The 57,671-nt window shown below is 51.0% G+C and carries 39 protein-coding genes and 1 pseudogene (1 of these 40 running past the window's edge); 33 read left to right on the top strand and 7 right to left on the bottom strand.

The annotated features are described in order from the left end of the window. Positions 1 to 524, bottom strand: the start of a protein-coding gene (locus QMO62_RS28455; RefSeq protein ID WP_284645873.1) for a sulfatase family protein. The gene continues 988 nt to the left of window position 1, outside the view; only the first 524 of its 1,512 coding nucleotides appear in the window; the start codon lies at positions 522 to 524; the stop codon falls past the left edge of the window. A gap of 142 nt (positions 525 to 666) precedes the next feature. Between QMO62_RS28455 and QMO62_RS28450 the strand changes: the two genes are divergently transcribed. The 19 genes and pseudogenes from QMO62_RS28450 to QMO62_RS28360 all read left to right on the top strand — a co-directional run bounded on the left by QMO62_RS28450 (position 667) and on the right by QMO62_RS28360 (position 26,620). Then, positions 667 to 1,521: a helix-turn-helix transcriptional regulator gene (locus QMO62_RS28450; protein ID WP_284645872.1), complete on the top strand. Its 855-nt coding sequence runs from the start codon at positions 667 to 669 to the stop codon at positions 1,519 to 1,521. 18 nt (positions 1,522 to 1,539) lie between these two features. Then, entirely contained in the window at positions 1,540 to 3,324 is a 1,785-nt protein-coding gene (locus QMO62_RS28445; RefSeq protein WP_284645871.1) for a sensor histidine kinase, read from the top strand. Positions 3,325 to 3,360: 36 nt separating this feature from the next. Beyond that, a complete protein-coding gene (locus tag QMO62_RS28440; protein ID WP_284645870.1) occupies positions 3,361 to 4,965 on the top strand; it encodes a response regulator transcription factor in 1,605 nt (534 codons plus the stop codon). A 115-nt stretch (positions 4,966 to 5,080) separates the two neighbouring features. Continuing rightward, positions 5,081 to 6,670, top strand: coding sequence for an extracellular solute-binding protein (locus QMO62_RS28435; RefSeq protein ID WP_284645869.1), 1,590 nt, complete (start codon positions 5,081 to 5,083; stop codon positions 6,668 to 6,670). A 27-nt stretch (positions 6,671 to 6,697) separates the two neighbouring features. Continuing rightward, entirely contained in the window at positions 6,698 to 7,654 is a 957-nt protein-coding gene (locus tag QMO62_RS28430) for an ABC transporter permease (protein ID WP_284645868.1), read from the top strand. Positions 7,655 to 7,668: 14 nt separating this feature from the next. Next, entirely contained in the window at positions 7,669 to 8,562 is an 894-nt protein-coding gene (locus QMO62_RS28425) for a carbohydrate ABC transporter permease (protein WP_284645867.1), read from the top strand. A 22-nt stretch (positions 8,563 to 8,584) separates the two neighbouring features. Continuing rightward, positions 8,585 to 10,600, top strand: coding sequence for an alpha-L-arabinofuranosidase family protein (locus tag QMO62_RS28420; protein ID WP_284645866.1), 2,016 nt, complete (start codon positions 8,585 to 8,587; stop codon positions 10,598 to 10,600). A gap of 94 nt (positions 10,601 to 10,694) precedes the next feature. Further along, positions 10,695 to 12,944 carry a family 43 glycosylhydrolase gene (locus tag QMO62_RS28415; RefSeq protein WP_284645865.1) on the top strand — a complete coding sequence of 750 codons (2,250 nt, stop codon included), beginning with the start codon at positions 10,695 to 10,697 and terminating at the stop codon, positions 12,942 to 12,944. Between the two features lie 20 nt (positions 12,945 to 12,964). Beyond that, a complete protein-coding gene (locus QMO62_RS28410; RefSeq protein ID WP_284645864.1) occupies positions 12,965 to 14,728 on the top strand; it encodes a glycoside hydrolase family 2 protein in 1,764 nt (587 codons plus the stop codon). A gap of 60 nt (positions 14,729 to 14,788) precedes the next feature. Continuing rightward, positions 14,789 to 16,459, top strand: coding sequence for a glycoside hydrolase family 43 protein (locus tag QMO62_RS28405; protein ID WP_284645863.1), 1,671 nt, complete (start codon positions 14,789 to 14,791; stop codon positions 16,457 to 16,459). After that, complete coding sequence (locus QMO62_RS28400; protein ID WP_284646706.1) at positions 16,378 to 18,600, top strand: carbohydrate-binding protein; 2,223 nt, start codon at positions 16,378 to 16,380, stop codon at positions 18,598 to 18,600. Before QMO62_RS28405 ends, QMO62_RS28400 begins: the two co-directional genes overlap by 82 nt. Before the next feature lie 231 nt (positions 18,601 to 18,831). Then, a complete protein-coding gene (locus QMO62_RS28395) occupies positions 18,832 to 19,710 on the top strand; it encodes an MBL fold metallo-hydrolase (RefSeq protein ID WP_284645862.1) in 879 nt (292 codons plus the stop codon). A gap of 175 nt (positions 19,711 to 19,885) precedes the next feature. Further along, positions 19,886 to 20,182 (top strand): DUF2325 domain-containing protein, encoded by a 297-nt coding sequence (locus tag QMO62_RS28390; protein WP_284645861.1) that lies wholly within the window; start codon positions 19,886 to 19,888, stop codon positions 20,180 to 20,182. 303 nt (positions 20,183 to 20,485) lie between these two features. Further along, positions 20,486 to 20,794 (top strand): DUF2249 domain-containing protein, encoded by a 309-nt coding sequence (locus QMO62_RS28385; RefSeq protein ID WP_284645860.1) that lies wholly within the window; start codon positions 20,486 to 20,488, stop codon positions 20,792 to 20,794. Further along, positions 20,784 to 21,008 carry a DUF2249 domain-containing protein gene (locus QMO62_RS28380; RefSeq protein WP_284645859.1) on the top strand — a complete coding sequence of 75 codons (225 nt, stop codon included), beginning with the start codon at positions 20,784 to 20,786 and terminating at the stop codon, positions 21,006 to 21,008. Before QMO62_RS28385 ends, QMO62_RS28380 begins: the two co-directional genes overlap by 11 nt. 22 nt (positions 21,009 to 21,030) lie before the next feature. Next, the gene (locus QMO62_RS28375) at positions 21,031 to 22,263 is read left to right on the top strand and encodes a hypothetical protein (RefSeq protein ID WP_284645858.1); all 1,233 of its coding nucleotides are present in this window, start codon (positions 21,031 to 21,033) and stop codon (positions 22,261 to 22,263) included. A 14-nt stretch (positions 22,264 to 22,277) separates the two neighbouring features. Next, the gene (locus tag QMO62_RS28370) at positions 22,278 to 22,583 is read left to right on the top strand and encodes a metal-sulfur cluster assembly factor (protein ID WP_284645857.1); all 306 of its coding nucleotides are present in this window, start codon (positions 22,278 to 22,280) and stop codon (positions 22,581 to 22,583) included. Between the two features lie 346 nt (positions 22,584 to 22,929). Continuing rightward, positions 22,930 to 24,807: pseudogene (locus QMO62_RS28365) on the top strand (rhamnogalacturonan lyase). A gap of 655 nt (positions 24,808 to 25,462) precedes the next feature. Next, on the top strand, positions 25,463 to 26,620 hold the full coding sequence (locus QMO62_RS28360) for a glycoside hydrolase family 88 protein (protein ID WP_284645856.1): 1,158 nt from the start codon (positions 25,463 to 25,465) through the stop codon (positions 26,618 to 26,620). A gap of 49 nt (positions 26,621 to 26,669) precedes the next feature. On the opposite strand, the gene QMO62_RS28355 is transcribed toward QMO62_RS28360, so the two are convergent. Next, complete coding sequence (locus QMO62_RS28355; protein WP_284645855.1) at positions 26,670 to 27,449, bottom strand: AraC family transcriptional regulator; 780 nt, start codon at positions 27,447 to 27,449, stop codon at positions 26,670 to 26,672. A 169-nt stretch (positions 27,450 to 27,618) separates the two neighbouring features. Here QMO62_RS28355 and QMO62_RS28350 point away from each other — a divergent pair, with 169 nt between their 5' ends. The 5 genes from QMO62_RS28350 (at position 27,619) to QMO62_RS28330 (ending at position 39,004) form a co-directional block, all read left to right on the top strand. Continuing rightward, the gene (locus tag QMO62_RS28350; RefSeq protein WP_284645854.1) at positions 27,619 to 29,895 is read left to right on the top strand and encodes a hypothetical protein; all 2,277 of its coding nucleotides are present in this window, start codon (positions 27,619 to 27,621) and stop codon (positions 29,893 to 29,895) included. 28 nt (positions 29,896 to 29,923) lie between these two features. Further along, positions 29,924 to 31,228: an ABC transporter substrate-binding protein gene (locus QMO62_RS28345; RefSeq protein ID WP_284645853.1), complete on the top strand. Its 1,305-nt coding sequence runs from the start codon at positions 29,924 to 29,926 to the stop codon at positions 31,226 to 31,228. A 168-nt stretch (positions 31,229 to 31,396) separates the two neighbouring features. Then, positions 31,397 to 38,299, top strand: a complete 6,903-nt coding sequence (locus tag QMO62_RS28340) for an OmpL47-type beta-barrel domain-containing protein (protein WP_284645852.1) — start codon at positions 31,397 to 31,399, stop codon at positions 38,297 to 38,299. A gap of 15 nt (positions 38,300 to 38,314) precedes the next feature. Then, positions 38,315 to 38,461, top strand: a complete 147-nt coding sequence (locus QMO62_RS28335) for a hypothetical protein (protein WP_284645851.1) — start codon at positions 38,315 to 38,317, stop codon at positions 38,459 to 38,461. A 291-nt stretch (positions 38,462 to 38,752) separates the two neighbouring features. After that, positions 38,753 to 39,004, top strand: coding sequence for a YolD-like family protein (locus QMO62_RS28330; RefSeq protein WP_284645850.1), 252 nt, complete (start codon positions 38,753 to 38,755; stop codon positions 39,002 to 39,004). Between the two features lie 31 nt (positions 39,005 to 39,035). Here the strand turns inward: QMO62_RS28330 and QMO62_RS33470 are convergent, their stop codons facing one another. Continuing rightward, positions 39,036 to 39,578: a lipase family protein gene (locus tag QMO62_RS33470; protein WP_369699120.1), complete on the bottom strand. Its 543-nt coding sequence runs from the start codon at positions 39,576 to 39,578 to the stop codon at positions 39,036 to 39,038. 316 nt (positions 39,579 to 39,894) lie between these two features. Between QMO62_RS33470 and QMO62_RS28320 the strand changes: the two genes are divergently transcribed. Continuing rightward, positions 39,895 to 42,606, top strand: a complete 2,712-nt coding sequence (locus QMO62_RS28320) for a phosphoenolpyruvate synthase (protein WP_284645848.1) — start codon at positions 39,895 to 39,897, stop codon at positions 42,604 to 42,606. Between the two features lie 225 nt (positions 42,607 to 42,831). Here QMO62_RS28320 and QMO62_RS28315 read toward each other — a convergent pair whose 3' ends face one another. Both QMO62_RS28315 and QMO62_RS28310 read right to left on the bottom strand, forming a co-directional pair. Further along, positions 42,832 to 43,074 carry an HPr family phosphocarrier protein gene (locus QMO62_RS28315; protein WP_284645847.1) on the bottom strand — a complete coding sequence of 81 codons (243 nt, stop codon included), beginning with the start codon at positions 43,072 to 43,074 and terminating at the stop codon, positions 42,832 to 42,834. Continuing rightward, positions 43,071 to 44,210 carry an MFS transporter gene (locus QMO62_RS28310; protein ID WP_284646705.1) on the bottom strand — a complete coding sequence of 380 codons (1,140 nt, stop codon included), beginning with the start codon at positions 44,208 to 44,210 and terminating at the stop codon, positions 43,071 to 43,073. The genes QMO62_RS28315 and QMO62_RS28310 overlap by 4 nt, the downstream gene beginning before the upstream one ends. A gap of 263 nt (positions 44,211 to 44,473) precedes the next feature. Between QMO62_RS28310 and QMO62_RS28305 the strand changes: the two genes are divergently transcribed. The 4 genes from QMO62_RS28305 to QMO62_RS28290 all read left to right on the top strand — a co-directional run bounded on the left by QMO62_RS28305 (position 44,474) and on the right by QMO62_RS28290 (position 48,392). Further along, positions 44,474 to 45,532: a tripartite tricarboxylate transporter substrate binding protein gene (locus QMO62_RS28305; RefSeq protein ID WP_284645846.1), complete on the top strand. Its 1,059-nt coding sequence runs from the start codon at positions 44,474 to 44,476 to the stop codon at positions 45,530 to 45,532. Positions 45,533 to 45,610: 78 nt separating this feature from the next. Next, on the top strand, positions 45,611 to 46,072 hold the full coding sequence (locus QMO62_RS28300; RefSeq protein WP_284645845.1) for a tripartite tricarboxylate transporter TctB family protein: 462 nt from the start codon (positions 45,611 to 45,613) through the stop codon (positions 46,070 to 46,072). 12 nt (positions 46,073 to 46,084) lie between these two features. Continuing rightward, a complete protein-coding gene (locus QMO62_RS28295; protein WP_284645844.1) occupies positions 46,085 to 47,611 on the top strand; it encodes a tripartite tricarboxylate transporter permease in 1,527 nt (508 codons plus the stop codon). A gap of 1 nt (position 47,612) precedes the next feature. Further along, positions 47,613 to 48,392, top strand: coding sequence for a class I SAM-dependent methyltransferase (locus tag QMO62_RS28290; protein WP_284645843.1), 780 nt, complete (start codon positions 47,613 to 47,615; stop codon positions 48,390 to 48,392). A gap of 97 nt (positions 48,393 to 48,489) precedes the next feature. On the opposite strand, the gene QMO62_RS28285 is transcribed toward QMO62_RS28290, so the two are convergent. Continuing rightward, a complete protein-coding gene (locus QMO62_RS28285) occupies positions 48,490 to 49,203 on the bottom strand; it encodes a response regulator (RefSeq protein ID WP_284645842.1) in 714 nt (237 codons plus the stop codon). Between the two features lie 22 nt (positions 49,204 to 49,225). Continuing rightward, complete coding sequence (locus QMO62_RS28280) at positions 49,226 to 50,833, bottom strand: ATP-binding protein (RefSeq protein WP_284645841.1); 1,608 nt, start codon at positions 50,831 to 50,833, stop codon at positions 49,226 to 49,228. A 205-nt stretch (positions 50,834 to 51,038) separates the two neighbouring features. Between QMO62_RS28280 and pckA the strand changes: the two genes are divergently transcribed. The 4 genes from pckA (at position 51,039) to QMO62_RS28260 (ending at position 57,664) form a co-directional block, all read left to right on the top strand. Further along, positions 51,039 to 52,568, top strand: a complete 1,530-nt coding sequence (gene pckA / locus QMO62_RS28275; RefSeq protein WP_284645840.1) for a phosphoenolpyruvate carboxykinase (ATP) — start codon at positions 51,039 to 51,041, stop codon at positions 52,566 to 52,568. Positions 52,569 to 52,815: 247 nt separating this feature from the next. Beyond that, positions 52,816 to 54,618, top strand: coding sequence for a histidine kinase (locus QMO62_RS28270; protein WP_284645839.1), 1,803 nt, complete (start codon positions 52,816 to 52,818; stop codon positions 54,616 to 54,618). After that, positions 54,587 to 56,197 carry a response regulator transcription factor gene (locus QMO62_RS28265; protein ID WP_284645838.1) on the top strand — a complete coding sequence of 537 codons (1,611 nt, stop codon included), beginning with the start codon at positions 54,587 to 54,589 and terminating at the stop codon, positions 56,195 to 56,197. The genes QMO62_RS28270 and QMO62_RS28265 overlap by 32 nt, the downstream gene beginning before the upstream one ends. Positions 56,198 to 56,323: 126 nt before the next feature. Then, positions 56,324 to 57,664 carry an ABC transporter substrate-binding protein gene (locus QMO62_RS28260; RefSeq protein WP_284645837.1) on the top strand — a complete coding sequence of 447 codons (1,341 nt, stop codon included), beginning with the start codon at positions 56,324 to 56,326 and terminating at the stop codon, positions 57,662 to 57,664. Positions 57,665 to 57,671: the final 7 nt, after the last annotated feature.

Below are 57,671 nucleotides of genomic sequence, written 5' to 3'. Positions count from 1 at the left end.
GTCGGCGCAAGGAAATAGTCTCTCCAATTACTGCAGCCCTTTTCCTCCATCCATAACGCATAATGCTGGCCTACGTGGGCTTCATTCGTGTGATTGCGTGCCAATTCCACATGATCGAAGCCATAGAAGGGACCCTCGAAGTCGCGCCAAAATTCCAAATCCTGAAGTATCGGATAAGACTCCAGGGAAGGATATTCCTCCGTTCCCCGCAAAGGTTGAAAATGCGCCTTGCCCACCAGCCCCGTTCGATAGCCGGCTTTCATGAAGTCCTCGCCGACCGTATGCCGGTCCTCCAGCAGCTTTGTCCCTAACGTCCATGCTCCATGCTGACTCGGATACATCCCTGTGACGATGGATGCGCGAGTAGGAGTACAGGTGGGGTTGGGGCAGTAGGCCCTTGTGAAGGTGGTTCCTTCCCGTACAAGCCGATCCAGGCTCGGAGTCGATAGCTCCGGATGAAAGGCTCCGATCGTATTCCAGTGCTGCTGGTCACTAGTAATTAGCAGAATGTTGGGTTTTTTCAATTGACCCTGCCTCCTTCCATGTTTATATTTATAATAATACTAAAGCAATTCCGTGGGAATGACACCATGTTTCGTTTGTCATCATGTTTTATTTCAATTACAATACATCATTAAACAAATTTGATGCAGGAGGACGTTATGCATGCAGGAATACCAGCACGAGTATGCGGATCATTGGTATATGGAGCCATCCGCTCTGCAGCAGGCAGGGGGGGTATGGATTGTGAGAGCCGGACGTAACGTAGCCAAGCCCCATTATTTCGTTGGACCCAAGGTCATAGAGCTGTATAGTCTTCATTTTGTATTGGAGGGAAGAATCAAGCTCCTCTACAGTGATCAGGAAGGCGTGGAGCTGGAGGCCGGTGACATGTATTGTTTATACCCGCATATCCCATATACGTACTATTCCTTGTCGGAAGACAGCCCTGCGGTGCGGCTTCATTGGCTGGCTATGGACGGTTCTCAGCTTCCCCATATCCTCACAGGGATGGGAATAAGCGAGGCCTTGCCTTACGCCAGATCCATTCTCACGGCGGAAGCGCAATCCGTACTGCAAAGGATCCTCTCTCAAGTATCTCATTCCACGAAATACACGTTTCTACTACAAAGCGAGCTGTATTGCTTATTCAACAAGCTGGAGCTCTCCAGCAAAAACGATAGGCGCCGCGCTGCGAATACAACCCTTTGGGTTCAAAGCGCCCAACAATTTATCGATCAGCATTATACGGAAAAGCTTCAAGTGGAGAATTTGGCCGAGATGTTCGGGGTTCATCGCTCCCATTTCACGACGGTTTTTACCAAGATCATCGGTTTATCCCCCATGCAATACATACATAGGCTCAGAATGGAGCTTGGCGCTAAGCTCCTGCGGTCTACCAATCTGAGCGTGACGGAAGTCGCTCTGTCAACGGGGTACCCGGAGCTTTACTCGTTCTCAAGAGCCTTCAAGAGATACTACGGCGCGGCACCAACCGAATATGGGGCGAAGCAGGTATAGACATGGAGGTGTCCGCTCGTGAAGTTTTTTTCCATCAAAAAGCTGGTTTCTCCTACGGTAAGCATTCAAGGGAAAATTTTTGTTGCCTTTAGTCTCGTTACTTTGCTCGGTATCGTTGCCGTGACCAGTATCGTTTATTTGTTTATGAGAGAAACCGTTAAAAATAATGCGTTTACATCCGTTACCGAAAGCATACGTCAAGCGGATGAGTCCTTAAATCTACGCCTGGAGGAAATCGGCCGATTAAATACGGTTGTCGCTACCAATAACACGGTGCTGGCCACCTTGCAAAGCGATACGGAGGAACCAAGCTTCGAATGGTTCCAGGAGCAAAAGAGAATCGAGGAGTTTTTATCCGCTGTGATCGCATATAAGCCGCATATTTCACGGGTAGCCGTTATTGGGCTGAACGAGAAGGTGTTTTTCGTCGGTTCCCCTTGGCTCGATAAGAGCGCAATCCGGACACCGATGGTGCAGTATTTTCTGCAAAATGGTTCCGGTCAAGCTTATTTTCATCAACCGGGCAGCAGCTCCATTGTGACCGGCCGAGAGCTTAGGTACAACCGGAAAACCATCGGTATTGTCGTGTTTGATCTCAATGACGAGCTGATAAAGAAGATTTATGATGTGAAGCCTACACCTGACAGTATGTTGTACGTTGTGGATGAGAAGAACGATTTCATTTATCAGCCCAAGAACAGCGCTATTGGCAAGGAAACGATCATGAAACTAAATCAGGAGCTGGCCGGGTCGAGCGCTTCGGTCGAAAGGGTAATTGATCGAAAAACGTACCTCGTCATCAGCCGCAAGTCGGATTATACCGGGTGGTCCACACTCGCGCTCATTCCTATGGAATCGCTGTTGAATGAAACAGTGAGGATCCGAAATGTATTAGCTGAAGTAGCCGTTATCGTGTTTATTATTATTGTCATCGGTACGCTGCAGGTTTCCTCGAGAATGACCAAAAATATTCGAATGCTGAGAGCGATGATGATGCGGGTGATGGAAGGCAATTTGACGCTTCCGCCGCAGGAGATTCAAACCAAGGATGAAATTGGGCAGCTATATCAGGCATTTAAAAGGATGGTAGAGGAGCTAAAGCGCCTACTTGAAGGGATCATGAAAACCGAGCGGGAGAAGCGTGAAGCGGAGCTTGCCGTACTGCAGGCCCAAATCCGCCCCCATTTTCTATATAACACGCTGAATACCGTGAAGTATTTGGCCAAGCTCAACGGGGTGCCTAATATTGTAGAGGTATCCGAATCCTTGATCGAGCTTATGCGCGGCGTATTGGGGAACACGAACGAATACCTTTCGCTGCAGGAGGAGCTGCAATATGTACACAGCTACGTCAATATTGAAAAATACAAATATGTGGAGCCTATCCATTTGAACGTTGAAATGGAACATGAGGAGCTGCTGCGATGCAGAGTGTTAAAGCTAATGCTGCAGCCCATTGTGGAAAATGCCATTATTCATGGAATCGCTTCCGCGGAGCATGAGGGCTTGGTGTTGATTCGAATCTATAAACAGCAGAAAGAATTGAGAATCGAAGTCAGAGATAACGGCAAGGGAATGTCGAAGGAGCAAATCGACGCTTTGTTTGTAGAGAAAAAAGGCCAGACCGATACGCGCTTCAGCGGAATGGGTGTACGCAATGTGCATGAACGCATCGTCCGGCAGCACGGAGAGCCTTACGGCGTGTTCGTCTATAGCGAGCTTGATGTGTATACGATGGTGCAAATCCGATTTCCATTGCTGCAGGGGGAAGAACGACACCAAGAAATCGAAGGGAACAGCTAGTAGAAGCATAGGCGCAATAGGCAGGAGGAATGATGGATGTTTCAAGTATTATTGGTAGACGATGAGGCTTTGGCACGCAACGACGTGAAGAGCATGCTGGATTGGGAAAAGCACGGGTTCACACTATGCGGTGAAGCGTTTAACGGTTCGATGGCTCTTACTATGCTGGAGCGGCTTACACCGCATATCGTGCTCATGGACGTGAGTATGCCGGTCATGAATGGAGTGGAATTGAGCCGTATCATGAAAGAGAGATTCCCCAAAGTCAAAATGATCATGCTGAGCAGCTTTGACGATTACGATTATGTTCGTACTTGTCTCATGAATGGAGCTATGGATTATTTGCTTAAGCACCGGCTGAACGCGGCGTCTCTTTTGTCGCTTCTGAATAAAGCGGCTCAAGCTCTTCAATATGAGGAACGTGAGCATGAGGCCCGCAATGCTCAAACCAGAATGCTGGAGCGGATGAGTCCCGTGATTCATCGCGAGTTCGTAGCTAACATAGCCAGGGATGTACCGAACGCCGGAGAGGAGCTGCAGTCTTATGCACGGGACAATCAGCTCTATGCGGATGCCGTGACTTATGGAACCGCAGCGGTACAAATCGTTCCTTTTTTGCTTTTGACGGAAACGCTCGCTGATGTACAGAAGAACCGGCTCGTGCAGCAAGCTACGGATGTGATGCAGATGGCGGTTGGCGACATTCATAAGCGGACGGTAGCTTATGTCGGAGAAGGACGGTTTATTGTCCTGCTTTCTTCAGAGGATCGAAGCGAGCATTCGGTAACCGCCCAAATCAATCATGCCATGAGCAGTCTAGCCCATTCTTTATTCAAATTCCTTAACCTGAAATGCATCTACACCATAGGGGCGATCTATGGAAATATAAAACAGCTGGGGCTGAGCTACCGCAAAGCCAACCAGGAAATGAACGACATGCTGTACAAGGAAGTGAACACATCCACTAAGCGTGATTCTTTGTTTATGGAGGAGCAGAAGCAATTGCTGCTTTTTCTGGAGCAGCTGGATGAAGAAAGAATCAGCAAAGTTGTTTCAACCATTTTTGCTGCGTTACAAGGTCAGCATGTCTACTCCATGCCGGTACAAATGATGGTAAGTGAAATGCTTCATCTTGCTGAGATGACGATCAAACGACATTTTCCTAATACATCCTATGAAGACAACAAGCTTATGCCGTCGCGAAGCGAGCTTGGAAGAGCCGGGAGCATCGCCGAGCTGGAGGAGTGGGTGAAGGACGGATTTGCACGCGTTGTCGGGGCCGCCAAAAAGCAGCATGCGGGCGGACGCTACTCACGTCATATATCACAAGCTCTTCAATTCATCATGGACCATTATGCATCCGACATTTCGCTCGAAACCACAGCGAATGCCATTAATCTGAATGCATCCTACTTGAGCAGATTGTTCAAAGAGGAGATGCAAATGACGTTCACAGAGTATTTAAACCGCTTACGTATTACATCGAGCTGCACGCTGATGGAATCCGGTGCAGGCTCCTTGAAACAGATTAGCAGCCAAGTAGGCTTCTTGAATCACACTTACTTTTACAAAGTATTTAAGACCATCACAGGAATGACACCGCAGGCATACATGGATCGCTTAAAACAGTCAAAAAAGTAGAACGGAAAGTCATAAATTTGGAACCATCGGACCGTAAGCGTTTTCTATAATAGAATCAACCCTTAGAAAACGCTTACTGCTAAGGGGAATCACATCTTGATCGGAGGAACAGGGAATGAAGAGAAATTGGGGGACAGTTTTGCTTTCCACTTTGGTTGTAACCGGTTTGACGCTTACTGCATGTAATTCGGATCCGGGTAAGGAGAACGGGGATAAATCGGCAGCGGATGCGGCCAAAGGCGGTGTAGCCCAGACCGGCTTTCCCATCGTGAAAGAACCGATAAAGCTGAAGATGTTCACAAGAATCGCACCATCCAACGGTCCTTTCAAGGATATGCCGGTGTTTCAGGAATACGAAAAGATGAGTAATATTCAGGTCGAATTTATCGAGGCGCCGACAGACGGATTTGCCGAGAAAAAGAATCTGTTGTTCGCATCGAATGAGCTCCCTGATGCTTTATATCGTTCGCAATTGACGCCTTTGGAAGCGACACGCTACGGAGCGGGAGGTCAGTTAATCCCTCTCGAGAAGCTGATCGATTCCTATGCGCCGAACCTGAAAAAGCTGATGGAAACCTATCCTGAAATTCGTTCGGCAATCACCACACCGGAGGGCCATATTTATGCCATACCGGGGATCGTATCCGTAGGCGCGGCCAGAACCGATAAACGATGGATCAATCAGGCTTGGCTAAAGAAGCTGAATTTGAAGGAGCCGGAGACGACGGACGAATTGTACGAGGTGCTGAAGGCGTTCCGGGATAGGGACCCTAACGGCAACGGTAAGCAAGACGAGCTTCCGATGACGGCGCGGAACGGTCTGAGCATCGTGCCTATCATGGCGGGATCCTTCGGATTGGACTTTCAGCTGGGCTATAACATTAACCTGGAGAATGACAAGGTAAATATTTGGATGGGCAGCGACCGGAATAAAGAGCTATTGGTCTATTTGAACAAGCTGTATTCGGAAAAGCTGCTGGATACGGAGCTGTTCACGCAGAAGGAAGCCCAGTATTTAGCCAAGCAAGGCACGGGGAATACCGGACTCTTCTTTGATCAGACGAACAATCCGATGCTGGACGGCAAAGTGGCGGATCAATATGTAGGGATTGCTCCGTTCAAAGGACCGCATGGCGACCGACTGCAGCTCGCTGCCCCGGTTCCAAGAGACTTTGGTGCATTCGCCATTACCTCGGTGAACAAGCATCCGGAAGCGACGATGCGATGGATCGACTATTTCTTCGGCGACGAAGGGTCTACCCTGCTGCGATTCGGACGTCTAGGCGAGCATTACGAAATGCGCAATGGGATTCCTTATTATACAGATGCCTTCCTGGCGTCCAGCAATGGTGCTCAAGCCAAGATTACTCCGTATGCCGGAGGCGGAGCGCCGCATCTGATCAGTGAGAAGGTAGCATCCTTCATCAATCCGCCGCAGGTGCAGGAAGCACAGAAGAAGCTGGATCCGTACATGCCGAAAATCCGCTATGCTGCTCCTATGTTCGACGAAGCGACGGCCCAGAAGGTCAATGTGCTGCGCAACGATATCGATAAGTATTATGAGGAGCAAAGCACGAAGTTCATTGCGGGGGCTCTTAGCTTCGATAAGTGGGGAGAGTTCCAGGCTACTTTGAAGAAGATGAAAATCGATGAGCTGCAAAAGCTGTACCAGGACGCATACGATAACCTCAAAAAGCAAAAATAGAACCACATGCTGGTTGGAGGGCTACAGATGAAAAGTACAGTGAGTACAGCAGGCGTTGCGTCTCGATCCCAATCGAGGCGCTCCAGCCTCTTGAAAGCCATGCTCGGCCGATATGATCTTTACCTGATGCTGCTTATTCCTATCGTATGGTATCTTGTGTTCCATTATGGGCCTTTATACGGTTTGCAAATCGCCTTTAAAAACTTCAGCCCGGCCAAAGGAATTATCGGAAGCAAATGGGTGGGCTTGGAGCATTTTGAGCGGTTTGTCGAATCCTACTATTTCTGGAGATTGCTGTGGAATACCATATCCATTAACCTATACTCCTTATTGTTTGCATTTCCTATTCCGATCCTGTTGGCTTTGCTGATTAACGAAATTCGCAGCAAGACCTATAGCAAGATCGTCCAAAATGTGACGTATATCCCTCATTTTATTTCCGTGGTGGTCATGGTAGGCATGCTGATGCTGTTTTTATCTCCGCGGGGAGGTCCCGTCAATTCAATCATCCAGGCGTTCGGCGGGGATCCGGTTCGATTCCTGGATACGGCCGAATGGTTTAAGGCTATCTTTATAGGGTCTAACGTATGGCAAAATATGGGCTGGCAATCGATAATCTACATTGCAGCTCTAAGCGGAGTCAACCCGCAGCTGTACGAGGCGGCCAAGATGGATGGAGCCAGCCGGCTCCGGCGCATTTGGCACGTATCCCTTCCGGGTATTCTGCCGGTCATCGTCATTCTGCTTATTCTTGACGTCGGGCATTTCATGAATGTCGGCTTTGAGAAAATTTTGTTAATGCAAAATAATTTGAATTTGGAATCCAGTGATGTCATCTCTACCTTCGTGTATTCGGCAGGTATTCTCAAAGGGGAATACAGCTACACGGCGGCCATAGGCTTGTTTAACTCCGTTGTAAACCTGGCTCTGCTAATGCTTGTGAACCGTTTTGCCCGCAAAAAGGCTGAGACTAGCTTATGGTAAGGAGGGTCCATGTGATGAAGGAACAAAGGCTCAAGAAAAGGAAATCGGAAGAAATCGTATTCGACGCCGTCGTCAACACATTGGCCGCTCTGATTTTAGTTGTGGTGCTCTACCCGTTACTTTTCATCGTGAGCGCATCCTTCAGCGATCCGGCATTAGTGCTGAACGGCGAGGTGTATTTGCTGCCGAAGGAAATTACTTTAGAGGCATATAAGAATGTATTTGAAAACGAGCAAATATGGAATGGATACGCCAATACCATACTCTATACGGTTGTCGGTACAGCGATCAATCTGTTCATGACGATATTAGCCGCCTATCCGCTGTCAAGACCGGATCTGCCCTTGCGCGGAGGCATTATGTTTTTTATCACGCTTACGATGTTTTTCAGCGGCGGTTTGATTCCAACCTATCTCCTTGTGAAAAATCTGGGGATGGTGAATACGATGTGGGCCCTCATCATACCGGGAGCTATTGCTACCTATAATTTGATTGTCATGAGAACCTATTTTCAATCGAGCATCCCATGGGAAATCCAGGAAGCGGCTCATATCGATGGCTGTTCCAACTGGAAGCTGCTGACTCATATCATTCTGCCGCTTTCCAAGCCGATTTTGGCGGTGATGGTGCTATTTTACGCGGTCGGACACTGGAATGCCTTCTTCAATGCCTTGATTTATATTCGCAACAAGGAATTATACCCACTCCAGCTCGTGCTGCGTGAAGTGCTGATGGTCAGTCAGGCGGATGCCGTGGATAGTAATGTGGGGCTGGAAAATAAAATATTGCTCGCCGAAAGCATCAAATATGTCGTCATCATCATTTCCAGCTTGCCGGTCCTCGTGATGTATCCGTTTGTGCAGAAGCACTTTGTGAAAGGCGTAATGATCGGTTCATTAAAAGGTTAATGCGGAAGGAAGATCAGTATACATGGCGCAATCAACAGCTAAGATAAAGGTGAATGCGAATCAGGTCGGACAAAGTAAAATCAACCCTTATCTATTCGGACATTTTGTGGAGGATATCCGTGACCATATGGAAGCGATGTTGGCGTATCCTCTTTCCGATATGGATTTTGAAAGCACGGACAGCCCGTACAGAGGACTTTCCGGAAGCTGGAGACCGTTTACGAACGGGAAAAGCACGGTTTATGCTCTTGAACCCGCTGCAACGCTTCATTCCGGGCACAGTCAAATGGTTCGCATCTACAGCGATGATGATGGCTACGCCGGCATCAGCCAGGCCGTTGCCGTCAAAAAAGACGAGGAAGGCTACCGTTTGGCGGTTTATGCTAGAGCTTCCGTAGAAATCAAATACGTTGCCGCCGAGATCGTGGATCAGATGAGCGGAGAAGTGCTTGGGCGGGCCAGGATCGATCTGGTGAGTCATTATTGGAAGCACTACGAAGCTCGTCTGCCGGTCCTGAGGGACTGCGAGCGTGCGGAGTTCCGGTTATATGTACCTTCGGAGCATGCGCGCTGGCTCGATCACGTATCCACGGGGCTGCTATGGCTCGATCATATTTCGCTTCTGCCTTCCGACAGCGTAGGCAATGTTCGCAAGGAAGTCGTGGATTTGACCAGAAACCTGAATGCCGGCATGATGCGGCTTGCGGGGAATTATATCAGCGCCTACCACTGGCGGCAGGCTGTCGGTCCCGAGTATGAACGGCCTTGTGTGATCAATGAAGCATGGGGCGGATGGACGAACAAATATTTCGGTACGGATGAATTTATTCAGTTTTGCCGCGAACTGAAGGTGGAGCCGCTCATCTGCGTTAACGACGGCTCAGGAACGCCGGAGGAAGCTGCCGAGTGGGTGGAATATTGCAATGGCGATACCGATACGCCCATGGGGAGGCTGAGGGCCGCTAATGGCCATGCGGAGCCATATGGCGTGAAGTATTGGGAGATCGGAAACGAGGTTTGGGGTCCGTGGCAGGTCGGCCATTGCAGCGCCGAGCAGTTTGCAGAGCGGTATACGCGGTTTGCTAAGGCTATGAAGGCCGTCGATCCCGGGATTAAGCTGCTTGCTTGTGGCGATACCAAGATGGAGTGGAATAAGCCTCTGCTGGAACAAGCCGCTGAACATATGGATTATTTAACTTTACACCTGTATCACGGGTACAACCGATTCGGCATGAATCGCAGTACGCCGCAAGAAGAGCGTTATAAGGCGATTGTCTCCTATCCGGAATGGACGAGGGAATCCCTGTGGCAATTGCGGGATATGTTCGCATCCGATCAGCGTTATGCCCATCTGAAGGTGGCCATTACAGAGTACAACACAATGTACTATCCGAATACCATCCGCAAGGGCCTTCCGAATGAGCATACGCTCGAAGCGGCGGTTGCGAATGCAGCTAACTTGAATGAATTGATTCGAAATAGCGACATGGTGGAGATCGGCAGCTTCTCCGACCTGGTCAACGGCTGGCTTGGCGGCTGTATCCGGGTAGGGGACTATTATGCGGATCAGTTCCGTGGAAAAATCTCCGGCTCCAGCGGGAAGTCATTGACCGTATACGGCACACCGACCTATCATGTGATGGCAATGTATGCAAACCGGGACTTGGGATATGTGGTTCATAGTGAAGCTGAATGCGGCAGCTTTCAGGTGAAGAGCCCATTGCCCGGAGCACCGGAGATGGAGCATTTGCCTAACCTGGATGTTGTCGCATGTACGAATGAGCCTGGAGACAAGCTGACGGTATTTATTGTGAACCGGAGTCTCGAGGAAACCGTAACCGATGTGCAGCTGAACGGGTTTGCCGCATCCGGGACGGCTCGTTTGCTCGAACTGACTGCGGAGGATTACGAAGCGATCAACAGTGTGCACGCACCGGATGCGGTTGTCAGTATTGTCCATGAATTGCCGTTCGCCAATAGTCAAGTCCAATGTCATCTGAAGGCAGCATCCGTCTATGTACTGGAAATCGTTCGATAAGAGGGTTTGGATTTATACAGCAGCTGCGTGTGCAATTCTTGTAGCAATCATGCTTGGTTCCCAGCTTGAGCGGGGAAAGAAGGAGACGAACCGTATGGCGGTAAGCTTGGATCGAACGTACGAGAACCCGTTCGTCTTGGACCAAGAATGGGAGGACTACGGCATCGGAGATCCCTACATTCTCCGTTACGACGGCAAATATTATCTTTACTGCAGTACGAAGGATCGGAGAGTCGGGATTAAGGCGTGGAGCTCCGATGATCTTGTGAATTGGCGATATGAGGGCTTGGTTACCGAGGAGCCGGTCAGCACAGGCGCATATGCACCGGAGGTCGTTTATTGGAACGGCTCGTTCTATATGTACACCTCTCCGGCGGGCAAAGGGCATTATGTACTGCAAAGCGACAAACCGACAGGACCGTTCGTGAAGAAAACCGACAATCTCGGACTGACGATCGACGGCTCCGTCTTTATCGACGACGACGGGAAATGGTATTTCACCCACGCCAAATTCGATGGCATTATGGCCAGTACGATGAGCGATCCGTATTCGATCGATCCGGGCAAACAGCTGAACACCTCGCTGGGGCATTGGACGGAAGGTTCGATGATCATCAAGCGAAACGGACGATATTTCATGACCTACACCGGTAATCACGTGTTTAGCAGGGGGTATCGGGTCAATTACGGAGTGACTCGCGAATCGCCTATCGGAGCTTATACCCTACCGGAGAACAACCCGATCCTGATATCCACCTCCAACGATTTTAACGGTCTGGGCCACAGCGCGACGGTAATGGGACCGGATCTGGATTCCTATTACATCGTTTATCATAACTTGGTCGGCCGTTCGGCGGAGGGGCCTCCCGTTCGAAGGATGAACCTGGATCGGCTGGTTTTCAACGGAGACAAGATGTCCGTTCTTGGACCGACGCACGGGGCTCCGCAGGAGGCACCCCGGCTCCCGGATTTTCGGGATGTTCCCGGTGAGGCGCCGTCCGAAGCCAAGTGGGAGAGAACGAACCGGGCTGGTGACGGTGAGGCTTGGCTTGCCCGGACGGAAACCGGCAGCCGATATACCGTAGAATACAATTTCAATTTGGGTGGTGCAGCTGTTGGCGGTCGCGCTTCCGCGCTGGATGCGATCTTTGCCTACGAGGATTCGGGAAGTTACCGCGCAGCCCGTGTGGACGAGGCAAAGATGGAGCTTGTGCTGATCGATCAGGTAAACGGCGTGGAGACAGCTGCGGCAAGGATACCATTGCCGGACGGCATCGATCTGACGAAGCTCCACACGATACGTATCGAGTCGGACAGCACAGGTACGAAGCTCTTCTGGGACGGGCTGCTCAGGATCGAGCAACCTTCCATGGCTGCGAAGCCTGGCCGCATCGGTTATGCGTGGCCGGAAGGGGGGAAGCCGGAGCTGCATTATACGGCCTTCTCTAATGAAGCGGGTGGAAGCAGCGATGGGAAGGCTATCAAGCCGCTGCCAGGCACAATCGAAGCCGTTCATGGCGTTCGTGACGGCAACCCGGTCGCCCGTACGGGGATCACGCCGGACGGAAGCGATGCCGTACGCCTGTCGGGCAAGGGGGACGGCATCGCCTTTCCGGTCAACCTTCGTCAGGACGGTACCTATCTGCTTTCGGTGAATGCGGCCAAAGCCTCGGAGGGATCCGTGCTGGAGATTGAGGTAAATGGAGTGACGAAGCAGGTCAAGCTGGATCCGGCATTATTCGCAAGTGGTGCAGAGTGGACGAAGGTACCGCTGGGCGAGTTCGAGCTGAAGCAAGGACCGGCATGGCTGTCATTGCGCCGAGTGAAGGGTGAAATCACCCTTCGGTACGTGGAAGCGAGTCTGACGGCAGCCGTACCGGAGCAGTCCGTCATCAAGCCAACGAGCGTAGGGGTGCTGAATCGGTTCGGCGGTGATGCCGGCTGGACGGATTATACCGTGAGCTTCGACGTGACTCTCAAAGAAGCGACCACAGAAGAGATAGGAATCTTGCTGCGGACGACTCACGAATCCGAGTTTAAGGATCAGGTCAAGGATGCATTCATGGGTTACGAGCTTTCGTTTCGAAGCGGCAGGGTAGCTTTAACGAAAGTCAGCTACGAGAAATCCGCGGAACAAGCCTCCGCTTCCCTAGCCTTTACTCCGGGTCAAACCCGAAGGTTTACAGTGAAACTGAAGGGGGCGTCCCTTGCGGTATTCGCCGGGGACGGCAAGGAACCCATTATGAAGTGGACCGACCCGAACGCATTTTTGCTCGGCCGCGTAGGCCTGAAGGGCGTATCAACGGCTTGGACGATCTCGCCGCTGACGGTAACACGAAACTAAGCAGGGAGGGCAAGAACGAGATGACAACCAAGAAATATATCAAAAATTATCCAAGACCCCAGTTCGTGAGGGAGGAGTGGGTCGATCTGAACGGCGAGTGGCGCTTCGGCTTTGACGATGAAGGCTCAGGTGTTGCCAAAGGGTGGCATCGAAGCTTCGGCGGAGACCGACGAATCATCGTCCCCTTCACTTACGAGACGAAGGCGAGCGGCATCGGCGAGGAGGCTCACCACCCCTTCGTTTGGTACAACCGAACGCTGGACATTGCTTCGGAAGCTGCCGGCAAGCGCATTCTCCTGCATTTTCAAGCGGTCGATTACATTGCTGACGTATGGGTTAACGGGGAGCATGTCGGAAGGCACCAGGGCGGTTATTCGGCATTTTCGTTCGATATCACGCCCTACGTGACGATCGGGTCTCCGAATGAGCTTACAGTGAAGGTCGAGGACAGCAAGGACGCCACGCAACCTCGCGGCAAACAGCGCTGGGTGGACGATAACTTCGAATGCTTCTATGTGCAGACGACGGGGATTTGGCAATCGGTTTGGCTTGAGTATGTTGAGCGGCAGTACGTCGATTCGGTGAAAATCACACCGGATCTGGATGCTTCTTCCGTTCGGTTCGATTATCAGGTCAAGGGCGATCTGCATGCCGGCAGCCGGCTTCGTCTGGAAACGGTGATTAGCATGAAGGGACGCCAGGTCAAGCAGGCAAGCCTGACCATCGATCGTCCGTGGCTTTCGCTCGAGGTCGATCTCGTTCACGAAATGAACGGACCGTGGAAACGCTGCTACTGGGCCCCGGGCCGTCCGAATCTGTACGATGTAGAGTTTATTCTGTACCGCGACGACGTTGTGATTGACCATGTCTACTCCTATTTCGGTATGAGAAAAATATCGATCGAAAAGGGCAAAGTACTGCTGAACAATGTGCCGATCTATCAGCGGCTGGTGCTGGATCAGGGCTATTGGACGGACAGCCATCTGACGCCGCCTTCCGAGGAAGCGCTGATCGAGGATATCGATCTGCTTCTGCAGATGGGATATAACGGCGTCCGCAAGCACATGAAGGTGGAGGACGCACGGTTCTTGTATTGGTGCGATGTCAAAGGCGTGCTTGTATGGTCGGAGATGGCGGCAACGTTCGAATTTAACGATAACGCGGTGCAGAAATTTACATCGGAATGGATGGAGATTGTACGCCAGCAGTATAACCACCCTTCCATTATCACATGGGTTCCATTCAACGAATCGTGGGGTGTTGGCAATATCTACAAGGACCGTCAGCAGCAAAAGTTCACTGAAGCAATTTATCATCTGACCAAGTCGTTTGATCCGAACCGGCCTGTGATCGTGAATGACGGCTGGGAGCATACGGTATCCGACATATTGACGCTGCACGATTATGTGGAGAAGAAGGAGCAATTCCTGAAGCGTTATGCGAGCAAGGACGAAATCGTGAACAACGAGAAGACCTGCAACCAATGGAAATACGCCTTTGCGGACGGCTACAGCTACAAGGGACAGCCGGTTATCATAAGCGAATTCGGCGGGATCGCCTTCCAGTCCGAGAAGGGCTGGGGTTACGGCGGGCAGGTCGCCTCAGAGGAAGCGTTCCTTGAACGGTTCCGCGGCATTCATGAAGCCATCAAGCAGACGGATTATATCGTCGGGTACTGCTATACGCAAATAACCGACGTCCAGCAGGAAGTGAACGGGGTACTGACCGAGGATCGCAAACCAAAGGTACCGATCGAGAAAATCAGGGAGATCAATCTTATGTGACGAAGGAGCTGATTTTGATTGAAGAAGTGGGTAACGGGACCACTTGCTCTTACCTTAATCATGTCTTTTCCTGCATCAGGCTTCTCTTACAGCAATCCTCAAATCGTACCGGACTCATGGCGCTGGAATAACGGCAATTTTTACGGAGAAGGCGATCCGTTTATCTTGAAGTTTAACGGAGTCTACTATTTGTACGTCAGTACGGTGGACGATAAGCCGGGTGTGAAGGTGTGGTCTTCCGATGACCTGGTACATTGGGAATATCGCGGTTTATGTGCAACGGAACCGGTTACCAAAGGAGCCTACGCACCCGAGGTGGTATATTGGAACGGCGACTTTTACATGTATACGGCTCTGCTTCAGGACGACGGTTCAACTCCGCGCGGTCATCGCGTGCTGAAAAGCACAAGCCCTACGGGTCACTTCATTGCCCAGACAGGCAGTAAGGTTACCGGCATTGACGGGCACGTATTCATCGACGATGACGGACAATGGTACTTCTACAGTACAGGCAGCAGCAATATCGACGCCCGTCCGATGTCCGACCCGTATACGTTCGGTGCGAAATCAAATACGGGAGCCGTGATGAGGGGCTGGACGGAAGGTCCGACGGTTATGAAACGGAATGGGAAATACTATATGACCTACACCGGAAACCACGTTTGGAGTGACGGATACAGGGTAGACTATGCGAGCAGCCCGAACCCGCTTTCGGGTTTCATGCCGGCTGTTTCCCAGAATCCGATTCTGCTGGATACGGAAGGGGAGCATGTCGGCCTCGGACACAACTCCATCGTGCGCGGTCCCGATTTGGATTCGGATTATATCGTCTACCACAGCCATGCGAACCCGGGCCGCCATCTGAACCTGGACCGGATCGTATGGAACGGAGATAAGATGCTCGTGCTTGGTCCTACGACATCCGATCAGCCTGACCCGGCCATGCCTGAATTCCAAGATCGCTTCCAAAGAAACGAGCTAGGTGACGGATGGAAGACCGTCGGTGGAGGAAACTGGGGAATCAGGGACGGCGGCACGTTATACCAGGATGCGATCGGTGAACCGGAGCAGTCTCATTTGCTACTAACGCACAAAGCAACGGACGACCAATTCACAGCAGAGTTCAACCTGAAGCAAGTGGAACAGGGGAACAGCATAAGCCCGCTTATGGGAGCGGTATTCTCTTATTCGAATGAGAAAAATTACGGTGTTGCCGTATTAAACCGTAAACTTAATCGGCTCGAGACGGTATTCCGCGTAGACGGCAAGGATATGATTCGAGAAACGACTCCGCTTCCGGAAGGTTATGACTATACCAAGTGGCATCAAATCCGCGTGGAGAAGGAAGGCTCCGACTATCGCATCTATGTCGACGGTATGCTGAAGCAAACCCGTTCCGTCGAACAGCTCGGCAAAGGCAGAATCGGTTACACGACAACCGATGCGCATGCGGATTTCGGATATGTCGCGTTCAGCAACAAGGTGGGAGGCAGCATTGCCCAACCCGCTTACAAGCCGATCCCGGGCGAGATTCAGGCTTCCATCATATCCCGAGAGGAAATGGCAAGTCCGGGCGTGAAGACGATATGCTCCTTACGGCCAAGGCTTCGGACGGGAGTTATTACGTCTCATCGTTCGAGAAGGGGAATTTGCAATACAACGTCAATGTATCCGAAGCGGGGACCTATGATGTCGTCATCAGGTATGCTTCGGCAGCCGATGCAAGACTAAAGCTCGAGCTGGATGAATCCACCGAGCTGACGGGTATGGTGCCGCTCCCTTCGACAGGCGGGGAGAAGCAGTGGGAACATCTGGTCATTAAGAATGTCATGCTTCCGCAGGGTTTACATAAGCTCAAAGTGATATCCGGCCAAGGCTCGGTAGAATTGGATTCTCTGAGATTCAGCCGTTCCACTGCAACGGTGGCCCTGTCCGATGATTTCAATGACGGGGACGATGACGGGTGGAGGAAATTCGAGCAGGGCTGGCGGGTAGATACGGGAGAAGCGCCTCCGTTCGGCACCCCCAAGCCGGTTCCGGGGATCATTGAAGCGCCTTTTTACAATACGGGCGGTGAAGGTGTCGGCTACCATGATAAAACTCCGGATAACATCGGGGGAGCCTATCGCAGCGATTCCGTCGATATCCGAACGAACACCAATTTCAACGGGCTGAATGTTGGCTGGAATCAGGCCGGTGAATGGCTGAAATATAACATCGACGTGAAACGTGCCGGAACGTACAGGGTTGAAGTCACGGCGGCAACAACGTTCAGCGGGAATGGGGCGCGGATATGGCTGGACGATCAAACGGACCTGACCGGCGTGATGAATATACCGGCCACCGGGGCGTGGAACACCTGGCAAACGACACTGTCCCGACCCTTTCAGCTGCCGGAAGGACAGCATACGGTTACGTTCGAAACGTACAGTGGAGAGTATGACTTTGCGAGATTGAAATTCGTATCGTTTGACGTTCCCAAATCCATACCGGGTGTTGTGGAAGCTGTTCATTACAACACAGGCGGCGAGGGTGTCGGCTACCATGACAATACGGCTTCCAATCTCGGCGGCCAGTATCGCAACGACAGAGTGGACATACGCGTGAACCCCAAAGGAGGCTGGAACGTAGGCTGGAACCAGACCGGCGAGTGGCTGAAATATAACGTCCATATCGCGGAATCCGCTGCTTACGAAGTCAGTGTCCGGGTCGCAACGGCACTAGACGGAGGCAAGATCCGGCTTTGGCTCGATGATACGACCGATTTGACCGGGATCGTCGATATCCTGAGTACCGGGGGCTGGAATAACTGGAAGAACATAAAGCTGGGTGACTTGAATCTGCCGGAAGGCGACCATACGCTCAAAGTGGAAATCGTGAAGGGTGAATACGATTTTGCCAGCCTCTCCTTCCAGCCGACTGCCGCATTCAGCACGCTGCCCGGGACTGTTCTTGCCGTAGATTACATGAACGGCGGGGAAGGGGTGGCCTATCATGACAATACGCCCGATAACATACGGGGCCTTTACCGGACCGATGACGTCGATATTCGTTTATTGCCGGAAGGGTATACGACGGGATGGAACCAGACCGGAGAATGGTTGAAATACAATGTCAAGGTAACTGAAGCCGGTACCTATAAGCTTGATTTGAGAGTGGCTACAGGGATGGATGGCGGTAAGGTCAGATTTTGGCTGGATGATGCTATCGACCTTACAGGGATCATGGATATACCGAATACCGGCGGTTTTCATGAATGGAAGACGGTCTCGAGAGAGGGGATCACCCTTCCAGCAGGCGACCATACCATCAAAGCGGAAATCGTAACCGGCGAGTTTGATTTTTACAGCTTCCGTATTCACAATGATCCCGTCGTTCCCAAACCGGGCGTATATAAATCCGGAGCGAACGGGTTTCCGAAAGCGGTCATCGGTGACAGTACCTGGTCGGACTATGTGGTTGAGACGGATATCCAAATAAGCGCCAATACGCAGAAGGATGGCAACGCGGGTATCCTGTTCCGAGTGAACAATCCGGCTGACGGGACGGAACTGAATCAGAACAGAAATGATTTCCTACAAGGATATATCGCGTATCTGGCTCCTGACGGCGTGCATTTGGGCAAATTCAATTACGACTTCCAGTATTTGACCGGAAAGGCGCTACCCGGTTTGCCTGGTACATGGCAGCATTTAAAAATCGTTGCAAAAGGAACCAGGATTCAGGTTTACGTCGGAGATATGGCAACGCCTCTTATTGATTACATGGATCGCAGCGAGACGGCCTTCACTCACGGCAATGTAGGCGTAAGAAGCTTCAATAGCGAGAGCTTACTCGACAACTTCACTGTGAAGCCGATTCCTGCGGAATAAGAAAAAATTCACCTTCTTTTGAGCCGATCCAGCTCTGAGGAAGGTGATTTTTCATTACGTCTGATGTCAATCGTTCGTTGGATCCCCGAAACGGCTGCGGAGTGGATGACGCTAACGAAAGGAGGAATCTTCCTCTTCTTAGGCGAACTATACAAGTAGAGAGTAAAAGGCGAATTCGACCTTTAAAGCTTCCGTTTCCACAATAAGAACCGCGCAAAGGAGAGAGCGCTAATGCAAAAAACACGTAAAGTTTACCGTGAAGGAGAGCAGCTGCTTCAGCAGATTGAAAACACCGTCGTGCCTGACGATGCAGTAGCCATTTGGCATTTGGGGCAGGAATCGGTGGTTGTTAAAGGGGCAGGTATCGTATGTTACTTCGACCCTTTTCTTTCGGGTATCACCGTGGAGGACGAATCGGATTCCTTGTGGAAGCGATCGTTCGCTCCGCCGTTGGATCCGGCTAGAATATCTCATGCGAATTATGTCTTCGTGAGTCATCACCACGGGGATCACTTGGATCCGATAACACTGAGAGCCATTCACAGCGCGGCACGGCATACGATGTTTATTTGTCCGGCACCCATCGTTCGTTTACTACTGCAATGTGGTATCGAGTCCGAACGTATCATTGGGGCCACTGCCCATGAGACGCTGCGTTTGGGAGCTATGGAGGTTGAATCGATCCCGTGTATGCACGAAGAATTCGATGTGGATCCGGATGGGAATTATCCTTATTTGGGATACGTTGTGCGAATGGGCGGAATTACACTCTATCATGCAGGGGATACGATCGGCTATTCGGGACTGGCGGACCGGCTCAAAGCTTGCCGAATCGATGTAGCGCTTCTGCCGATTAACGGCCGTGACGTGAAGCGCAGCCAGATGGACATCGTCGGCAATCTTGGCTTCCGTGACGCGGCGGATCTTGCCGTGGCCATGGAGGCGGACTTAGTGATTCCGATGCATTATGATGTCTTCCCATTCAACGCGGACAATCCTTCTTACTTTGTAGATTATTTGCTTCGCGAATACCCTGAACAGAAGTTTAAGATGATGGCTGTAGGAGAGAGGCTGCTGTATGTAAGGGAGCGTCTCGAAGGTGCGGAATAACCGATAATACATATCTAAAATCGATGGGCTACTGCGTAGGAGCAGTGGCCTGTTTTAGTTTTTTCACTTATCCATTCATTCTCTTCATTAATTCCAACTAAACTGATTGACATTATTATAATTATGATTATGATAATAGTAAGTGACTCATATTTATGGTTAGGGGGAACAAGGCATGAAAACCGTGGTGATCATTGGAGGTAGTCAAACGGACACATTCAAGAAGCTGGGTCAAAAGCGGGGCGTTATTGTCGAGCATCATAACGGTAAGACCGGCGGGGGCTCGGTAGAGCGCCATTTCATGCACATGATCAACAGAGCGGATGTCATAATCGTTCTAAAAGGCGCCATTAAGCATTCTTCGATGTGGGCCGTCCGGGAGCTGGCGGATAAGCTGGGAAAGAAAATCGGCTATCATGACGGCTTCGGGGCTACCGGAGCCTTGGATAAGGCGATACGCATGGTAGGGTAATGCATCGAACATATGCTTACATATAAAAGCCTGGGTGCTATTCCTTCGGCTTTTTTTCTTTATGAACAAGGGCTGTCCTTTAAGTGGATCCAATTTACTTGAAGCGCAGTCCTTTTTCGTTGTGACCGAAGGCAGACGAGCATGATTTTCCCATTAGCTTATCCACTTGTGACTGCAATCACACAGCTGCTTCTGATAATCCCTTACACTGTATTTGTAGCTGATAAACATTCTCATGAGAAGATTCAGGCAGATGTACTACGCAGGTAAATATGGTCGCCAGTGATGAAGGGAATGAAGAGAATGGGACAAATTGTGGAGCTTGACGTTAGGCCTTACTTAAGACAAAAGCTGGAGCCGTTTAAACAAATTATGAATGCAGTGGATTCACTGGAGCCGAACGAACTATTCGTTTTGCATGCTACCTTTAAGCCGACCCCTCTCTTAGGGTTTATGAAAACCAAAGGCTATACGCATAAGGTAGAAGAACAAGCGGAGGATCATTGGATCGCAGCGTTTGCCAAAGGGAAAGAGGCACAGGTGAGGCTGGCGTCGTTGTCCTTGCGGGCATTTGCCGAACACGTAGAGGAGGCGGCAGTCGATGAACAATAGAGTAATTGAACTGGATAACAGGGGGCTGCAGCCTCCTGAACCGATGATGCGGACACTCCAAGCGCTTAAAGAGATGGATAGGGGGGGACAGGTGATCATCCACAACGATCGTGTCCCCATGTTTCTGATTGAGGAGCTGAGGAGCTTGAAATACGACTATGCGGTTGACTCCCGGGAAGACGGTTCCGCAATCATCACCATTACCAAGCGTTAGCTTGTATGGAAGGAGAGCGGCCATGATACGACTACCGCTGCTGTTTATCGCAACCGGCGTCATTAGCTTCGTCTTGTTCCACCTATTATCTTTATTTACCTTCGGGGCATGGGTTGTGGAGCCGCCGCGGAATCCCGACGGCTGGTTTCGAATTCATCTGCTCGTGCTGGATTGGGCAACCATGATCGCGATGGGGGCTGTGTATCAGCTCATCGATGTCGTATTGCAAAGAAGAATTCACAGTCGGATGCTAGGATATGTTCATTACACGTTTTTTACATTAGGGTCGATTCTTCTTCTCAAAGGGTTTCTCCGTGTGAATACGGGTTGGATTGCAGTCGGCGCTTCCATAACGTTCATAGGGATTCTGCTGTTTGCTTGGAATGTGGGTCATACTTTGCGTGGCGCAAAGCAGTGGAATCCCATCACGGTGAGCACGGCGTGCTCCATAGGTTATTTGGTGCTTACGGGAGTGCTCGGCACCGCGATGGGATTGAATTTCGCTTTTAACCTGTGGGGAGAGGTGTACGAGCAGCTGCTCTCTGCGCACATCTGGGTGGGGACGCTTGGCTGGTTCGGACTCCTGATTACAGGCTTTAGCTACAAAATGCTTCCTATGTTCTACTTGTCTCATGGAGCTGCTGAGAGGCCACAGCACGTAATTACCTGCCTTTGGAATGCCGGTGTCCTTTTGGGGGCCGTCACCTTTCTTTTGCAGCTCCACACATTTTTTATGGGAGTAAGTATTGTTCTGTTAGTTACCGCTCTATTCGTTTATGACCATTATATCGTCGAGATCCGGAAGCATCGCCATAAGCCTATGCCGGGCCGAGGAATTTTATGGACCATTTGGTGTACTCGGGTTTTATTTGTATTCTCCCTCTGCATCTTTATTGTATGGTTGATTTCACCGGAGCATTTATGGAGCTCAACTTGGGTGCTTCTTGCCGGATGGGTCTACCTGTGGGGCTGGGTCGCCATGACGATTCTAGGGTATCTGTCCAAAATCGTACCCTTCCTTTGGTGGACGTATAAATATGGTCCTCAAGCAGGCAAACCGGATATACCGGTGATGTCAGATATGATCGATGAAAAGCTTGTGCATAGAGGCATGCTTGGTATGGCCTTGGGCCTCTGCATCGCTATCCTTGGGATGGGCTTTTCAATCACCCAAGCTGCAGCAGCCGGAATTTCGATAGTATCTCTCTTTTCTTTGTTTTATATAGGTTTGGTTGTGAAGGTATTTACTAGATAACGGGAGTGATTTGTATGGATACACTAGCTACTGCCGAGCATATTCGTGAGCATTTGAAGCTGGTACTTGATCCGGAGCTAGGGGTCAACATTTTGGACCTGGGCTTAATTTACCGTATTGACGTATCCGATGGAGATGTGGCTATCCGTATGACGCTGACAACACCAGGCTGTCCCCTGCATGATACGATCGTAGGAGGAGTTAGACGGGCTTTAGAAGGGATGAAGGATATAAAAGGTGTAAAGGTGGAGCTTGTCTGGGAACCGCGCTGGTCTCCCGAAATGATGACTGAAGCGGCTAGAGCTCAATTGAATGCTTGAGTAAAAATTTCACGCGGATCGTTAAATGCTGCCCCTCTGCCTCCAAATCGCCATCGCGTTTGGAGGTTTTTTGTACGCGTGATAGGAAGAGCTCCGATTAAAATATGAAATATATAACATTAATGGTGAATAAAAGAAATCACTGATTTTTGAACAATCATATCGGTTTATTTGGTTTATTTTACCATACGGAATCAAATAAGATCTTCTTAGGGAAGCCGATATGGTGTTCAACCAATCAGCAATGCAGCTTCCAAAATTAAGTAAGCGTATTCATTAAAGAAAGGAGGAAATGAGACATCTATATTTGTGCTTCCCTACATTAATCGATTGGAGGAAATTATGAATGGGTAACAACACGCAAAGTAAGCTGCGAAGGGCCGCTACGCTTGTACTTGCTGCCTCTATAATCGCATCGTGCTTCATCCCTGAGCAGGCCGCATGGGCCGCATCGGCGCGTCAAGCGGAGAAGCTGAGCCGAGGAGTCGTGGCGGTAAAGACCGATACGGGCGTTTACATCAGTTGGCGATTGCTTGGTACGGAATCCAGTGCGGTTTCCTTTAATTTGTACCGAAACGGTACGAAGGTCAATTCTACTCCGATTACAAACAGCACCAATTATCAGGATGCAGCCGGCACCGCCAGCTCCAGCTATACAGTCCGTGCCATTGTGAACGGCGTGGAACAAACGGCTTCCCCTGCCGCTTCCGTATGGGGAACCAATTACAAGGACATCCCTATTCAAAAGCCTGCCGGAGGTACGACGCCGGACGGCGTAGCCTATACTTATAGCGCCAACGACGCAAGCGTAGGCGACCTGGACGGAGACGGCGAATATGAAATCGTTCTAAAATGGGACCCGTCCAATTCCAAGGATAATTCCCAATCCGGTTATACAGGGAATGTCTATCTGGATGCATATAAGATGAACGGAACGCGCCTCTAGAGAATCGACCTTGGAAGAAACATTCGGGCGGGCGCCCACTACACTCAGTTCCTAGTCTATGATTTTGACGGGGACGGCAAAGCGGAGGTTGTGTGCAAAACAGCTGACGGCACCATCGACGGTACGGGTGTTACGATTGGGAACGGAAGTGCGGATTACCGCAATTCCAGCGGTTATATCCTGAGCGGTCCCGAGTATTTGACGGTTTTTTCCGGTCAAACGGGTAAGGCGCTTACGACTGCCGCCTACGAACCCCCAAGAGGCACCGTATCCAGCTGGGGCGACAGCTACGGCAACCGAGTCGACCGTTTCCTGGCCGGGGTCGCTTATTTGGACGGCGTTCGCCCGAGCATTGTCATGGCGCGCGGCTACTACACCCGTACTGTACTCGTGGCTTACGACTGGCGCAACGGCACCCTAACCAGAAGGTGGACATTTGATAGCAATAGCTCCACCAATACCGGAACAGCGGGTCAAGGCAATCACAATCTCAGTGTGGCGGACACCGACGGTGACGGCAAAGACGAAATTCATTACGGCTCTCTGGGGATTGACGATAACGGTGCGAAGCTGTACAACACGGGGCTCGGTCACGGGGATGCTATGCATCTCAGCGATTTGGATCCGGATCGTCCGGGTTTGGAAGTGTTCGGGGTTCATGAGAGCACCTCCGCACAATATGGCGCCGAAATACACGATGCCAAGACCGGGCAAGTGCTCTGGGGCAAAAATACCGGTGCGGATACCGGTCGCGGCTTGGCCGCCGATATCGATCCCCGCTACAAAGGGACAGAGCTCTGGGCGTCAGGCGTTGGTCTTCATACCGTAACAGGCACGCAAATCAGCAGCTCCAATCCGGGCTCCATTAATTTCGCCATCTGGTGGGACGGTGACTTGTCCCGTGAGCTTCTGGACCATACCGGCGGAACAGGGAAAATCGACAAGTGGAACTATTCGAACAACTCGTTGACAAGACTACTCACAGCTACAGGCACAAGCTCTAACAACAGCACAAAAGGCAATCCTTCTCTCCAGGCTGATCTTCTGGGGGATTGGCGTGAAGAAGTGATTTGGAGAACGACGGACAGTAATGCTCTAAGGCTTTATACGACCACGGACGTCACCAGCACCAAGATCCATACGCTGATGCATGATCCGGTTTACCGCCTCGGTATCGCATGGCAAAACGTCGCCTACAACCAGCCGCCTCACACAAGCTACTATCTTGGCACCGGTATGGCTGCGTCACCACAGCCCCTTATTTATACGACACCTTAAACCAAATGGATGAGGGACAGCCGCAAGGTTGTCTCTCTATTGTCTGGAAATAGGGATTTTAGTTTTATACGGTATGATTTCGTTTCGCCGCATCATGGCAGATCAGGTTGAAAATCCAAAACATTAGGTTATAATGGATGTATAAGAGCTCTAACCTTTGAATAGACTAAGACCCGGATCGCTGCTAACGAACCCGGGCCGCATCAATAGTCGCCCTTCAAGGGGGCAGGCTCCAATAGGGTGGGAAGGGGACCGTTCACTTTGCTGAAGTGGGGACGGTCCTATTTCCTTTTATGGTAAGTTGTGATCAACGTGATAACTAGATTGACAAATAGAAGAGTGATGGTAATGGCTCCTATCACAATCGTTGCAACGTCTTTGACTTCCACCGGATCACCTCCTTTCGGAGACGAGCCGCCACCCATGAGAGCACTCTTTGATGTAATATAATTATACCATATCATGGTAGCTGATTCTATGAATCTACCGATTCCCTCTTCACCCAAAACCGCAATGCCGAAGTTGCTACGACTAAGGCAGTTCTCCTAATATCAAACAGCAACAGCGTTATACGATCACGCAACATCGATATATGTCTCTTTGTTATAGTTCAGGATAAGTCTTTCATTCGTTTGAGATCAGGAGGAATGTACCGATGCCTGTACAACGCATTGACAAATATGAACGCTCTCCACTGCTTTCAAGGGAGGAGATTGCCGGTGCTATCGACATGGTGATAGCGAGGCTGGACAAAAATATGCAGCGCTTCAGCAAGAATCAATTTCCGGGGCCCCATACGGAAAATATGATCTATCCTGCGATTTTGAATACTCACTGGATCAACGGGTTTTGGACCGGCATGCATTGGCTTGCCTACGAAATAACAGGCGACACGAAGTATAGGGCGGCTGCAGAAGAACAACTCGATTCCTATTTGTGGAGATTCGAGAACAACCAAGTCGATACGCACGATCTGGGATTTTTATATTCGCTCTCCTGTGTTGCCGCTCATAAGCTTACGGGTAATACATACGCCAGGGAATATGCTTTGAAAGCAGCGGACTGCCTGGCGACCCGTAATACGAAGCCGGGATTGATTCGGCAATTCATCAGTCGGCAAGGGGAAGTAAGGGTCATTATCGACTGCATGATGAATATTCCCTTGTTATTTTGGGCTTCCCAAGAGACAGGGAACGGTTATTATGGGGAAATCGCCTATTCGCATGCCTGGAATTCCGTCGATTATTTCGTTAGAAAAGACGACTCGATCATACAGGCTTGCTATTTTGACCCGACAACCGGTGATTTCATTCGCGCTGCTACAGGGCAGGGATATTCCAACGAAGGCTGCTGGTCAAGAGGACAGGCATGGGGGATCTATGGGTTTCCGATTTCCTACAAATACACGGCGGATCGTCAATTCCTGGAAACGGCCAGAAGATTGAGCCATTATTTTCTTGCGCATCTTCCGGAGGATGGAGTGTGTGCCTGGGACCATGTCTTTACCGAAAATAATGTACAACGGGATTCCTCTGCTGCGGCGATCGCGGTTTGCGGAATGCTGGAATTGGCTAAGTCGATGGAGGACTCTGACCCGGATAAGCATTACTTTACCAACGGGTCTCTCCATATCCTGGAGTCTCTAATCAAGAATTATATGAGCATAGATCGACCGGAGGCGGAAGGCTTCCTGCTGCACGGTGTATATTCTTTACCCGACAACCACGGCGTAGACGAGTGCACCATATGGGGAGATTACTTCTTTTTTGAAGCGCTGGTTAGACTCACTCGGGATTGGGATATGTACTGGTAACAAGGGAGGGATCGATTACATCACCTTCGGAGTAGAAGGCAGCACGGTATTACAATTCCAATTGCTTGCGATAAGCTGACGGCGTCATGCCTGTCAGCTTCTTAAACATGCGGTTAAAATAAGCGGCATCACAGTAACCAAGCTCGCCGGCAATCGATTCGATCTTGGCGTCGGACGTCAGAAGCAGCTCCTCGGCCTTCGTAATGCGCGTTCGATGCATATACTCCAATGGAGCCACACCGTAATACTTTTTGAAGCTTGTGATAACATGGGACGCATTGCGATCTACATGGTGGGCAAGCTCTTCGATCGATAGAGGCTCACGGTAATATTCCATAATATAATCCCGCACCTGTTGAACGACACGCGCCTGCTTCCCTGACCTTTGCCGTAAGGCATGCTCTTGATGAATGCGTACGGCAAGCTCCAGCAGCATACTTTCGCAAAGAGTTTTATAATACATGTCCTTTTTCGCCCAAATGTGATGCATTTGAGAATAGATTTGTTTCAAGTAGGTGTGAAGCGAGGCAGCTTTGAATACAACTACTTGTCCCTTCAATTGAGGAAAATGCTGAAAAAGTCCGTCTCCGGTCCAATGGACCGAATACTTGGATTGGGCTTCTACCGCAGCCTCAGCTCCTCTAGCCAGTCTTTCCCCGATAAATAGCACATCACCTTGCGACACAACGTATCGTTTTCCTTCAATCCAATATGTGCAGGAGCCCTTCTCCATAAACATGAACAGATGATGCGGAATATCCGCAATCGGTTCATACCCGCCCCAAGTATTCGCGTAGTTCATGTACTTCACATTTTCGACGGTAAGCATGTGTCCATCTCCCTCTTTATTATAAAGCGCTTACAGAATTCATAATAAAACCAAAGTATCGTACAACAAAACCGAGTTTTATGTATGCTTATCTTATATTGAAGCTGATACAATACTATTATAAAACAAAATAATTATTAAAGTAATGACGAATCCGTGAGGTGCGAGCATGACAACAGATGGCAAAGATTCCTTGTATTTGAATTTTCTTGAACGATGGGTAGGCAGTGCTCTGCCCTATAGGTACAGCTGCCCGGACCGGCCGGAGCTTGCTTGCTACGGTACCGGAGAGAATACGTGGGGGGTGCAAACGAACCAAAAGGCCTTTGCCGCCTTCGCCGTAACGGCTGCCGATCCGCGCTACAATGAGGAGCGTTCCGGTATTCCGAGGGGGCAGCTAAAGTCGGATGCCCTGAGGCTCTTACGCTACTCGCTTCAAACGCATATCGAAGGCGACTACCGGTGCACGGATGGCACCCAGTGGGGGCATACCTGGATCAGCGTGCTTGGCGTGGAGCGGATGATGCATGGGGTGGAGGCTCTTGAGCCCGAACTAGGGGAAGAGGATCGTGATCTGCTTCGAAGGGTGCTCATCTCGGAAAGTGATTGGCTGCTTGATCATTACACCATTGTCGGCGGATTATACAACAAGGACGGCAATAATAAGCCGGAAAGCAATCTATGGAACGGTGCTTTGCTGCATCGGACGGCGGAGCTATTTCCTGACTGCAAGCGGGCTACGGAGTATAAAGAGAAAGCGCTATCATTTTTTATCAATTCCATCTCGGTTCCCTCGGATGCTCATAGTCTGACGCTGAAGGATGGAAAGAGCGTCGCAGAACGATTTATCGGAGCTAACTTTTTCGACTCGATGGCGCTCAATCACCATGGGTATTTGAACGTGGGTTACATGGTAATTTGTTTATCGAACATGGCTATGCTTCATTTCGCTTGTAAGCGCCGCGGCTCGAAAGCCCCTGAAGCTCTTTATCATCATATGAACGAGCTGTGGGAGCTCGTCAAGCTTTGTACGTTCCGGGACGGACGCCTATTGCGAATCGGCGGCGATACCCGTATGCGGTATACGTATTGCCAGGAATATGCGGTTCCGATGTGGCACATGGCGAAGGACCTGCTGAACGATCCGGACTGCGACCGTTTCGAAGAGGGATGGCTGCAAATCGTTCGTCGCGAGATGGATGCGAATGGAGACGGTTCCTTCCTGTCAGGCAGAGGCCGTGCTCTGCAGCAGCAGTCCCCTCTTTACTACACTCGGCTGGAGTCTGACCGCGCTGTGGCGTTATCGATGGGATTGGCCTGGAGACCCCTCATCGGGCAGGGCGGGACCTTGCCGGGATCAAGGAAAGAAGAGGAGAAGCGGCAGCCGATTGTGATCAAAGAAGCCGCAGGCTGCGCTTGGCATGACGAGTACCACGGCGCTTACCTTCATAGTAGCGAGAAGCGAATTGCATCTTGGGTTTGGGAATCCGCCGAGAAGCCGCAGGGACTCTGCCTCCCGCCCGGCCGCAGCGACATGGCGGAATGGAAGGAGAACTTGTCCGTCCGCCTGACAGGACTTGGCCGTCTGACGGTGCAGCGGCTGGAGCAGCATACCGGTCAAATGTTCGAGGGGGGCTTTCTTACCTGGGGAAGCATGCAAATCCATACGCTAGGGCTGCTCGGAGAAGGACAACGCGATCATCCGATTGCGAGGAGCCGGCTCGTGTGTGCGGCATTGCCCGACAACACCCATATGCTGCTCCTGCAGCATACCGAAGCCTTAGAGCAGAGAGTGTACGTAAGTCAGGTGAAGGGCCTTCATCTCCTAATGCCGAACGATCTGTATAACGGGAATGTACGGTCCTACCATTATCGAGAGGGAGGAGAGAAGCTTGCAGGCGAAGGCAGCGGTGAACAGCTTGTCCGCACCGGGTCTCCATGGCTGAACATAGACGATCAGCTGGGCGTCATCGCAGCTTATGGAGCGAAGGAGCTGACGATCTATCGCCCCGGACGCAGGCAGATCGGTCTGAAGGAGAAGCTAACGAACATCGGCCTCGAGGGCATGCTGTACGCCGATGAGATCTGTGCGCCCTGCGAGACGGGGCTGCAATCCGTCGATGCCCGTCAGGTCCTTGTCGATGCAGGCTTTATCCTGAAAGCCGGGGAAGACGCCGAGGCTACAGGCGCTTATGCCGAACCGCAGGACTCCATTGCACCGCTTATTCACCAGAGCGGCCTTGTACGAGGGATTCGTGTACGCGGGGCGGATGGGTACGATTACGTGCTCGCGGCGAATCTGGGGAATACGAACGAAACGGCACGGCTAACCGGTAATGGAGGCGGAGTCGACATCTCCACTGGGCAAGCGCTATGGGAAGGCTCTTCGGGTATGCTGGAGCTGGAGCTGCAAGCAGGTGCGGCTCGGCTCGTCCGTCTCGTGTAATTAAAAAAACAAAAAGGGCGGGATCAAGATGACAAGAAAGCGAACGTTAGTTTTGGTGCTGGCAGCTGCCATGCTGTCGGCCTGCAATGCAGCAGGAACCGGCGGAATAGCAAAAACAGACGGGACGAACGAGGCGGAAACGATCGTGACGAAGCCGGCGGAGCTTGTCATCTACTCGTCCAGCGGATGGACGGAGGAAGCGTTCAACGATCGGTTCGGCAACGCGATTCGACAGAAGTTTCCGCAGCATACCATTCGTTATATTCAGAAGGTGAAGGGCATGGACTACCCGGATCTCTTAACCTCGGGACAGCAAATCGATATGATCTGGGAATCGGTCGCCGCCTTCTCCAAAGCACTGCAGTACAACGTTCATATGGATATGACCGATTTGATCAAAAAGCATAATATCGATACCGGTCGAATCGAGCCTACCATGCTGGATGCGATGAGGAAGATGTCGGATGGGAAATTGTATGCGCTGCCTGTTGTAAACAACACCATGTCCTTATACTACAATAAGGATCTCTTTGATAAGTTCGGTGTATCGTACCCGAAGGACGGTATGACTTGGGATGAAGTGCTTGAGCTGAACAGGCAGCTGACAAGAACGGAGGGAGGGGTTCAGTACGTCGGATTAGCCTTATCGCTGGGGCACTATTTCGACATTAGCCCGCTCTCCGTTACGAAGATTGACTCCAAAACGCTAAAGCCGACGCTTCAGGATGACAAATGGAAGGCAATTTTCCAAATTTTTACCAGGATGTCCGAGCCTTCCGGCTACAAGGAGAAGCTGCAGGAGATCAAGGCCATTCCCGGTGTCAATCACTTCGTCAAGACCAGGGATGCGGCCATGCTGGCAGGTCTGGCCAATGTACACGTTACCCAGGACGTAACGGGACTTAATTGGGACGTTGTGTCTTATCCGATCTACAAGGAAGCGCCGGGCATGCATCCGCAGGCCTACCCGACTTACTTTGGCGTTTCCGGCATCAGCCAGCATAAGGACGAAGTGATGGAGATCATTCAATACCTTCTCTCCGACGAGTTCCAGCTCGCCGTATCAAAGACCGGAACGCTTCCGGTCGTCAAGAACGATGCGGTGCGTCAGGCGTTCGCGCAGGAAACGAAATTTAAAGACAAGAATGTAAAGTCCGCTTTGTACAGCTCCTTCGCGCCGATCGCGGTGCAATCTCTATATGACAGCTACGTCTCAGCCGCCTACACGAAAAAGCTTGTTGACTTGGCAAGCGGAAATATTGATCTGAACACCTTGCTGCGCACGTCGGAGGAGGAAGCGGTAAAGGAGATGGAAGCCGCGAAGCTGAAGTAGATTTATGGGGAAGGCTGACGATCCAAAGGATCGTCAGCTTTCTTTTACACGCGGATCGGTACCGGGCTTTATGTGAAATCTGCCACAAAATGCAAAAAAACGAGTGACGATACCAATTGTATCAGATATAATGATACAGATGGTATCATAACAAATGGGAGGATGAACATGAAGTCTAGGATGTGGAAACGCTGGTTCCGCAAGTCGATCCCTATCACGCTGATTTGTTCCCTCGCCGTTACGCTATTGCCGCCCACGGCAATATATGCGAACAGCAGGGAAACGGAAGCGATGCTGGGCGAATGGCTGCAGGAGCTAAGCCCACAAGCAACGATTACGCAGTCGGTTTATGAGGGGAAGCAAAGTGTAACAGGGTCGGTTTATTTGGCTGCCCCGCCGCCCCCAACACTTGATCAGCTGCCGCCAGCCGTGAATGGGGACACAGTTACGGTAAGCGGTACGGCCGTGCCCGGCTCGCTGGTGACGGTAAGGATTACATACCAAAGCTCTCCGGTAAGGACGGAATCCACCCTGGCGGACGCGGAAGGTAAATTCTCCTTTAGTATTCCGACGGTCTGGGAGCAATTGTACAGATTCACCGCTACGGCAGCCCTGAACGGTCAAGTCAGCTCCGAATCGAATCTGGTTCAAGTACGGAAAGACTCAACTCCTCCCCCTGCTCCGTCGAAGGTAGTATGGACAACTTCAGGCAATGACCAAATCCTTTTGAACTGGGAATCGCCTGTGAATGATACGGACACGGTGAAGTACGAGATATACCGTGATAATATCCGTTTAACAGAGACAACGGACCGGCATTTTACTGATTCCAATTTACCATCGGTCAGTTTATTTCATTATCAGGTTCGCGCAATAGATGCAGCAGGGAATTCCTCCAATTCAGAAACCCTTGATGCGGGTACCCCTCATTCGACCCAGCAATTTATCAATGCCAGCGCGGAAGGCGTACCGGGCAACGGCAATGCGGTCTCCCTTGCACTCAGCGGGGACGGGAGCAAATTACTCTTTTTATCCGATGCAGATAATCTGGTTCCGGGTACGCTCCCTACGGGAAATTCGCTGCTATATTTGCGGGATCTAGTGCAAAATACGATTCAGCATATCCCGCTTCCGATCGGAGCTATGAATCCTTATCGCCCGATAATTAATGAGGATGGCTCCGTAATGGCGATTCAAGCGGATCTTAATGACTTATACCAGATTTTCATCAAACATCCGGGTTCGGACGCGTTAACCCCGTTAACCTTGGCCAATGGGGAGATACCGAATGATTTTTCCGTAAGTCCTTCCATTAGTGATGACGGTAACTTGATTGCTTTTCTATCCAACGCAACGAACCTTGTAGAGAATGACACGCCGGAAACGCTCGATATCTTCATTTATGATCGCAGAACCCGTGCCGTTACCCGGGTGGATCTTTCAAACGTGCTGCAAGACGCACCTGAATGGTATAACATCGAATATGTTCGTCTTTCCGGTGACGGCAAGCATATTGTCTTTCAGCATGGCTGCGGAGAATGCGGCGGTCTGACCTACCTCATGGAGCTTGCAAAGCCAAGTGAAGCCCAATCCTTCGCTTCAGGATACGATGAAGTAAGTCTTAGCGATGACGGACGGTATGTTGTGTATAACGAATTCGGCGTAATCTATTTGTATGACAGACTGGCAAGCGGGGAGGAGAAAAGCCGAATCCTCTTTGAGAACAACGGCGACTATTATTTGGACGATCCGGTCATCTCCGGTGATGGCAAACGGGTTACGCTTGGCGTTTATAACTATTTGACCAACGCCAACGGGCTGGTATGGCTTGACATTGCAACCGGCGAAACCAAACAGGTGAGCAATCCGGCTTCCTATGCCTTCGGAAACACGATGTCCACCAACGGAACCAAGACCGCCTTTATATCTATGTATACAGGGCATCGTTCCCCGATGGGATATTTTCTGGATGGAGCCTTTACTGTATGCCCGGTGGAATGCAGCTCCCAGCCCCAAGGGGAGAAGCCCATTCAGAAGGTGCAATGGAATGCTCCAATGACAGTAAGGCAGCAGCTGAAATTTGGCGGTACAATAGCTGTTACGGTTACCGGGGTACCCGGCAGGCAGGCGGGAGCCACCGTTTCTTATAAGAAGGGGAACGTGGCGGAGAGTACGGAGCTTATCCTGACGGAGAGCGGCACGACACCGGGCTCGTACACAGGGAGTTTTCAGCTGGCTGAGGGCATTTCCGAGGTCACCTCCCTTGTCGGGCGCGTTGCGGACAGCAAGGGACTCATGGTTCCTATGGCTGCGGAGGGATTGCCGTCTTCCGTTTCCGCACAGCTTCAAGTATCGATCGGCAACCTTGCCAATGAGGACGTCAGGGCGGCGTTAGCCGGATCTCGTATGGTTGCCTGGAGCGACGCTAAGCGTACGGGAGCGCAATCGGCCGTAGACTCCGAATTCCTCTATCAGATGGCGCTGCCGGATGCGGAGGATTACCGGGTATCCCTCCTCGCAGCCGATGGAGAGCTGTTAGGGGAGTTGCTGCAGGTCAATGCAGCCAAAGGAGTCAAGCACCATTTGACGCTTGATGCCCGAATGACGGCAACGCTTCGCATCACGACAACGCAAGACCCCGAAGCGCCGCTGCGCACGGTGCCGTTGACCATCACCCGTGCCGACGACCCTACAGCCGTCCTGGCAGTAGCCAGCGTGAAACCGGGAGCGGAAACGGAGCTGCGGGACATCGTGCGTGTCAGTGAGAAAATTGCTGTAACTGCACAGCTGCCAAGGCCGTATCAGCCTATGCCTCCTGTTGTGGTTGATGTCAACAAAAGGAATATGCAGATTACCCTCCAGCCCGAGGTGCGTTACGGTACGATTAGCGGCATGGTGAAAAAGTCGGATGGAACCCCCGTTCCGAATGTCAATGTTACCTTCACGCAGGAAGGGATTCGTGAAGTGTCGGCGACGGACGATCAAGGAAGGTACACCGCGCGGCTGCCGCTAGGTGTCACGACGGTTAATGCAGTACAAATCGCCGGCAATACAACCCTTCGTGCAAAGCCTGACCAAACCGTGACGGTCACTGAGAATGTACTTTGGGATATCGTCCTGCTTGAGGAAAAAAGAGCGGAGATTCATGTGGATTTTTATACGAAAAGGGTGGGAGAGGAATGGAGAAAGGAGGATTTGAATTATCCTTTGGTCACCCGATTCCAGCCTGCTTTGTATCATCCGAACGATTCACGCGCCTATCATTGGAGCACGACCAATACGATCGTCGCAACGGGCTACAACGGTCAACCGTTTAAGGCTTGCGTAATCGATGTTCTGAATGTCATGGCGACGAGCTGTCAACCGCTTGTGCTGGATGAGAATTACAAAGCAAGTGTGGAAATTCGTATAGCGGAAGCATCGGCCTTTACCGGCACGCTTACCGCTGAGCAGCCTTTGCCTTCCAGCCCGATTACCATGAATTTATATGAGGCGGATACGAATGGCGGCAAGGGAAGAATCGTTAGCAACGGGAGCGTTGCTTGGGGGAAAATACGGGGAAGCTTGCCGCGGACGGGAAATTACATCGCGGTATTTCATACGTATAGCGGCACAAGATTATTTAGGGCGGAAAAATCGTTTGCCGCTATCGAAGGATCGACCGTTGATTTAGGTACCGTTATGCTTACGAGCGGAGGCATATTCGAGAATGCGGCGGGGAACAGCCTGCAGGCGATGGACCTTCCCGTTGCCGAGGGTTCAAGAATCCGTCTACGAGGCACCTATGAGAACGGATCGAATCAGGAGGTTCTGAATGGTACGCTGCTGCTGCAGATTCCTGCAGGCGCATCTTTAGTCGCCGGAAGCATTATGCTGAATGGTGAACCGGCCGTAAGTGTTCCGATTTCGGCACATACTCATGAGGTGCAGCTGCCTCAAACTATAGGTCCTAGAGGCAAGGGAACGATCGTTTACCAGCTCCAGCTTGACGAAGCCAAGAGTGCTATGCTGAACGCGGAGCTGGGTATTCGCTTCGATCAAGCCGCAGGCCCGCGAAAGGTAGAGACCATCGGAGCCACTCTGATTCCGGTAACCGAGCTTAGCCTGCGTGCACCGTCTGTAGTCGCGAAGAAGACATTTACCGTAGACGGGCGTGCGGTACCGGGAAGCCGGATACTCGTATTCGACGGCCAGCAGCAGGTTGCGGAGACCACCGCTTCGGCAGGCGGATACTGGTATACCACCATGACGCTGGTTGATTCCGAGGCCCAGGCCAATGTGCATGCCCTGAAGGCCAAATCAATAACGGATGAGAAGGAAGCTTATTCCGAGACGGCCTTCGTCAAATACGATCCGCTGGAGCCTGCTCCTCTGCATCTGGTCATGAAGAACGGCCATAACCAAATGACTGCGGATTTGTCTAACGGTGTCGCGCGTCAGCCGATGAGTATCGTGCCGAGCTCGCCGATTTCCTTCTCCGTAGCGTTTAACGTGCCGGAGCGGATTGAGAATGTTGTGCTCAAAGTTGCCGGAGAACAGGTGCCTCTGGCAAGAAATCCGCTCAGCGGGCGTTTCGAGGGGATCAAATCCAGCCGTCAACAAAGCCTGGGACTCATCTCCCTTTCGTATGAGGTGAAGAAATCGGCTTATGCGGTATCGGCAACAGAGGAAGAGATCTTAAAATCGATGCCGCCGGAATTGCGAAAGCTCGATGCCGTTGTGCTTCAGGACGGCGGCAGCACGCTGCGTTCCCAGCTGGCTGATGTACCTGGCAGGCAGTATGTGAATCCTGTCTCCATCAGCTCCAAGGATTATCCGGATGAGAAGGTGGATGTGCAGTTCTGGCATTCGCCGGCAGAGGGCTACACGCCTCCGCAGGTTCCGCCAGGCTCTCCGGAGGTATATGATTTGAAATTCTCCTATAGCGGCTCGACGGCGCAGTTTAGCGCTGTGGTTCCGGTTGAGAAGGCGCGTGAAATCATCACGGCATTCGGAGGCGATACGCAAGCCTTGTCCGGTCCCCCGGTCGTAGGGTACGTCAACTTCGGGGGGCATTTCTGGATCAATATTAAAACCCCGGGAGCGGGTACGGGGCTGGGATTGGCCGGTGCAGTTCTCAACGGATATGATTTTCAGCAAAAAATGAATGATATGAACGCGTTCCTGGATAACGTAACCGGCGCGGAATGCCTTCCTCCCGGCTCGGGAACACGGTTTGTCAACAAAGCGCAAGAATTGGCTCAGGAGCTGCTCGGTATCCTGATCGCCAAGTATATGATGCAGCTGGCGGGCATGGCGTTGGCTTATAGCGGCATCGGCCTCATTGGCGGAGCAGCTGTACTCGCCACAACGACGGGCGTCGGTTATCTCGCCATGAATGACTGGGAGAACAGATACGACCAGCTAAAGAATCATTTTGAAGAATACTCGAGTGTCGCTGCAGACCAATGTGAGAAGGATGAAGAGGATCCGGAGGAGCCGGATGATCCGAACAGACCGGATGATCCAACAAAGCCGCCGCCGGATGATGATCCGATCGCGGATCCTTACTGGATTTACGACCCAAGCGGTTTCGTCTATGAAGCAGTGGAGTCGAACCGGTTGGAAGGGGTAACCGCCACGGCGATGTTCCGGGAGCCCTCTGATGGAACATGGCGGGTATGGGATTCCAGTCTATACGGACAAATAAATCCGCTCTCTACCAATCGCGAAGGGCGATACGCATGGGATGTGCCTGAGGGTCTATGGAAGGTAAGGTTTAGTAAAGAAGGCTACGAGCAGGCCTTTAGCGAAGAACTTCAAGTACTTCCGCCTCATTATGACGTCAATGTAGGTCTCTTCTCACATGAAGCGCCTGAGGTTGAGAAGGTGAGCCAAGGGCGAGAGGACAGCTCAAGCTTCTTGCTGCTGCGATTCAGCCATTATATGCAGCCGGCCACAGTGACGACAGAAACCGTGTCAGTCCTTCAGGCTGTGTACGGTTCGGATGTGCCGCCGGTCCCCATTCAGGTAGAACCTTTACAGCCCGAACGGAATCCCGGGGGAGAAAGCCTGTCCAAGGAATACAAAATCAAAGGCACCTTCGTTGCAGGGCAAACCTACCGGGTTGTAGTGGATCCGATGGTGCTGAGCTACGCGGGCAGACCGATGACCGAACCGTACGAAGCTTCTGTTATGATAGCCGACAGATTGCCTGCCGTACAGGAGGGGGTATCGGAGGTCAGTCTCATTGGCGGCACGAATGCCATCAGCTTAAGCTGGAAGGAAGCAGACGATGTGGAGTTTGATGCAGTCACCATTCGTTGGACCGCCCAGGGGGCATCCTCGCCATCCGGCGACCAAACCATAAAGCGCGGCATCGGCTTTGCTTCTATCACCGGGCTGGAGCCTGGTAAAGCATATACAATACATCTCGCATCCGCGGCGGCGGATGGAAGGCAATCCCAGGGCATTACTCTTATCGGTTCTACGCAACCGGCCCCTGTGAAGCCGGTGAATACTCCTCCTCAGCCCGTGACGCAGACCGCAGTACTGGCAGTACAAGGGGGCTTAACGGTGACTTGGACGGATCCGGAGGACGCTGATTTGAAGGCAATTCGGGTATCCCTTCGAAAGCCTGGCGATTCGACCTTCGGTTATACGCAGGTGATCCCTGCAGGTAAGCAAGAGGCGCGGTTTGAGAATACCTCAGTCTTAGGGGCTTATGAAGTCAAGCTGGAAGCGGTCGATTACTTGCAGGCCGCATCCGTACCGGTAACTGTGGCCTACAGCATAACCGACGCAACCGCTCCGGTAACGAGCTTTGACATCGCACCGGTTTTCTCACCGGATGGCAGCTATGTCGAAGGTATTATCATTACCTTGACCGCTACAGATGCAGGCTCTGGAATCAGCCGGATCGAAACTCGCTCCAATGGCGGTCCATGGGTCGAGTACAAGGACCCGATTGTTTTGAAGGCGAACGAAATGGTCTGGACGTTTGAATTCCGCAGCTATGATCGAGCGGGCAATAGAGAATGGATTCACGTCATCGACTTTGCCAATGGGACGATTTCTCAGATAGAGGAGTAAAGGAGGAAAGTGGAATTGAAGAAAAAAACGTATTGCGCACCTGGAATCACCTCACATGAACCGCTGCAGTTTGAAACGGCCATATCCGGAGGCGAAATGTTTTGTGAGTACGTATTTCGCCCCGGCTCACCGATTCCTGTGCTCGTCTGCAGGCCGAAGTAAATCTGACGTGAATTACCGATTGAAATAGCAACCCATTGGTGCTATGCAAGTCCATCAGGGCTGTTCCCTGTAACCTTTAGGATCTGACCATCCTCCTGCGTTCTCGTAGATGGTTCGTTTCGCAAAGGGCAGGAACAGCCCTTTTTATGGTGTTGGGGTGAGGTTGATCATGCCCCTATCCGTAATCGGAAGTAAGGTAGTATACTAGGAGTTATATAAATTAACTTTACAATGGTCTGGTCTGACGATCTCTTAACAGGCTGTTATTAAAAAATTAGGAGGACGTCAGTAATGGCAAAAGGAAAAATACCTAAACGGCCCACCCGGGACGAATTTGTATTAGAGGAATTAGGAAATCAAATCTCCGAAGCGTTTCATGAAAAATCGGAAGTGCTGCTAAGCATTTGGGCCTGGGAAGAGCAGCTTCGAGGTCAGATTGTACATTTGGATTCAAGGACCGGTAAGGTCCATGTAAATAAAGGGGCCGAAACGGTTAAGGTATCATTCATGGATATTATGAGTCTGGATTATCCAAGGAATTAGCTCCCAATGGGCACCCGTTCCGATTAGAGCATTATGCGTTACAAAAATGCGGATTCATCTTACACATCCTGTTGCTATAAACGGGGGAAAGCGCAGCCAAGGCGCGATAATACGAGCGGATTTTGTGCCGCCCCACTGCAGTTACTGCAGAGAATCGAATGTAGAGCGGTCTCCGGATATGTCGGTATGCTAAGCTAGTCGTGGACGGCGGGAAGCGCGGTACGATGTCGGAGGTATTGACGACACGTATGGAATCGCCAACCGTTCGGTGGAATGCCGCCACGAATGCGGGATTTCCAACCTTGGGCGATCCGAAGGTAACGACCGAAGGCCGTTTGAACCTTGTATGTGCAACCACATCAGGGGCGCATAACGTGGCGAGCGCTCCGCCTAAGCTGTGACCCGTGATAATCAGACGTTTCTCTGGCGAATATAGCCTCCGCAGGTGTTTTAGCAGCATAACTCTAACGGCCCTGGTATATAGATCAGTGAATCCTCTATGTGTTTGTCCGCCCGCCGATACATAAGGATATTTCACTTGACGCCAATCTAGATCAGATAGTACATCTTGCATATTTTCCGTTCCGCGGAAGGCAACGATCACCTTGGTAGAAGACTGGATGATGAATCCAAGATAAGAATGGCCTCTCCCTCCCAGGGCCGCAATATAACGATAGCCGCTTGGCAGCACAAGTGTTCCCTCTTTCTTGTATTGCTGCAAAGCCTGCATAACGACCGCCGAGAGAAATATAGCTTGGTTTACCCTTTGCTTCCTCGCCACACCTATCTCTCCTTTGCATGAAAGAATTGCTTCACTTTATTCAAAGGCACCGCTTGTTGATATCCGCTATGACACAAACAAGGTTAACCTTGAATTGAGGTGGTATCCAATGGTAGAGAAATATGTACTGAGCTTCAAAGAGATCGACAAGTCCTATTTGCCTTATGTGGGCGGAAAAGGCGCGAACCTTGGGGAAATGACTAAGGCGGGGCTGCCCGTTCCTCAAGGATTTTGTGTATCCACTGCCGCATATCGCGAGTTCATCCAAACCGGTAAGGAGATGGATGAGCTATTCGATCGGCTGGATCAGGTCGCTCATGATGACTTGGTACAAATTCGTTTATGGGGACAACGGATTCGTGATCATCTTGCCTCTCTATCTATTCCTGAAGATATAAAATCGTCCATTGCCGAAGCGTGGGAACAAATGGGCAAGGAGAAAGCCTATGCCATTCGTTCCAGTGCTACGGCGGAGGACTTGCCGACAGCTTCGTTTGCAGGTCAGCAGGATACTTTTTTGAATATGCGCGGGCTGGAGCAAGTGCTTGGCGCTGTGCAGAAGTGCTGGACCTCCTTGTTCACCGACCGGGCTATCTCCTATCGTGCCAAGAACGGATATAACCACCGGTTGGTGTTTTTGTCGGTTGTGGTTCAGCAGATGATTTTTCCTCAGGCTTCCGGAGTTATGTTTACCGCTGATCCCATTACAGGCCGACGTCATACCCTATCCATCGATGCAAGCTTCGGGCTTGGGGAAGCCCTTGTATCCGGTTTGGTTACACCTGATTTGTACCAGGTGCGTTCAGGCAAAATCGTCAAGAAGAATATTTCAAAGAAGGAAATTGCGATCTATTCCGTTCCCGAAGGAGGGACCGTTACTAAGGATGTGCCTCCTGAAAAACAACAATGGCAAGCTCTTTCCGACGGTGAAATTGTTGAACTGGCCGAATGGGGTCGAAAAATCGATGCCTACTATGGTTCGGAGCAAGACATCGAGTGGGGATTAGCCGAAGGCAAATTTTATATTCTTCAGAGCCGGCCGATTACGTCTCTCTATCCGGTACCGCCTGTTTTTGACGATCGGCTGCACATATTTATCAACTTCGGTTACTTACAAATGATGACCGACCCTATGAAGCCATTGGCCATATCGATCTTGAGCTACGCGCCCAGTTTTTTTCAAAAGGATCCTTCATCCCAGGATAATCCGATCATAAGGGAAGCCGGCGGAAGGGCGTTTGCCGATGTTACAGGTATTCTTACCATGAAACCTGTTCGTAACAGAATTCTCAAGGTTATGAAGGGTATGGATGAATTAATGGCATCTGCGGTAATGGAGTTGATGGAACGCGAGGCATTTCGGGTTGTGTCCGTACCGATTAGGGATCGATTAAGAGTCATGGGGAGAATGGCGCCGATTGTCATCCCCGTAGCCGCGAAAGTGGTAAGCAACTTGTTGTTTAAAGAGCCCGAAAAGGCTTCTCGAGATGCTGCAGCATTTATGGAAAACACGGTTAAGGAAATCGAGAAGAGCATCATGGCGGCTTCAGGCGCGGACCGGGTTCGTCTGATACGGCAAGGTATGCAGCATATGCTGGCCAGAGTCCTATCGAAAATTGTCGTGTACTTCATTACAGGAGTGATTGCTTCCGGATTTCTTGAAAGGAAGTTGAAAGATAAGGCAGGGGATCAACGCGGCGCTTCACTGTTAAGTCAACTGTATAAATCTCTGCCCGGCAATGTGACAACCGAAATTGGCCTGGAGTTAGGAGATCTCGCCGATAAGTTCAGATCGTATCCTGAAGTCGTCGCCTATTTGCAAAAAGCAAGCAGCGATACTTTCTATGAAGAACTGCTCAAGATCCCCGGAGGAGCCGAGGCTCAGTATGAATTAGTCCGTTTTCTGCGAAAATACGGGATGCGGTGCGCAGGTGAAATCGATATTACAAAGCCGCGATGGAGCGAGGATCCGACGCAGCTCGTGCCTATGATTCTCAGCAACATCCGAACGGCGTCTTACGGGGAACATCGCAGGAAATTCAAGCAAGGCGAGCTTGATGCGGATAAGGCGGCAAAGGAGATTGTCGCGCAGTTCGGCTTTTATGAAAAACGATGGGTGTCCCGTTTGGTAAAGCTGTATCGCAATCTATTGGGGATGAGGGAGCATCACAAGTTTTTGCTGGTTCAAATTTTATCTATATACAAACGCGCTATATTGGAGGAAGCGAATGCGCTTGTAACCAAAGGAATATTGGTGCAGCAAGAGGATCTATACTTTTTTACTTTGGAGGAAATGATCGCACTGCTGGAAAACCGTTATTCTGATGGCGACAATATTCAAGAAATCGTAGAAGAGAGGAAAAGGCAGCATGAGTTCCATCAGAAGCTGAAATCCCCCCGTGTGATAACCAGCGAAGGGGAAATCGTTACCGGAAAGCGCCGCGATGTGATTGCTCCGGAAGGGTCGCTGGTAGGAACACCGGTTTCTGCAGGTGTTGTAGAAGGAGTAGCAAGGGTCATTCTACAACCGGAGGAAGCCAAGCTGAATCCGGGAGAAATATTAGTCGCGCCCTTTACGGACCCCGGATGGACTCCGTTGTTTACTTCCATTGTCGGACTCGTAACGGAAGTGGGCGGTATGATGACTCACGGGTCGGTGATCGCCCGCGAATACGGCATACCTGCTGTGGTGGGCATCGAGAGGGCTACTGAATTGATTCAGGACGGTGCCTATATCCGGGTGGATGGAACGAGCGGGTTTGTGCAGGTGTTGGACGATGGTCTTGCTCATTCTAGAGGTGGTTCATCTCATAGGCAATAAAAGTAACCCGACGACGTGTACCGTCGCAGGTTACTTGGTTTTCATCATTTACCTACCCCGATAGAGCTGGCCTAGGTTCCTTGAAAATAGGACTCATCTGCGAGTCAGTGGGAAAATAGCTTCAGTGCAAGTTTAGGCTGAAGCTATTTTCCCTCGACCAACGATAAGATGGTCATATTTTACGGACTTATAGGGTAGCCCCCTTTGCCTATGCGGCGACTACTATTACTGAACGCGAACGAGAAGTCCGTGTTTTCCGAAAATATCCGCCATCACTCTCGACGCCTCTTCCTGATCCGGCCCATGGATCTCGAGGAGATATTCATGATTGCTGATCAGGGTAAAGGTCAGGCCGAGTATACTTTTCACGTCAATAAACTTGTTGTCAATACACAGCACGATGCTTGATTCAAATTGACTTGCCGCCTGGTTGATCTCTACAATTGCTCTAGTCCCGATTCCACTCATGTTCGTTCCTCCTGGTATAGCTCATCATTGCCCGACCGGGTTAGTACAGCTCCCCCTATCAAGCATAGACCGCTAATATAAAAGATGGCGACTAGGCCTGCCCACGACCCGAGGGCGCCGAAAAGCAGCGGGGCGGCCATCTGCGACAACCGATTCGTTGCAAGACGAAGACCGAGCACTTCTCCGGTTCTGGATTTGGGTGAAGCGTTATACGTTGTCGTCATGGACAGCGGCTGTCCGCAGCCGAGTCCGAAGCCCATCAAAGCACTAATGAGCATAAGCAGAGGCACTTGTCCGAAGACAGGTACCAAGACAAAGGCTGCACCGGCCATTAAAATCGAGATGAGCAGCACATTGCTTCGTCCTACACGATCTGTAAGCCTCGAGAGGAACAAGCGGACAAGCACCATGGCAATGCCCTGCACCGTGATGATCCAGCCGATAACCGAAGCCGACAGCCCGAGCTCCTCCCCGTACAGCGGAAAGTATGCGACGAAGATATCCCTCGAATACAGTACAAGCGCGCTGGAGAACAGCGCCTTACGCAGCAGCGGAATCGTTAGCAGGGAGAAGACAGACCCTTGCATAACGTTGGAAGCGGTCCCGGTCGTTTGCTTTTTCCTTTCCAGCTTAGGGATGAAGAAGGAGAAGGCGATGGGGATAAGTCCGAGCCCAAAGGCAACGGCGAAGGCGAACGGATAGGAGACATGCTCTCCCAGGTACCCTCCAAGCACTGGCCCCACGACACCGCCTAAAGCTACGGACATGCTGAACATACTGAAGTAATGATCCCGGTTTTCCTTGGTTGCCGCATTTCCGATGACATTTTGCAAAGACACATTAATAAAGATCTGCGAGACACCGACGATGGCTTGAGACACATACAACGCCCACATCTCCGTTACGAAAAAGGGAATACCGACTCCTATGGTAATGCCGACCGTTCCCAGGATAACAGGGAGCCGGTCCCCCACATAATCCGCGATTTTGCCAATGTGAATGGCTAATACCAAAGGGAAAAACGCATACGTCGCCGTAAGAAGGCCGATATCGGCCATCCCGGCGCCCATGTCCGAAGACAATAGCGGGATGAGCGGACGGGTGATATTGAGCATCACCTGAAAGCTGAATACGATGATAATGACGGTCCTTAATAGAATAAACGGCCACCCCCTCTAGGTAGTTAAACAGGAATCCGGGAATGGTGCGATTATAACATATACAGCTTCAAATGAGAGCGGTTTCCTAGTCCGGCGCTTCGTAAAAAATATGATAAAAATGACGGAAATCGGAACAATTGAAAAAATGCTCGTAAACTATGACCTGTGAATTTTGTGTGATAGGATGAAGTCGTCAACCAAATGAAAACGCTATCACATACATGCACAGGAGGGTTCTTATGAATTTCAAAAAGCAATGGGTTACAGCTTTCGCAGCAGGTGCGGTTGCATTAAGCCTCGCTGCATGCGGCGCCACGACAGCACCGGCCGACACAGCGAAGAACGGTTCTCAAGGCAATGCAGCTCCGACAGCAGCGAAATCGAATTATCCGGTGAAGCCGATCACAATCATGGCACCTTCCGGGGCAGGCGGCGGATTGGACTTGACCTCACGTGCACTCGCCAAGGCGGCTGCGGGCACCAAGCTGGTCTCCGAAACGATCACGGTAGAGAACAAGCCGGGCGGCGGACAGGCAGTGGGCATGGCGGAATTCGTTACGAAGGACAAAGGCAACGCTTACAAGCTGTTCTTGCCCTCTTCGCCGATCATTATCAACAACCTGAAGAAGGAAGGCAACAGCCCTTATTCGTTCCGTGATCTGACGCCGCTGGCACAGCTGACGAAGGACTACGGCGCGATCGCAGTCAAAGCCGACTCGAAGTACAACGATCTGAAATCGCTGATGGAGGATATGAAGAAGGATCCGAAGAGCATTACGCTGGCAGGGGGTTCGGCACCGGGCTCTCAGGACCATTTGATTGCGATGCTGCCTGCGGTCAAGGCCGGGGTGGATGCGAAGGCCATCAAGTATGTTTCCTATGACGGCGGCGGCGAAGCCTTGACCGCTTTGCTGGGAGGGAATGCAACGGTACTGGCCACAGATATTTCCGGCTTGGGCGAATACCTCAAGGCCGGCAAGGTGAAGGTGCTTGGCGTGTCCGCTCCGTCCAGACTTTCAGGTTCGTTCAAAGACATTCCTACTTATAAAGAGCAGGGCATCGACGCCGAGTTCACCATCTGGCGCGGACTGTTCGGGCCGAAGGATATGCCGGCCGATGCTGTGAAGTATTGGGAGGAGAAGCTGAAGGCACTTACAGACAGCGAGGACTGGAAGAAAGAGCTTCAGGCGAACGGCTGGGAGAACGGCTACAAGAACGGCGCCGACTTTAAGGCATTCCTGGAGCAGCAGGAGAAGCTCATCAAGGACATTCTCGGTCCGCTCGGCATGCTGAAATAATACGGCAGGATCAGAGGAAGAGGCGCAGCTCAGCCGCACTTCTTCCTCTGAATCATTAGAGATAAGGGAGAGATCCATATGAGCAAGAGCTTCGACCGTTACGCCGGAATCGTCTTTCTGGCTATGGGGGCAGGCTTTGCTGCCGAGAGCACAAGAATATCCGAGAGTGCCTACGGCAGCAATGTCGGCGCTAACATGTTTCCGCTTATTCTAGGAATCATCTTAATTGTGCTGAGTATCCGTCTTATTGTGGAGACGTTTCGCTATAAGCAGGAGACGAATACAAAGGAGAAGCTGGATTACAAAAGGTTTCTAATTATTTTTACAGCCGCGGTGCTGTATGGTTTATTCATTGAACAGCTGGGGTATGTCATCTCTACGTTTCTGTTCCTGCTTGTCGGGTTTCAGACCATGGAGCGGGGAAAAATTTGGATTACGCTGCTCATCGCAGGCGGATTTTCGTTCGGCGTGTATTATTTGTTTGTAGAAGTAATGGACGGCACGCTTCCAGGCTTACCGGCTTGGTTAGGCCTATCGTAAGGGGGAACTCTAATGACTACCATGGATTTTCTGATAAACGGGTTATCTACTGCGATGCAATGGCACAACCTCATCTTCGTGTTCCTGGGTGTATTGATCGGCACCTGTGTAGGTGTGCTGCCCGGAATCGGTCCGATGAGCGGCGTGGCGCTGCTAATACCGATCACCGGTACCTTAACCGCGGGTATGAGCGCGGAGGCTTCGGCTACAAGCTCGATCATTTTGCTCGCAGGTGTATATTACGGCGCCATGTACGGCGGTTCCACGACGTCCATTCTGCTTAATACTCCGGGAGAGTCCTCTTCCGTGGTGACTGCGCTTGACGGTTACCAAATGGCGAAGCAGGGTCGGGCAGGCGCTGCGTTGTCCATTGCTGCGATCGGTTCCTTTGCCGCAGGGGTTGTTGCTCTATTAGGCCTGATCTTTCTCGCTCAACCGCTTTCCGCCGTCGCGATTACCTTCGGCCCGGCCGAATATTTTTCATTAATGGTGCTTGGACTTCTGGCGATCAGCGGACTGGCCGGCAAATCGATGACCAAATCGCTGATTATGACAGCGGCAGGACTCCTGCTAGCTACGATTGGAATCGACAATGTGTCGGGCGTAGCCCGCTTTACTTATAATATTCCTGAACTGTATCAGGGACTGGAATTTTTGACGATTGCCGTAGGAATGTTCGCCTTAGGCGAGGTCTTTAAGACGATTCTCGAGAGGGAAAGCAATGACGGCGAAGTCGCCAAGATTTCCCGAATTATCCCGACCAAGCAGGATCTGAAGGATAGTGCGGCTCCGATTGCCCGCGGCTCGATCCTGGGCTTTTTCATTGGCTTGCTTCCCGGTGCCGGAGCGATTCTTGCCTCCTTCTTCTCTTATATTATGGAAAAAAAGCTGAGTAAAAATCCAAGCAAATTCGGCAAAGGCGCAATTGAAGGAGTAGCAGGGCCGGAATCCGCCAATAACGCGGCTGCCGGGGGCGCCATGATTCCGCTGCTGACGCTGGGGATTCCGTCCTCCGGGACGACGGCGATCATGATGGGCGCATTTATCATGTATAATATTACACCGGGCCCGCTGCTCTTTACCGATCATCCGCAGCTGGCATGGGGGGTCATTGCCAGTATGTTCGTCGGCAATCTGATGCTGCTTGTGCTCAATATGCCGATGGTGAAGCTATTCGCGAAGGTCATTGAAACGCCTGCGAAATATTTGATTCCATTAATCATTACGTTTTCCGTATTTGGAGTTTATGCCGTACAGTACTCGATTTTTGACCTTATGCTAATCATGGGCTTTGGAGTAGCCGGCTATTTTCTGAGCAAACACGATTTCCCTATCGCCCCCATGGTGCTTGGCCTGATCCTGGGGCCGATGATGGAAAACAACATGCGCCGGGCACTGACGATTTCGAACAGCGACTTTATGATTTTCCTACAAAAGCCGATCTCCTTGGCCTTCTTACTTATCGGCTTGCTTTGGGTAACGATTCCGCTTATTCTGCGAATGAGAGGGAAAAAAGTGCTTATCAACGAGGAGGGTTAACATGGAAGAGGAGAAGGTGAAGGAAGCCGTCAGGCAGGTCTTCGGCCAAAATGCCGAAAAATATGTGAGCAGCGTCTCCCATGCGCAGGGGGAAGATCTGGAACTCCTGCTGGAATGGCTTGTGCCTAACCCATCCTGGACTGTGCTGGATGTAGCAACGGGTGGAGGGCATGTGGCGAAGGCGGTTGCCCCTCATGTGGGATACGTCTTCGCTACGGATCTCACTAGGGAGATGCTGGCCGCCGCGCAGAAGCATGTACAGGCAGCCTGCGGAAATGTCCGGTTTCTGACCGCGGATGCGGAAAAGCTGCCGTTTCTGGACGAGAGCTTTGATGCCGTAACCTGCCGGATCGCTGCGCATCACTTTCCGCACGCAGAACGGTTCATACAGGAAACGGCGCGAGTTCTGAAGCCGGGAGGCAAGCTTATCTTGATTGACAACGTGGTGCAAGGGGACGGACGGATCGGACACTTCGTGAACGAGGTCGAGCGTTTGCGCGACGAGAGCCATGGGGAGTGCCACAGTGTTGAGACGTGGAAGAGCTGGTTTGCCCTGAACGATCTCCATGCGGCAAAGGAGCGTCTTCGAAAGAAGACCTTTGATTTCCCGTCTTGGGTGCGAAGAACGGCTGCTTCTGAGGAGCAGGTGAAGCGGGTGGAGGAATATCTCCTCCGTGCGGACGCAGATTTGCAGCACTATGTGGGATTGCAGCTTTCGGACAGCGGTGAAATTCTGAAGATCCATATTGATGAGTGGATGGTTATGGCGCTGAAAGGGTAACGGGTGCAAAAAACACGTAAGGATTGACGGAAGCGGTGCGCTTCGTCAATCCCTACGTGTTTTTTTTTGTTGTGAAGCAGGAGGCGGCAGCTTCCCGTTACCTCACCCATTTGTATTTCCGTTCCGGTCGGCCGACCGTACCGTAAATCGTTTCAACCTCGACCTCGTGCACCGAGACGAGATATTCCAGGTAGCGGCGGACCGTGGAGTGGCTCATGCCGGCCGCCTCCGCGAATTCGTCCGCTCCGAGCGGCCCCGTCTGTGCCCTAATCTTATCCCTCACGAGCTTCAGCGTCAATTTGTCGATTCCCTTCGGCAGCATATTCGCATCGGCAGTACCTTTGACGGCCTGCTGCGACACGAGCCGGCCCGACGGACGGAACAACCGGTCGACCTCGTGCTGCTCCATCGTTTGCCCGCTTCTGAGCTGCGCCGAGGTGGCGGCATATTGCTCGAGTGTGGCAGTAAACTTATCGAGCATGATGGGTTTGATAATGTATCCGTAGGCCCCCCCGTGGATGGCTCCGCTGACGGTTTCGGTATCGTTGGCTGCCGTAATCAGAATGACGTCGATGCCTTGATGCTTTTGCCGTAAGGTTCTCAGCAGGTCAATGCCGTTCATGTCCGGCAGAAACACATCGAGCAGGATCAAGTCGGGGGCGAAGGCCTGCAGAAGCTCGAGTGCTTGCTCGCCGGTGCTGGCTTTCGCGATGATCCGAAATTGATCCAGCTTGTTTGCAAACTGTTCATAAATTTTCGCCGCAATGGGATCGTCCTCAACGATCATGACGGTTATGCTTTGATCTGTCATCAGGTCCACCTCGTTCTTCCAATCAGAGTGTCGTTGGTGCCATCTTGGGAAATACGACGGTAAAATGCGCACCGCCGAGCTTACTGGTGTTGATAAACAAATGCCCGTTCATTGAGTGCAGGGCATGTCGGACAATCGCCAGGCCGAGCCCGCGGTTCTCTCCCGGCTTGGAGGAGTAACCGCTGATAAAGATGGCGTCTTCCTTGTCGCGGGGGATTCCCGGACCGTTGTCCTCGATGTCGAATATGATATCATTACCGAGGTCGGTGAACGATACCCGCACGACGGCTTCGTTCCTGCGATGCTCACGCGCCGCTTCCATGCCGTTATCGATCAGGTTGCCGATGATGGTGACCATCGTCTTCGTGTCCGTACCCGCCGGGACATCCATCAGCTCGCTGTCCGGATCGATTTCCAGCTGTACCTTGAGCTCTTTAGCACGGTTTGTCTTGCCAAGCAGACAAGCGGCGACAAGCGGGTCCCTCACCGAGCTGACGAGAAACTCGATTATGTCCTGACGCTCCTTAACCTCTTCGGCGATCATCTCCGTCGCTTTGTCATAATGACCTAGGGTGAGAAGCCCATAGATCGTGTTGAGCTTATTCAGATATTCGTGGGTTTGTGCCCGCATATTGTCGGAGAAGGCTTTGATCTTGGAGAACTCATCCGTCAGCTTCTCGATCTCCGATTCGGTGTAGAGCGTGAATACGGCACCTACGGCCCTATGGGCATGAAGGATAGGCTCGACATGGATGGCATATACCTCAGCCCCCCAAGTCACTCTTTGCTGACTGTAGCCCTGCTTGGTGACGAGACAGATCTCCATGGCGTTGCGCAGCGGCTGCGGAGTAAGCATATCCCCAATGGCCAGTTGATGCTTTTGTAACATCTCGCGAGCTGTCCGGTTCATCGTGACAATAACACCCTGCAGATTGACCGCAACGATGGAGTCACGAATCGATTCGAGTGTGGCATTCTTCTCCTGGAAAAGAAAGGCGATCTCCTCGGGCTCAAGTCCGAAGATCAGCTGCTTGATCCGTCTTGCGGTAAAATAAGCCCCGATTGAGCCTACGATCAGCATCAGTGAGCTGAGACTGGCCACCTTCCAATGATAACCCTCGACCAGATCGTCAATCTGATTCGATAAGAAGCCTACGGAGACGATCCCGATGATTTCATCGTCCGCATTCAAGACGGGAGTTTTCCCTCGAAGGGACGGCCCTAATGAACCGACGGCCTCGGAAATAATAGATTCTCCCGAGAGCACCGGAGCATTATCGCCCCCGACCATCTCTTTGCCGATTTGCTCCGGATTGCTGTGAGAATACCGGATGCCCTGCTTATTACCCACCACGACATAGCTTGCACCGGTGGAGAGTCTCGTTTGCTCTGCAATCGGCTGGATCACCGATGAGGGATCCGGAGACTCGAACGCTTTCACGATGCGGGGATCCATAGCCGTCATTTTGGCTACGGTGAGCGCTTGCTGGCCGACATAGCGGGTTACGATCTGATCGAGCAATAAGGCGAATAAAGCACCGGAAAGAGCCATGCTGGCAAAGACAACGATCGAAATCAGAAGAACGATATGTGTAAGTAAGCTCCATTTGGTTTTTTTGATCACATGCATAAGCTTCCTCACCAGGTTTAGTAGTTTTTTAGGTTTTACTGCGTTCCTACCATTGTACTAAGAAAATGTATTCGCTTCCATAGCAAAAGGGTGGAAGCTGCCGTGAACAAAATGAACAAAATAGAAAAAATCACCGAAACAGTACGTCATATATGCATATAGTGTATTCTATTAATTGAAAACATGGGAAGAGGGGAATGTTACGATGGCGATTCGAAGCATGGATGTAAGAGAGCCTAGGAGGATTCACCGCAATTTATCGACGGCCCAGCTCGTAGAAGCGGCACTGCACCGTATGGAGGGGGTGCTTACGAGCAATGGAGCACTCCGAGTGTTGACAGGGAAATATACCGGTCGCTCGCCTAAGGACAAATATATTGTGCAAGAGAATCTTGTAACCGATTCCATAGATTGGGGGACGGTGAACCGTCCGATCTCACCGGAGCATTTCCAAGCGCTCTACCTGAGGGCCATGGACTATATGGCGGGTGAGGAGATGTATATTTTCGATGGCTTTGCCGGAACCGATCCGGAGTACCGGATGCCGATTCGAGTGGTCACCGAGTATGCCTGGCATAATCTGTTTGTAAGACAGCTGTTCGTTCGGCCGACCGAGGAGGAGCTTAAGCGCCACCGTCCGGAATTTACCGTCCTGGCACTCCCGGGTCTAAAGGCCGATCCGGAAAAAGACGGGACAGCATCGGAAACCTTCATCATCATTTCCTTCGAAAAGCGGGTCGTTCTCATCGGTGGAACCGAGTATGCAGGTGAGATGAAAAAGTCGATCTTCAGCGTACTGAATTACTTGCTTCCCAAACGCGGCGTACTGCCGATGCACTGCTCCGCTAATGTAGGAGACGATGGGGATGTCGCACTCTTCTTCGGACTATCCGGCACGGGGAAAACAACCTTGTCCGCAGATCCGGGCCGCCGATTGATAGGAGACGACGAGCATGGCTGGTCCGACCGCGGCGTATTTAACTTCGAGGGCGGCTGTTATGCCAAATGCATCGGATTGACCGAAGCGAAGGAGCCGCAGATTTATCAGGCGATCCGTTACGGCACTGTCCTGGAGAATGTTGCGTTGAAGGAAGGAGAAAGGGAGCCGGATTACGATAGCGCGGAATGGACGGAGAATACGCGGGCGGCGTATCCGATCGACTATATTCCGGGAGCCCTGCAGCAGGCAACGGCTGGGCATCCGAAGGTGATTGTGTTCCTGACAGCCGACGCCTTCGGGGTACTGCCGCCGATCGCCAGACTGACGAAGGAGCAGGCGATCTATTACTTCCTCTCCGGCTACACCTCGAAGCTGGCCGGTACCGAACGCGGCGTTACCCAGCCGGAAGCTACCTTCTCCACTTGCTTCGGAGCGCCTTTCCTGCCGCTTGCGCCAAGGGTATATGCCAACATGCTGGGACATAAAATTTCCGAGCACGGAGTCCGGGTGTACATGGTCAATACAGGCTGGACCGGTGGGCCGTATGGGATAGGCAAACGAATTCCGCTCGCGTACACCCGCGCCATGGTAACCGCCGCGCTGAACGGAAGCATCGAGCAGGCTTCATTCCGGGAGGAGCCGGTGTTCGGCCTAAGCCTGCCCGAGTCTCTTCCCGGCGTTCCTGACGAGGTGCTGTTGCCTAGATCGACCTGGTCGGACGGGACGGCCTACGATGTGAAAGCTGCGGAGCTTGCCGCTCAGTTCCGCGAAAATTTCCGAAGATTCGAAGCATAAATGAATTGGCCTTCCGAGGAGTTCTTCGGAAGGCCTTTTGCTTTGATTCGGCAGTTATCTTCCGGGCGGTAATAGTTGGCTCTGCCTAGCAATAAATGACCAAGCTTTGAGCAAAGAAAGTGTTATTAGTACCAAAAATTATTGCTGTGATGTTCGGCTCTTTGAGCTTATAATAAAATTTGGCATTATTTTATTGGTCAACAGACGGCAACCTCGAAAGATGCAGCTAACGAGAGGAGTGAGCGGAATGAGGTGGCTGGCAGGCTTTCGATCCTCTTTACGCAAGAAAATTATAATTACTTCATTGCTTTGTCTGGTTGTTCCCGTCGGGGGCATTCTTATGATTTCCAGCTCGTTTGCGATGGATTTAATTAAAGAAAGAGTGGAGAATACGGCCTCCGAGTCTTTACAAGTAACGGAAGTTCATGTAACCGCTGTCATGAACAATTTGATACGAATCACTAATAATATACAGTTCGATCCGGAGTTAAATTCCCTGCTTCGTACGCCACTACCCGAGGGCAGTCAAGCTATTGGGCTGCAACAAAAAATTGAGGATAAGCTCAAGACGCTTACATCCGATAGCCCTGGAATCTATATATCTATCGTTTTCCCGCAGGATCATTATTATTCCAATTACAGCTACTATGATTATCAGCCTTCCCGGTTTAAGAGCGAGCCATGGTTCCCGATTCTCAATAAGATGGAGACCTTCGAGACGTATTGGGTCGGCGTACAGCCTACCTATCTCGAATCGGAGCGCGAGCGCAACCCCTATCTTATTACAATTGCCCGTACCCTCCGTGACTTCTCACTGAACCCGTATGCATACGTAATCGTCAGCGTTCAAGAGAAGCAGCTGCGGACTGTGATGACGGAATATAGTGAAAGTCAACGCATTATGCTTCTCTCCGGCGACGGCACGCTTCTCTCAGGCATTGGAAGCATTGGGGAGACGTTTCCCCGTTTTCAGGAATTGTCGAAGGCTGAGAACAATTCGGTCTTCACCTCGGACGGGGCTGAGACCATTGTGGTGAAACGGCCCCTTCCGATTGCAGATTGGTCGATTGTCAGTTTGACCTCTTATGATAAAGCCGCCTCGCGCGTACAGGCGATATTTCGCTCGAATTTTATTATGCAAATCGGCTTGATTGCGGCATTCTTAGTTATTCTTATCTACTTCTTACGCCAGTTTACCAAGCCTATTCTTCGTCTGGTACAGATTGCATCAAGTATCGAGGCGGGCAATCTGTCGGTACGTTCCCATATCCAGGGACCGGATGAATTTGTTAAGCTTGGCCGGTCTTTCGACCATATGTTAGACAGTATCGAAACGATGGTACAACAAATTACCTACGAGCAGGAGCAAAAAAGAAGAGCCGAGCTTGCCATGCTGCAGGCCCAGATTCATCCGCATTTTTTGTTCAATATTTTAAATGCCATTCGTTTGAAGATTATGCGCAACGGAGACAAGGACAATGCGTCCATTATTAGCTCCTTAACCCGCTTGCTGCGTCATACTATAGCGCAAGACCATGAGTATGTTACTTTGCAAGATGAAGTAGGTCTGGTTGAAGATTACATGAAGCTGATGCGCTTTACTTCAAGGTACCCGTTTGAATACGAAATCCAGCTAAGCTCGGAAACACTGCTCGCAATGGTGCCCCGGTTCATTATTCAGCCGATTATTGAGAACGCGCTCGTTCACGGCTTGAAGCAAAAGCAAGGCACGATTCGAATCCATGCATGGAAGGAAGACACAAGTTTACTTGTAACTATTGAAGACAACGGGTATGGAATGGATTCGGAAGAGCTCGACTCCCTTCGGAGAAAGCTGCCTTCCGGTTACCGCGGCAAGAAACAAGCCTTACCGCAATCCGAGGGCATGTCTGGCATCGGCCTTGTCAATGTGTATGAACGCCTTCACATGGTATATGGGGACGCTTTCGAAATGAAGATAGATAGCCTGCGCATGCAGGGGACCCAAGTTAAGATAACGATTAAAGGGGGAGAAAGAATTGATCAAGTGGAAGGTGACGCTAGCCGATGACAGTTATCCGGTGTTAGAGTTTTTGTCAGAGGTGATTCCCTGGGAGTCGCTTGGCTTTCAAGTCATAGGTATGCATCAGAACGGACAAGAAGCTCTAGCTCTTATGACAAGTGAGATGCCTCACGTTCTAATTACCGATATCGGCATGCCGGAGATGGATGGTTTGGAGCTGATCCGCGAGGCACGCAGAATCAGTCCCAGACTCAAAGTGATTATTTTATCCTGCCACGATGAATTTCATTACGCACAACAAGCTATCAAGCTTAATGTCAACGATTATGTACTCAAGGAAACGATGGAGCCGGAAAGCATTATTCAGCTGCTGCAAGGGATTCAACGCGATCTTCGGGAAGAAAATGACGAGCAGCAGAACCGGGATCGTCTAAGATGCAAGCTGGACCAGAATTTATCATCCCTCAAAGAAGCGTTTATCCGCAGCACTTTATTCCATCCTGTATATGATCCGGAACGATGGGAGAAAGAAGCCAGGGAATACGGTGTGGATTTAGAAGGCTCCAATTATACGGCGGTGCTTTGTTATGTGAATCGTTACCAGCAGGTAAAGGAAAGGTTTCGGACGGGAGAAGCCTTCAAATATGCCCTCGACAACGCTCTTAACGAGCTTGCAGCCGGTATTGGCGGGGTAAGCTTTCCTTATTCGGAGGAGGAAAGCATTCTGTTTTTGCCGGCATCCGCTGTAAGCAAGCATCGGCTTATGGAGCAAATCGTCCCTAAGCTTCAAGTCATGCAAGCCGAGTTCGAAAGGCTGCTGAAGATCAGCCTGTCATTCGGCATATCGAATACATTCCATACCGTTCAGGACATGAAGCTGCAGCTCAAGGAACTGATCGATAGCAAAGACCTGCGGTTCTATGCCCGTCTCAAGAGCATATGGAAAACTGAGACAATCAAGAATGAGGAAGAAGATATTTATTCTATCTACCCCCAAGCTCTGGAGGAAGCCAAGCTGCTGATAACCGAAGGGGCTCCTGATAGGGTGTCGGCCGTTCTGCATCAATGGGATGAACGGCTTCGGGCGAAACGATGGAAAGCCGAGGAGGTTCGCGGATGGGTATTGAAGCTATTGTCCGACATTGACCATAGCTATCGCTCTCTGCAGGATTACCAAAGTGTTTATACAATGGAGCTGCTTCACAATCAATGGGGTGAAATTCGTTCCTTAGAGGAACTTATGGAGCAAATAGGAGCTTACCTTACATCCAAAATCGAGTACGTTAATAATCTGCAGCAAGAGAGCCACCGCAAAGAGGTGATTGAAGCCAAAAAGTATGTCAGGACCCATCTGTCCCAGAAGATTGGGATGGAGGAAGTGGCGCGCAGGCTTCACTTAAACGCTAGCCATTTTAGCAAAATTTTTAAGCAGGCAACGGGAGAAACCTTCGTGGAGTTCGTTACCCGTGTGAAGATGGAGCGAGCCGAAGAATATTTGAGCGGAACGGATCAAAGCGTGGAACAAATTGCCGAGCTGCTCGGATATGAGAATGTGAGCTACTTTATAAAACTGTTTAAAAGTCATAGAGGGGTTTCCCCATTAAACTTCCGAAAGCAGACCAAATAATGATACTTTGCACCAAAATAATCGGATGTCCATATCAGGTCCCCGTTGTAAGATGAACTTACAAGATGAAGCGCTTGCAAGGTGCATCTTGCATAAAAAAATTAAGTAGAAAAGGGGATACAGCCAATGAAAAAACGTTACGCAAGCGGCATGATTGCCGTTTCCTTACTAGCAGGCTTGCTAAGTGCATGCGGTGGCGGAGCTGCTACTTCGGAGAAGAAAGCGGATGGCGGCACTTCCGGTAACCCGGTAACCTTGAAATTTCACTTTTGGTACAACGAGGATCAGGACAACTGGAAAAAGGTTTACGAAGCATTCGAGAAAAAATATCCGAACATAAAAATACAAGCGGTTACCGCCGGCGACAACAATTCCCTTGAATATTTGAAGAAGCTGGATTTGGCTGCAGCCTCCGGAGATCAGATCGACGTCATGATGTTCTCCGCCCCGTCCTACTACGCGCAGCGGGCGGCAATCAATATGCTGGAGCCTTTGAACAGCTATATCGAAAAAGACGGCTACAAGGTTGCGGACGAATATTACCTTGATCCATCCATTGGCGGTAAGACTTATGCCCTTCCTGCCAAGAAGGTAACCTTTTTTGTCATGATGAACAAGAAGCACTTGGACGAAGCAGGCCTGTCCGTTCCGAAGGAGTGGACATGGGATGAATTCCTCGACTACTCCAAGAAGCTGACCAAAGGGGAAGGCACAGCCAAGCGGTATGGCACCTACTTCCATACCTTCCCGATTTATTACCAGTTGGTTCAGAATACCCAAATGGAAAACACCTATCTCTATAAAGACGGCGGCGCGCTGAATGTTGACACACCTCAGATCAGGCGTTCGCTGGACATTCGCAAGCAAGCGGAGATGGTGGATAAATCGGCAACACCTTACTCGGAAACGATCAGCCAGAAGCTGAATTATAGACCGCAATATTTTAACGAAAAGGTCAGCATGATCGTTACAGGCGATTTCATGATTCCTGAGGCCGGGGGAACAGATAAGGTTCCTGCGAACTTTAAGACGGTTTTCGCGCCGCTTCCTAAGGTGAACAAGGGTGATCAGAATGTTACCAACGCGGCCTCCGATCTGATTGGCGTATATTCCAAGTCTAAGCATAAGCAAGAGGCTTACCAGTTCATTCGCTGGTACACAACAGAAGGTATTCAGCTTCAAGGCAAGTATATTCCTTCATGGAAGAAAGCGGATGTATCCAAGTCGCTCGATGCAATCATCGCAGGCTCTAAGACGCCGGAACAGATCGACAAGGAATCGCTTAACCATGTGATGAAAACCAGCGTTGCTCAGAAGTTTGCGATTCCGGCTTCTTATCACGACGAAGCGGAAAAGGTCTATGTAAAAGAGATCGAAAGATTCCTTCTCGGAGAGGTCGATGCGGATCAAGCGATTAAGAACGCCGTTCAGAAGGTAGAGGAAGTCATTAAAAAGAATAGTAAATAAAATTATA

Origin of the sequence: Paenibacillus silviterrae, assembly GCF_030167925.1 — a bacterium.
GTDB lineage: Bacteria > Bacillota > Bacilli > Paenibacillales > NBRC-103111 > Paenibacillus_G > Paenibacillus_G silviterrae.
Note: the sequence above shows the minus strand (reverse complement) of the source record. Positions and strands in the feature narration are given on the sequence as shown.

Bases quoted from the DNA above. Each gene is read 5' to 3' on its own strand.
- QMO62_RS28450 (WP_284645872.1), top strand. From the start codon at position 667: ATGCAGGAATACCAGCACGAGTATGCGGATCATTGGTATATGGAGCCA.
- QMO62_RS28440 (WP_284645870.1), top strand. From the start codon at position 3,361: ATGTTTCAAGTATTATTGGTAGACGATGAGGCTTTGGCACGCAACGAC.
- QMO62_RS28435 (WP_284645869.1), top strand. From the start codon at position 5,081: ATGAAGAGAAATTGGGGGACAGTTTTGCTTTCCACTTTGGTTGTAACC.
- QMO62_RS28430 (WP_284645868.1), top strand. From the start codon at position 6,698: ATGAAAAGTACAGTGAGTACAGCAGGCGTTGCGTCTCGATCCCAATCG.
- QMO62_RS28425 (WP_284645867.1), top strand. From the start codon at position 7,669: ATGAAGGAACAAAGGCTCAAGAAAAGGAAATCGGAAGAAATCGTATTC.
- QMO62_RS28420 (WP_284645866.1), top strand. From the start codon at position 8,585: ATGGCGCAATCAACAGCTAAGATAAAGGTGAATGCGAATCAGGTCGGA.
- QMO62_RS28415 (WP_284645865.1), top strand. From the start codon at position 10,695: ATGGCGGTAAGCTTGGATCGAACGTACGAGAACCCGTTCGTCTTGGAC.
- QMO62_RS28410 (WP_284645864.1), top strand. From the start codon at position 12,965: ATGACAACCAAGAAATATATCAAAAATTATCCAAGACCCCAGTTCGTG.
- QMO62_RS28405 (WP_284645863.1), top strand. From the start codon at position 14,789: ATGTCTTTTCCTGCATCAGGCTTCTCTTACAGCAATCCTCAAATCGTA.
- QMO62_RS28395 (WP_284645862.1), top strand. From the start codon at position 18,832: ATGCAAAAAACACGTAAAGTTTACCGTGAAGGAGAGCAGCTGCTTCAG.
- QMO62_RS28390 (WP_284645861.1), top strand. From the start codon at position 19,886: ATGAAAACCGTGGTGATCATTGGAGGTAGTCAAACGGACACATTCAAG.
- QMO62_RS28385 (WP_284645860.1), top strand. From the start codon at position 20,486: ATGGGACAAATTGTGGAGCTTGACGTTAGGCCTTACTTAAGACAAAAG.
- QMO62_RS28380 (WP_284645859.1), top strand. From the start codon at position 20,784: ATGAACAATAGAGTAATTGAACTGGATAACAGGGGGCTGCAGCCTCCT.
- QMO62_RS28375 (WP_284645858.1), top strand. From the start codon at position 21,031: ATGATACGACTACCGCTGCTGTTTATCGCAACCGGCGTCATTAGCTTC.
- QMO62_RS28370 (WP_284645857.1), top strand. From the start codon at position 22,278: ATGGATACACTAGCTACTGCCGAGCATATTCGTGAGCATTTGAAGCTG.
- QMO62_RS28360 (WP_284645856.1), top strand. From the start codon at position 25,463: ATGCCTGTACAACGCATTGACAAATATGAACGCTCTCCACTGCTTTCA.
- QMO62_RS28355 (WP_284645855.1), bottom strand. From the start codon at position 27,449: ATGCTTACCGTCGAAAATGTGAAGTACATGAACTACGCGAATACTTGG.
- QMO62_RS28350 (WP_284645854.1), top strand. From the start codon at position 27,619: ATGACAACAGATGGCAAAGATTCCTTGTATTTGAATTTTCTTGAACGA.
- QMO62_RS28345 (WP_284645853.1), top strand. From the start codon at position 29,924: ATGACAAGAAAGCGAACGTTAGTTTTGGTGCTGGCAGCTGCCATGCTG.
- QMO62_RS28340 (WP_284645852.1), top strand. From the start codon at position 31,397: ATGAAGTCTAGGATGTGGAAACGCTGGTTCCGCAAGTCGATCCCTATC.
- QMO62_RS28330 (WP_284645850.1), top strand. From the start codon at position 38,753: ATGGCAAAAGGAAAAATACCTAAACGGCCCACCCGGGACGAATTTGTA.
- QMO62_RS33470 (WP_369699120.1), bottom strand. From the start codon at position 39,578: ATGCAAGATGTACTATCTGATCTAGATTGGCGTCAAGTGAAATATCCT.
- QMO62_RS28320 (WP_284645848.1), top strand. From the start codon at position 39,895: ATGGTAGAGAAATATGTACTGAGCTTCAAAGAGATCGACAAGTCCTAT.
- QMO62_RS28315 (WP_284645847.1), bottom strand. From the start codon at position 43,074: ATGAGTGGAATCGGGACTAGAGCAATTGTAGAGATCAACCAGGCGGCA.
- QMO62_RS28305 (WP_284645846.1), top strand. From the start codon at position 44,474: ATGAATTTCAAAAAGCAATGGGTTACAGCTTTCGCAGCAGGTGCGGTT.
- QMO62_RS28300 (WP_284645845.1), top strand. From the start codon at position 45,611: ATGAGCAAGAGCTTCGACCGTTACGCCGGAATCGTCTTTCTGGCTATG.
- QMO62_RS28295 (WP_284645844.1), top strand. From the start codon at position 46,085: ATGACTACCATGGATTTTCTGATAAACGGGTTATCTACTGCGATGCAA.
- QMO62_RS28290 (WP_284645843.1), top strand. From the start codon at position 47,613: ATGGAAGAGGAGAAGGTGAAGGAAGCCGTCAGGCAGGTCTTCGGCCAA.
- QMO62_RS28285 (WP_284645842.1), bottom strand. From the start codon at position 49,203: ATGACAGATCAAAGCATAACCGTCATGATCGTTGAGGACGATCCCATT.
- QMO62_RS28280 (WP_284645841.1), bottom strand. From the start codon at position 50,833: ATGCATGTGATCAAAAAAACCAAATGGAGCTTACTTACACATATCGTT.
- pckA (WP_284645840.1), top strand. From the start codon at position 51,039: ATGGCGATTCGAAGCATGGATGTAAGAGAGCCTAGGAGGATTCACCGC.
- QMO62_RS28270 (WP_284645839.1), top strand. From the start codon at position 52,816: ATGAGGTGGCTGGCAGGCTTTCGATCCTCTTTACGCAAGAAAATTATA.
- QMO62_RS28260 (WP_284645837.1), top strand. From the start codon at position 56,324: ATGAAAAAACGTTACGCAAGCGGCATGATTGCCGTTTCCTTACTAGCA.